At 72.6% G+C, this 54370-nt stretch carries 57 protein-coding genes, 1 tRNA gene, 3 pseudogenes and 1 riboswitch (2 of these 62 running past the window's edge); of the genes and pseudogenes, 33 read left to right on the forward strand and 28 right to left on the reverse strand.

Annotation, left to right across the window (positions count from 1 at the left end; translation table 11 throughout):
* From ACFWVP_RS00460 to ACFWVP_RS00470, 3 genes are all read left to right on the forward strand, one after another.
* Positions 1–592, forward strand: the 3' portion of a protein-coding gene (locus ACFWVP_RS00460) for a class I SAM-dependent methyltransferase (RefSeq protein ID WP_384493005.1). 8 nt of this gene lie to the left of the window's left edge; 592 of the gene's 600 nt are visible here — the last part of the coding sequence; the start codon falls outside the window, past its left edge; it ends in the stop codon at positions 590–592.
* Positions 593–601: 9 nt separating this feature from the next.
* Positions 602–1543 carry an N-acetylmuramoyl-L-alanine amidase gene (locus ACFWVP_RS00465; protein WP_384492717.1) on the forward strand — a complete coding sequence of 314 codons (942 nt, stop codon included), beginning with the start codon at positions 602–604 and terminating at the stop codon, positions 1541–1543.
* 184 nt (positions 1544–1727) lie between these two features.
* The gene (locus ACFWVP_RS00470) at positions 1728–2585 is read left to right on the forward strand and encodes a hypothetical protein (protein ID WP_384492718.1); all 858 of its coding nucleotides are present in this window, start codon (positions 1728–1730) and stop codon (positions 2583–2585) included.
* 63 nt (positions 2586–2648) lie between these two features.
* On the opposite strand, the pseudogene ACFWVP_RS00475 reads toward ACFWVP_RS00470, so the two are convergent.
* Positions 2649–2894 (reverse strand): annotated as a pseudogene (locus ACFWVP_RS00475) (hypothetical protein); the annotation flags it as partial.
* 220 nt (positions 2895–3114) lie between these two features.
* Here ACFWVP_RS00475 and ACFWVP_RS00480 point away from each other — a divergent pair.
* Positions 3115–3408: a hypothetical protein gene (locus tag ACFWVP_RS00480; protein ID WP_384492719.1), complete on the forward strand. Its 294-nt coding sequence runs from the start codon at positions 3115–3117 to the stop codon at positions 3406–3408.
* On the opposite strand, the gene ACFWVP_RS00485 is transcribed toward ACFWVP_RS00480, so the two are convergent.
* From ACFWVP_RS00485 to ACFWVP_RS00495, 3 genes are all read right to left on the reverse strand, one after another.
* The gene (locus ACFWVP_RS00485; protein WP_384492720.1) at positions 3405–4493 is read right to left on the reverse strand and encodes a prenyltransferase; all 1089 of its coding nucleotides are present in this window, start codon (positions 4491–4493) and stop codon (positions 3405–3407) included. The genes ACFWVP_RS00480 and ACFWVP_RS00485 overlap by 4 nt on opposite strands.
* Positions 4490–5221 (reverse strand): class I SAM-dependent methyltransferase, encoded by a 732-nt coding sequence (locus tag ACFWVP_RS00490; RefSeq protein WP_384492721.1) that lies wholly within the window; start codon positions 5219–5221, stop codon positions 4490–4492. Before ACFWVP_RS00490 ends, ACFWVP_RS00485 begins: the two co-directional genes overlap by 4 nt.
* 67 nt (positions 5222–5288) lie before the next feature.
* On the reverse strand, positions 5289–6602 hold the full coding sequence (locus ACFWVP_RS00495; protein ID WP_384492722.1) for a glycosyltransferase family 4 protein: 1314 nt from the start codon (positions 6600–6602) through the stop codon (positions 5289–5291).
* A gap of 297 nt (positions 6603–6899) precedes the next feature.
* On the opposite strand from ACFWVP_RS00495, the gene ACFWVP_RS00500 reads away from it, so the two are divergent.
* Together ACFWVP_RS00500 and ACFWVP_RS00505 are read left to right on the forward strand one after the other, a co-directional pair.
* Positions 6900–7544, forward strand: coding sequence for a TetR family transcriptional regulator (locus ACFWVP_RS00500; RefSeq protein WP_384492723.1), 645 nt, complete (start codon positions 6900–6902; stop codon positions 7542–7544).
* Between the two features lie 20 nt (positions 7545–7564).
* Positions 7565–7699: a hypothetical protein gene (locus ACFWVP_RS00505; RefSeq protein ID WP_384492724.1), complete on the forward strand. Its 135-nt coding sequence runs from the start codon at positions 7565–7567 to the stop codon at positions 7697–7699.
* A 48-nt stretch (positions 7700–7747) separates the two neighbouring features.
* On the opposite strand, the gene ACFWVP_RS00510 is transcribed toward ACFWVP_RS00505, so the two are convergent.
* Complete coding sequence (locus ACFWVP_RS00510; RefSeq protein ID WP_384492725.1) at positions 7748–9724, reverse strand: helix-turn-helix domain-containing protein; 1977 nt, start codon at positions 9722–9724, stop codon at positions 7748–7750.
* Positions 9725–9759: 35 nt separating this feature from the next.
* Positions 9760–10554, reverse strand: coding sequence for a 3-hydroxybutyrate dehydrogenase (locus tag ACFWVP_RS00515; protein ID WP_384492726.1), 795 nt, complete (start codon positions 10552–10554; stop codon positions 9760–9762).
* Between the two features lie 237 nt (positions 10555–10791).
* On the opposite strand from ACFWVP_RS00515, the pseudogene ACFWVP_RS00520 reads away from it, so the two are divergent.
* Positions 10792–10959: pseudogene (locus ACFWVP_RS00520) on the forward strand (esterase); the annotation flags it as partial.
* Here ACFWVP_RS00520 and ACFWVP_RS00525 read toward each other — a convergent pair.
* The gene (locus ACFWVP_RS00525) at positions 10941–11405 is read right to left on the reverse strand and encodes a hypothetical protein (protein ID WP_384492727.1); all 465 of its coding nucleotides are present in this window, start codon (positions 11403–11405) and stop codon (positions 10941–10943) included. The pseudogene ACFWVP_RS00520 and the gene ACFWVP_RS00525 overlap by 19 nt on opposite strands.
* A 207-nt stretch (positions 11406–11612) precedes the next feature.
* A riboswitch (cobalamin riboswitch) is annotated at positions 11613–11736 on the forward strand.
* A 106-nt stretch (positions 11737–11842) separates the two neighbouring features.
* Here ACFWVP_RS00525 and ACFWVP_RS00530 point away from each other — a divergent pair.
* Genes ACFWVP_RS00530 through ACFWVP_RS00550 form a run of 5 tightly spaced genes read left to right on the forward strand, consistent with a single transcriptional unit; the run spans position 11843 to position 17475 of the window.
* A complete protein-coding gene (locus ACFWVP_RS00530) occupies positions 11843–13096 on the forward strand; it encodes a prenyltransferase/squalene oxidase repeat-containing protein (RefSeq protein ID WP_384492728.1) in 1254 nt (417 codons plus the stop codon).
* Complete coding sequence (locus ACFWVP_RS00535) at positions 13093–13776, forward strand: SCO2322 family protein (RefSeq protein WP_384492729.1); 684 nt, start codon at positions 13093–13095, stop codon at positions 13774–13776. Before ACFWVP_RS00530 ends, ACFWVP_RS00535 begins: the two co-directional genes overlap by 4 nt.
* A complete protein-coding gene (locus tag ACFWVP_RS00540) occupies positions 13773–14924 on the forward strand; it encodes an energy-coupling factor transporter transmembrane component T (protein WP_384492730.1) in 1152 nt (383 codons plus the stop codon). The genes ACFWVP_RS00535 and ACFWVP_RS00540 overlap by 4 nt, the downstream gene beginning before the upstream one ends.
* On the forward strand, positions 14921–16654 hold the full coding sequence (locus ACFWVP_RS00545) for an ABC transporter ATP-binding protein (RefSeq protein ID WP_384492731.1): 1734 nt from the start codon (positions 14921–14923) through the stop codon (positions 16652–16654). The genes ACFWVP_RS00540 and ACFWVP_RS00545 overlap by 4 nt, the downstream gene beginning before the upstream one ends.
* The gene (locus ACFWVP_RS00550) at positions 16651–17475 is read left to right on the forward strand and encodes an ECF transporter S component (RefSeq protein WP_384492732.1); all 825 of its coding nucleotides are present in this window, start codon (positions 16651–16653) and stop codon (positions 17473–17475) included. The genes ACFWVP_RS00545 and ACFWVP_RS00550 overlap by 4 nt, the downstream gene beginning before the upstream one ends.
* 103 nt (positions 17476–17578) lie before the next feature.
* Here the strand turns inward: ACFWVP_RS00550 and ACFWVP_RS00555 are convergent, their stop codons facing one another.
* The 3 genes from ACFWVP_RS00555 to ACFWVP_RS00565 form a co-directional block, all read right to left on the reverse strand.
* Positions 17579–19354 carry a bifunctional sugar phosphate isomerase/epimerase/4-hydroxyphenylpyruvate dioxygenase family protein gene (locus ACFWVP_RS00555; RefSeq protein WP_384492733.1) on the reverse strand — a complete coding sequence of 592 codons (1776 nt, stop codon included), beginning with the start codon at positions 19352–19354 and terminating at the stop codon, positions 17579–17581.
* A gap of 108 nt (positions 19355–19462) precedes the next feature.
* On the reverse strand, positions 19463–20326 hold the full coding sequence (locus tag ACFWVP_RS00560; protein ID WP_384492734.1) for a shikimate dehydrogenase: 864 nt from the start codon (positions 20324–20326) through the stop codon (positions 19463–19465).
* Positions 20323–20802, reverse strand: coding sequence for a type II 3-dehydroquinate dehydratase (locus tag ACFWVP_RS00565; protein ID WP_384492735.1), 480 nt, complete (start codon positions 20800–20802; stop codon positions 20323–20325). The genes ACFWVP_RS00560 and ACFWVP_RS00565 overlap by 4 nt, the downstream gene beginning before the upstream one ends.
* A 194-nt stretch (positions 20803–20996) precedes the next feature.
* Here ACFWVP_RS00565 and ACFWVP_RS00570 point away from each other — a divergent pair, with 194 nt between their 5' ends.
* From ACFWVP_RS00570 to ACFWVP_RS00580, 3 genes are all read left to right on the forward strand, one after another.
* The gene (locus ACFWVP_RS00570; protein ID WP_384492736.1) at positions 20997–21659 is read left to right on the forward strand and encodes a TetR family transcriptional regulator; all 663 of its coding nucleotides are present in this window, start codon (positions 20997–20999) and stop codon (positions 21657–21659) included.
* Between the two features lie 182 nt (positions 21660–21841).
* Complete coding sequence (locus ACFWVP_RS00575; protein ID WP_384492737.1) at positions 21842–23203, forward strand: MFS transporter; 1362 nt, start codon at positions 21842–21844, stop codon at positions 23201–23203.
* Between the two features lie 73 nt (positions 23204–23276).
* Complete coding sequence (locus tag ACFWVP_RS00580; RefSeq protein ID WP_384492738.1) at positions 23277–24239, forward strand: AEC family transporter; 963 nt, start codon at positions 23277–23279, stop codon at positions 24237–24239.
* Positions 24240–24308: 69 nt separating this feature from the next.
* Here the strand turns inward: ACFWVP_RS00580 and ACFWVP_RS00585 are convergent, their stop codons facing one another.
* Positions 24309–26393: a bifunctional glycosyltransferase 87/phosphatase PAP2 family protein gene (locus tag ACFWVP_RS00585; RefSeq protein ID WP_384492739.1), complete on the reverse strand. Its 2085-nt coding sequence runs from the start codon at positions 26391–26393 to the stop codon at positions 24309–24311.
* 251 nt (positions 26394–26644) lie between these two features.
* On the opposite strand from ACFWVP_RS00585, the gene ACFWVP_RS00590 reads away from it, so the two are divergent.
* Entirely contained in the window at positions 26645–27757 is a 1113-nt protein-coding gene (locus ACFWVP_RS00590) for a DUF2330 domain-containing protein (protein WP_384492740.1), read from the forward strand.
* Between the two features lie 2 nt (positions 27758–27759).
* Here the strand turns inward: ACFWVP_RS00590 and ACFWVP_RS00595 are convergent, their stop codons facing one another.
* Complete coding sequence (locus ACFWVP_RS00595; RefSeq protein WP_384492741.1) at positions 27760–28881, reverse strand: serpin family protein; 1122 nt, start codon at positions 28879–28881, stop codon at positions 27760–27762.
* A gap of 44 nt (positions 28882–28925) precedes the next feature.
* Here ACFWVP_RS00595 and ACFWVP_RS00600 point away from each other — a divergent pair, with 44 nt between their 5' ends.
* Positions 28926–29402: a GNAT family N-acetyltransferase gene (locus ACFWVP_RS00600; RefSeq protein ID WP_384492742.1), complete on the forward strand. Its 477-nt coding sequence runs from the start codon at positions 28926–28928 to the stop codon at positions 29400–29402.
* A 50-nt stretch (positions 29403–29452) separates the two neighbouring features.
* On the opposite strand, the gene ACFWVP_RS00605 is transcribed toward ACFWVP_RS00600, so the two are convergent.
* The gene (locus tag ACFWVP_RS00605; RefSeq protein WP_384492743.1) at positions 29453–31495 is read right to left on the reverse strand and encodes a DHA2 family efflux MFS transporter permease subunit; all 2043 of its coding nucleotides are present in this window, start codon (positions 31493–31495) and stop codon (positions 29453–29455) included.
* A gap of 140 nt (positions 31496–31635) precedes the next feature.
* Here ACFWVP_RS00605 and ACFWVP_RS00610 point away from each other — a divergent pair, with 140 nt between their 5' ends.
* Positions 31636–32646 carry a peptidoglycan-binding protein gene (locus ACFWVP_RS00610; RefSeq protein WP_384492744.1) on the forward strand — a complete coding sequence of 337 codons (1011 nt, stop codon included), beginning with the start codon at positions 31636–31638 and terminating at the stop codon, positions 32644–32646.
* 182 nt (positions 32647–32828) lie between these two features.
* Entirely contained in the window at positions 32829–33491 is a 663-nt protein-coding gene (locus ACFWVP_RS00615; RefSeq protein WP_384492745.1) for an HAD-IA family hydrolase, read from the forward strand.
* 84 nt (positions 33492–33575) lie between these two features.
* On the opposite strand, the gene ACFWVP_RS00620 is transcribed toward ACFWVP_RS00615, so the two are convergent.
* The gene (locus ACFWVP_RS00620; protein ID WP_384492746.1) at positions 33576–34310 is read right to left on the reverse strand and encodes an ABC transporter permease; all 735 of its coding nucleotides are present in this window, start codon (positions 34308–34310) and stop codon (positions 33576–33578) included.
* Positions 34311–34611: 301 nt separating this feature from the next.
* On the opposite strand from ACFWVP_RS00620, the gene ACFWVP_RS00625 reads away from it, so the two are divergent.
* The 4 genes from ACFWVP_RS00625 (at position 34612) to ACFWVP_RS00640 (ending at position 38581) form a co-directional block, all read left to right on the forward strand.
* A complete protein-coding gene (locus tag ACFWVP_RS00625; protein WP_384492747.1) occupies positions 34612–35256 on the forward strand; it encodes an HNH endonuclease family protein in 645 nt (214 codons plus the stop codon).
* A gap of 113 nt (positions 35257–35369) precedes the next feature.
* The gene (locus ACFWVP_RS00630) at positions 35370–37088 is read left to right on the forward strand and encodes an alkaline phosphatase D family protein (protein WP_384492748.1); all 1719 of its coding nucleotides are present in this window, start codon (positions 35370–35372) and stop codon (positions 37086–37088) included.
* A 112-nt stretch (positions 37089–37200) separates the two neighbouring features.
* The gene (locus tag ACFWVP_RS00635; protein WP_384492749.1) at positions 37201–37659 is read left to right on the forward strand and encodes a DoxX family protein; all 459 of its coding nucleotides are present in this window, start codon (positions 37201–37203) and stop codon (positions 37657–37659) included.
* A gap of 265 nt (positions 37660–37924) precedes the next feature.
* The gene (locus ACFWVP_RS00640; protein ID WP_384492750.1) at positions 37925–38581 is read left to right on the forward strand and encodes a DedA family protein; all 657 of its coding nucleotides are present in this window, start codon (positions 37925–37927) and stop codon (positions 38579–38581) included.
* A 10-nt stretch (positions 38582–38591) separates the two neighbouring features.
* On the opposite strand, the gene ACFWVP_RS00645 is transcribed toward ACFWVP_RS00640, so the two are convergent.
* The 5 genes from ACFWVP_RS00645 to ACFWVP_RS00665 form a co-directional block, all read right to left on the reverse strand.
* Positions 38592–38813 carry a DUF2277 domain-containing protein gene (locus tag ACFWVP_RS00645; RefSeq protein ID WP_361885674.1) on the reverse strand — a complete coding sequence of 74 codons (222 nt, stop codon included), beginning with the start codon at positions 38811–38813 and terminating at the stop codon, positions 38592–38594.
* A gap of 41 nt (positions 38814–38854) precedes the next feature.
* On the reverse strand, positions 38855–40195 hold the full coding sequence (locus tag ACFWVP_RS00650; RefSeq protein ID WP_384492751.1) for a DUF1254 domain-containing protein: 1341 nt from the start codon (positions 40193–40195) through the stop codon (positions 38855–38857).
* Between the two features lies 1 nt (position 40196).
* Positions 40197–40631, reverse strand: coding sequence for a hypothetical protein (locus ACFWVP_RS00655; RefSeq protein ID WP_384492752.1), 435 nt, complete (start codon positions 40629–40631; stop codon positions 40197–40199).
* 173 nt (positions 40632–40804) lie between these two features.
* Positions 40805–41035: a hypothetical protein gene (locus ACFWVP_RS00660; RefSeq protein WP_384492753.1), complete on the reverse strand. Its 231-nt coding sequence runs from the start codon at positions 41033–41035 to the stop codon at positions 40805–40807.
* Positions 41036–41164: 129 nt separating this feature from the next.
* A complete protein-coding gene (locus tag ACFWVP_RS00665) occupies positions 41165–41380 on the reverse strand; it encodes a hypothetical protein (protein WP_384492754.1) in 216 nt (71 codons plus the stop codon).
* Between the two features lie 197 nt (positions 41381–41577).
* Between ACFWVP_RS00665 and ACFWVP_RS00670 the strand changes: the two genes are divergently transcribed.
* From ACFWVP_RS00670 to ACFWVP_RS00690, 5 genes and pseudogenes are all read left to right on the forward strand, one after another.
* Positions 41578–42111 (forward strand): hypothetical protein, encoded by a 534-nt coding sequence (locus ACFWVP_RS00670; RefSeq protein ID WP_384492755.1) that lies wholly within the window; start codon positions 41578–41580, stop codon positions 42109–42111.
* 60 nt (positions 42112–42171) lie between these two features.
* Positions 42172–42426: a hypothetical protein gene (locus ACFWVP_RS00675; RefSeq protein WP_384492756.1), complete on the forward strand. Its 255-nt coding sequence runs from the start codon at positions 42172–42174 to the stop codon at positions 42424–42426.
* Positions 42427–42438: 12 nt separating this feature from the next.
* A pseudogene (locus ACFWVP_RS00680) lies at positions 42439–42744 on the forward strand (flavoprotein); the annotation flags it as partial.
* Positions 42745–42857: 113 nt separating this feature from the next.
* Positions 42858–43112 (forward strand): hypothetical protein, encoded by a 255-nt coding sequence (locus ACFWVP_RS00685; RefSeq protein ID WP_384492757.1) that lies wholly within the window; start codon positions 42858–42860, stop codon positions 43110–43112.
* A gap of 91 nt (positions 43113–43203) precedes the next feature.
* Complete coding sequence (locus ACFWVP_RS00690; RefSeq protein WP_384492758.1) at positions 43204–43605, forward strand: hypothetical protein; 402 nt, start codon at positions 43204–43206, stop codon at positions 43603–43605.
* A 73-nt stretch (positions 43606–43678) separates the two neighbouring features.
* On the opposite strand, the gene ACFWVP_RS00695 is transcribed toward ACFWVP_RS00690, so the two are convergent.
* From ACFWVP_RS00695 to ACFWVP_RS00710, 4 genes are read right to left on the reverse strand one after another with little or no spacing between them, the layout of a single operon-like run.
* Positions 43679–43945 carry a hypothetical protein gene (locus ACFWVP_RS00695; RefSeq protein ID WP_384492759.1) on the reverse strand — a complete coding sequence of 89 codons (267 nt, stop codon included), beginning with the start codon at positions 43943–43945 and terminating at the stop codon, positions 43679–43681.
* Between the two features lie 45 nt (positions 43946–43990).
* A complete protein-coding gene (locus ACFWVP_RS00700) occupies positions 43991–44842 on the reverse strand; it encodes a helix-turn-helix domain-containing protein (protein WP_384492760.1) in 852 nt (283 codons plus the stop codon).
* A gap of 22 nt (positions 44843–44864) precedes the next feature.
* The gene (locus ACFWVP_RS00705; protein ID WP_384492761.1) at positions 44865–45398 is read right to left on the reverse strand and encodes a DUF6879 family protein; all 534 of its coding nucleotides are present in this window, start codon (positions 45396–45398) and stop codon (positions 44865–44867) included.
* Positions 45364–45630, reverse strand: coding sequence for a hypothetical protein (locus ACFWVP_RS00710; protein ID WP_384492762.1), 267 nt, complete (start codon positions 45628–45630; stop codon positions 45364–45366). Before ACFWVP_RS00710 ends, ACFWVP_RS00705 begins: the two co-directional genes overlap by 35 nt.
* A gap of 531 nt (positions 45631–46161) precedes the next feature.
* Here ACFWVP_RS00710 and ACFWVP_RS00715 point away from each other — a divergent pair.
* Entirely contained in the window at positions 46162–46290 is a 129-nt protein-coding gene (locus ACFWVP_RS00715; RefSeq protein WP_384492763.1) for a hypothetical protein, read from the forward strand.
* Positions 46291–46296: 6 nt separating this feature from the next.
* Here ACFWVP_RS00715 and ACFWVP_RS00720 read toward each other — a convergent pair whose 3' ends face one another.
* Together ACFWVP_RS00720 and ACFWVP_RS00725 are read right to left on the reverse strand one after the other, a co-directional pair.
* Positions 46297–46884: a helix-turn-helix domain-containing protein gene (locus tag ACFWVP_RS00720; protein ID WP_384492764.1), complete on the reverse strand. Its 588-nt coding sequence runs from the start codon at positions 46882–46884 to the stop codon at positions 46297–46299.
* A 205-nt stretch (positions 46885–47089) separates the two neighbouring features.
* Positions 47090–47161, reverse strand: a tRNA-Val gene (locus ACFWVP_RS00725).
* A gap of 209 nt (positions 47162–47370) precedes the next feature.
* Here ACFWVP_RS00725 and ACFWVP_RS00730 point away from each other — a divergent pair.
* From ACFWVP_RS00730 to ACFWVP_RS00745, 4 genes are all read left to right on the forward strand, one after another.
* A complete protein-coding gene (locus ACFWVP_RS00730) occupies positions 47371–48138 on the forward strand; it encodes a DUF4097 family beta strand repeat-containing protein (protein WP_384492765.1) in 768 nt (255 codons plus the stop codon).
* 70 nt (positions 48139–48208) lie between these two features.
* Positions 48209–49576: a hypothetical protein gene (locus ACFWVP_RS00735; protein WP_384492766.1), complete on the forward strand. Its 1368-nt coding sequence runs from the start codon at positions 48209–48211 to the stop codon at positions 49574–49576.
* A gap of 226 nt (positions 49577–49802) precedes the next feature.
* On the forward strand, positions 49803–50372 hold the full coding sequence (locus ACFWVP_RS00740; RefSeq protein WP_384492767.1) for a DUF4383 domain-containing protein: 570 nt from the start codon (positions 49803–49805) through the stop codon (positions 50370–50372).
* A gap of 9 nt (positions 50373–50381) precedes the next feature.
* A complete protein-coding gene (locus ACFWVP_RS00745; RefSeq protein WP_384492768.1) occupies positions 50382–50600 on the forward strand; it encodes a zinc ribbon domain-containing protein in 219 nt (72 codons plus the stop codon).
* A 32-nt stretch (positions 50601–50632) separates the two neighbouring features.
* Here ACFWVP_RS00745 and ACFWVP_RS00750 read toward each other — a convergent pair whose 3' ends face one another.
* The 3 genes from ACFWVP_RS00750 to ACFWVP_RS00760 all read right to left on the reverse strand — a co-directional run.
* Positions 50633–51292 (reverse strand): O-methyltransferase, encoded by a 660-nt coding sequence (locus ACFWVP_RS00750; protein ID WP_384492769.1) that lies wholly within the window; start codon positions 51290–51292, stop codon positions 50633–50635.
* A 60-nt stretch (positions 51293–51352) separates the two neighbouring features.
* On the reverse strand, positions 51353–52165 hold the full coding sequence (locus ACFWVP_RS00755) for an HAD family hydrolase (RefSeq protein WP_384492770.1): 813 nt from the start codon (positions 52163–52165) through the stop codon (positions 51353–51355).
* Positions 52166–52299: 134 nt separating this feature from the next.
* Positions 52300–54370, reverse strand: partial view of a phosphoribosyltransferase gene (locus tag ACFWVP_RS00760; RefSeq protein ID WP_384492771.1) — the 3' portion only. The gene runs 362 nt beyond the window's last position; the window shows 2071 of its 2433 coding nt (coding positions 363–2433); its start codon lies beyond the right edge, outside the window; the stop codon is at positions 52300–52302.

The following is a 54370-nucleotide window of genomic DNA, read 5'->3' on the forward strand; positions in this document are numbered from 1 at the left end:
GCGCGAGGGGCTCGCCCTGTACGCCGCTGCCGTCGAGGCCACCGCGCTCGGGCTTCCGCTGCTGGAGGTGGGCACCTACTGCGGGCGGTCCACGATCCTGCTGGCCGCCGCCGCCCGCGCGGCCGGCCTGACGGCGCTGACCGTCGACCACCACCGGGGCAGCGAGGAGCAGCAGCCCGGCTGGGAGTACCACGACCCGTCCGTGGTGGATCCCGAGGTCGGCCTGATGGACACGCTGCCGGCCTTCCGCCGGACCCTGCACGCGGCGGGTCTGGAGGAACACGTGGTGGCGCTCGTCGGCCGGTCCCCGCAGGTCGCGGCCGTCTGGGGCGGACGGCTCGGCTTCGTCTTCATCGACGGCGGGCACACCGACGAGCACGCGGCCGGCGACTACGAGGGCTGGGCCCCGAAGGTCGCCGACGGCGGGCTGCTCGTCATCCACGACGTGTTCCCCGACCCGGCGGACGGCGGCCAGGCCCCGTACCGCGTCCACCAACGAGCCCTGGCTTCAGGCGAGTTCACCGAGATCTCGGTGACGGACTCGCTGCGCGTTCTCCGGCGTACCGGGCCGGGGGCCGGGGACCACGGATAGCATCGCGGCGTGCGTGACGACGAGAGCCCTCCCCCCACTTCGCGCCCGGCGCCGCGCCTTCGGCCGCTGATCACCGCGGCGGCCCTGGCATCCGTGTGCCTGACCGTGGCCGGTTGCGGGGGCGGTGGCGTGACCGGCGGGGCCGGACCGCGCCCCGGCAGCGGCGCGGCCACACCGTCCCCGTCCGCCTCGTCCGACCCGGCCGGGACACCGTCGCCGCCGTCCCCCTCGAAGAGCCCGTCCCCCGCGCCCACATCCGGGAAGCCGCTGCCCGAGGGGCCGTTGACGGGCCGGACCGTGGTGATCGATCCGGGGCACAACCCGCGCAACCGCGACCACACCCGGGAGATCAACAGCCAGGTGGACATCGGTACCGGGCGCAAGGAGTGCGACACCACGGGCACCGCCACCGACTCCGGTTACGCGGAGGCCCGGTTCACCCTCGACGTGTCGCGCCGGCTGCGGACGCTGCTGGAGGCCGAGGGCGCGAAGGTCGTCCTCACGCAGGACGACGACCGTCCCTTCGGCCCGTGCGTCGACGAGCGTGCCCGGATCGGCAACGAGGCCGGTGCCGACGCCGTCGTCTCGGTCCACGCGGACGGTTCCGCTGTGGGCAACCGCGGCTTCCACGTGATCCTTCCGGCGGCGGTGCGCGGAGGTGCCGCGGACACCGCGGACATCGTGGCGCCTTCCCGTGATCTCGGCGAACGGATCGCGGGCAATTTCGTACGCGCTACCGGAAGCGCTCCTTCCAATTACATCGGTGGCAATACCGGGTTGGACACCCGCGAGGATCTCGGCGGCCTGAATCTGTCGACCGTGCCCAAAGTGTTCATCGAATGCGGCAATATGCGTGATCCGAAGGACGCCGCCCTGCTCACGAGCGCGGGCTGGCGTCAGAAGGCGGCCCTGGGCATCGCCGAGGGCGTCAGCGGTTATCTGAAGAGATAGTTCTGCGGTGACAGTGGCGACATCGGAAAGATGACCGTCCGAGGTCCGGGCAGGATCACAACCCGCCCGGGCAGACGATAGATTCATCCGTACGATGGGGAGCCGCCCCGAGCTTCGCGCCGTACCCGCCGTACAGGCGGCATCGACGACCGCCCCGACGAGACGACCGACTAAGGACCTTGACGTGAATATCCGCTCCCTCACTCGAGGCGACGGCGTGGTGATCGGAGCAGCGGTCGTGCTGTTCATCGCCTCTTTCCTCGACCTCTCCGGCTTCGACTGCCCCTCGGGCGTCGACTGCTCCGGCTACAGCGCGAACGCCTGGGACTCGCTCTCACTCCTGATGAGCATCTACCTGGCCGGCATCATCGGTGCGGCGCTGCTGATCGTGAGCCGTGTCATGCCGGGCCGCAAGGTCGCTGGTTTCGAACTGGGCCAGTTCGGCGCCGCGTTCACCGTGTTCGCGCTGTGGACCATGTTCTGGACGATCATCGACGCCAGCGAGGCGGGTGCCGGTCTGATCCTCGGCCTGCTCGCCACCATCGTGCTGGCAGGCGGTGCGGTGGCCACCCCGCTGGTTCCCGCGCTCAAGGCCCCGCTCGTCGGCGCCCCACGTCCCGCGCAGGCGGTGCAGTCGCCGTACGGCCAGCAGCCCGGCCAGGGTTACGGCTATCCCGGCGCCCAGCAGCAGCCCTACGGTGCGCAGCCGGGCCAGCCCCAGCCGTACGGCGCACAGCCCGGTCAGCCGGGCCAGTCGGGCCAGCCCGGTCAGCAGCCCGCGCAGGCCGAGCCCCCGCAGGCCGCTCAGCAGGCCTCGCAGGGCGGCGGCGCGGCACCGGCCGGTGACTTCACGCCGTTCTGGTTCGCGGTGCCGGTCGCGCGTCCGCTGTACGGCGAGGACGGCACCCCGGCCCCGATCGCGGAGCTCGCGCCGGGTACGTGGTACCTCGCGGTCGAGCAGCGCGGTGCCGGGCTGATCGCCCAGACGCAGGACGGCCGTCGTGGTGTGCTGCAGGACACCACGGGCATCCAGCGCGGCTGACACCTCCCGTACGCGTGACGGCCCCCGCCCTGCTGGGCGGGGGCCGTCGTCGTCGGCGGGTGCTCAGGCGAAAGCGGCGCGCTCCGGCCAGAAGTCCAGCAGGCCCCGGTCCCCCAGCACCTCCAGCCCGCCCTCGTCCGGCTTCTGCCGGCGGTTGAAGGCCGGCATCGGTCCGGTCAGCGGGCCGCGCGGCGCCACCGTCGCCTTCTCGTGCGCGTGGCGCCAGGTGAAGCCGTCCTCGCCGAACTCGATCAGCCGTTCCGCGCCCGGTACGTCCGTGGCGTGCAGGTGCAGGGACCGTCCACCGCGGACCCTGTCCTTGACCTCGGCGTCCGCGCTCTTCCCGGCGTCCTCGACCCTGTCGGACGCACCGAAGTCCCCGGCGCCCGCCTCGCCCTGACGCGAGCGCGCCCGCGAGCCCCGCGTCGGCCACGTCACTCGCCGCCGGGCCCGGCCCCGCGCGGGGCCGGGTCGCCACACGGCGACCCCGTACGGGTTTCACCCACCGTAAAGCGGCAATCCGTAGAACATGTCTCCCAGAACAGGCTCAGGAAGCAGTACCGCCGCACGTGTCATAGCCGTCGTCGCGGACATCATGGCGTTCATCATCATCCTGTGGATCCTGATGTACCTGCTCGACGCCAACCGGGCCAACGACCTGGTCCAGTTCGTCCAGGACTCGGCCCACTGGCTGGCCGGCTGGTCGTACGACCTGTTCACGTTCGACGAAGCGTGGGCGCGGGTCGTCGCCGGCTACGGTCTGGCCGCGGTCGTCTACCTGTTCATCGGTCACGCCGTGGCCGGCCGGGTCCGCCGCTTCTAGCGGACGTCCCTCTCGCGGCAGCAGTCCGGTTCCAGACCGGCCGGCAGCCGTTCGCCTCCGAAGACCGCGGTGGTCGCCTCGTCCCCCCCGAGCGCGGCCACCGCGAGCAGCAGCGAACCCGCCGTCCAGGTGGTGAGCTCCTCAGGCCAGAAGGCCCGCTCGCCCTCGAAGACGTATCCCGTCCAGTACATGCCGCCGTCGGCGCGCAGGTGCTGGACGGACTGCAGGATCTCCAGGGCCCGGTCGGACTCCCCCGTCACCCAGAGGGCCAGGGCCAGTTCGCAGCTCTCGCCGCCCGTGACCCAGGGGTTGGGCAGCACGCAGCGCACACCCAGGCCGGGGACGACGAAGCTGTCCCAGCCCTCCTCGATGCGCTTGGTGGCGGCCGGCCCGGTGACCGCGCCGCCCAGGACCGGGTAGTACCAGTCCATCGAGTAGCGGCTCTTGTCCAGGAAGCGTTCGGGGTGGCTGCGGATCGCGTGGCCGAGTGCTCCGGTCGCGAGTTCCCAGTCGGGCTGCGGTTCCTCTCGTTCCTCCGCCAGGGCCAGGGCGCAGCGCAGGGCGTGGTGGACGGAGGAGGAGCCCGTCAGCAGGGCGTCGGTGACGGGGGTTCCGTCGGCCTCGCGCTTCCAGCCGATCTCGCCGCCGGGCTGCTGGAGCCGCAGCACGAACTCGATCGCGGCGTGGACGGTCGGCCACATGCGGTCGGCGAACGCGTCGTCGCCGGTGGCGAGGTAGTGGTGCCAGACGCCGACGGCCACGTAGGCGCAGAAGTTGGTCTCGCGGCCGAGGTCGGTGGGCCGCTCGGCGTCGCCGTCGTGGTAGGCGGCGTACCAGGAGCCGTCCTCGTTCTGGTGGCGGGCCAGCCAGGCGTAGGCGCGGGCGGCGGCCTCGTGTTCGCCGGCCGCGTCCAGGGCCATGGCGGCCTCGGTGTGGTCCCACGGGTCGAGGTGGTGGCCGCGGAACCAGGGCAGTGCCCCGTCCTCACGCTGCACGCCGCGCAGCGCGGCCACGGTCTCGGCGGCCTGCTCGGCGGTGAGGACGCCGGGCAGGACGAGGTGCTCGGTCCGCTCGGGGGTACTCACGCCTGGGCCCTGGGGAGGTGCGGCTTGGTCGCGTACGCCACGAAACTCTTGCCTACGACCGGGTTGAGCAGCTGCTCGGCGACCCGGGTGGCCATGGGCTTCTTCATGATGTCCCAGACCAGCAGCTTGTGGTAGGCGCGCACCGGCAGCGCTGTGTCGTTGTCGACGCCGAAGGCGCACTTGAGCCACCAGTAGGGGCTGTGCAGGGCGTGCGCGTGGTGGGTGCCGTAGGGCTTGAGTCCGGCACCGCGGATCTTGCCGAGGAGCTCGTCGGCCTTGTAGATCCGGATGTGCCCGCCCTCGACCTCGTGGTACGCGTCGGAGAGCGTCCAGCAGACCTTCTCGGGGCCGTAGCGGGGCACGGTGATCGCGATCCGGCCGCCGGGCCTGAGCACGCGGACCATCTCGGCGAGCACACCCTTGTCGTCGGGGATGTGCTCCATGACCTCGGAGATGATGACGACGTCGAACGACTCGTCGGGGAACGGCAGGTTGAGCGCGTCGCCCTCCATGGCGGTGGCGGTCGCGCCCTCGGGGGCCTCTCCGGCCTCCTTCATCGCGGCGAACCACTTCGCGACCTCGCGGATCTCCTCGGCGTTCCGGTCGAGTGCCACCACCTGGGCGCCGCGCCGGTAGCACTCGAACGCGTGACGGCCGGCGCCGCAGCCCAGATCGAGCACCCGGTCGCCTGCGGCGAGCGGGAAGCGGGTGAAGTCGACGGTCAGCACGGGGGCCTGCCTTCGAGGTCGGAGGTACGGGTTCGGGAGGTGCGGGTTCAGGGAGCGACGGGGGCGGTCACCTGCGTACGCCCCGGGCGGCGATCGCCTGACGGTACAGCTCGACGGTACCGACGGCCGCCCTGGCCCAGGTGAATCGGGCCAGCACCCGGTCGCGGCCCGCCGAGCCGAGGCGGGCGCGCAGGCCGGCGTCGCCGAGCAGCCGGCCGAGCGCGGCGGCCAGGGCGTCGGCGTCGCCGGGCGGGACGGCGAGGCAGGTCTCGCCGTCGGGGCCGGTGACCTCGGGGATCGCGCCGCCGGTGGTGGCCACGAGCGGTGTGCCGGTGGCCATCGCCTCGGCGGCGGGCAGCGAGAATCCCTCGTAGAGCGAGGGGACGCAGGAGATCTGGGCACTGCGGACCAGGTCGACGAGTTCGGCGTCGCTGATGCCCTTGACGAACTCGACGGCGTCCTGGAGCCCGTGCCGTTCGATGGCCTGGGCGACGGGCCCGTCCTCGGCCCGCTTGCCGACGACGACGAGGTGCGCCCGCGGGTTCTCCGTACGGAGCTTGGCGAGGGCCTCCACGAGGTGGACCAGGCCCTTCAGCGGGACGTCGGCGCTGGAGGTGGTGACGATGCGGCCGGGCACCTCGGCGACGGAGGGGTCGGGCGACCACAGGTCGGTGTCGGCCCCGATGTGCACGACCCGGACACGGTCCGGGCGTACGCCGAGGTGTTCGACGATCTCCTGCTGCGAGGAGGCGGAGACGGTGAGGACGGACGGCAGCCGGCGGGCGACGCGCTTCTGCATGCGGGTGAAGCCGTACCAGCGGCGTACGGAGAGGCGGCGGCGGGCGGACTCCGCGGCGTCCAGGTCCAGTTGCCGGTCGACGGTGATGGGGTGGTGGACCGTGGTGACGAGGGGTGCGCCGAGGTCGCCGAGCAGGCCGTAGCCGAGCGTCTGGTTGTCGTGCACCACGTCGAAGTCGCCGCGTCGGGCGAGGAGATGGCGCCGGGCCCGCAGGCTGAAGGTGAGGGGCTCGGGGAAACCGCCGGTCCACATCGTGGCGACCTCGGCGAGGTCGATCCAGTCGCGGTACTCGCCGCGGCCGGGGGTGCGGAACGGGTCGGGCTGCCGGTACAGGTCGAGGCTGGGCAGCTCGGTGAGCGGGACGCCCTCGTCGAGTACGGGGTAGGGCTGGGCTCCTATCACCTCGACGCTGTGGCCCAGCCGGGCCAGCTCGCGGCCGAGGTGGCGCACGTAGACGCCCTGGCCGCCGCAGAAGGGGTTGCCCTTGTAGGTGAGGAGCGCGATGCGCAACGGCCGGTCACCGCCGGTGCCCGACGCGCCGCCGCCCGCGAAGGGGCCTGTCTCTATGGCCTCAGCGGTCACACTCGGCCCCCTTCTCACTGCGTGTTCGCCGGAGCGTAACCGGTCGCGCTAATCTAGAACAAGTTTCAGACTTGTTCATTCAGCAAGCATCGAATCTACCGGCAGGTAGGTCGGTGGTGACAGCCGGATCAGGTGATTCGCGCCACGACGGGCCCCCTGGCATGCTGTGCCCGCCCGGGGGACGGCACCCGGCCGGACAGGGAACGGGTTCCCCTTCTTCGGCACGGACCGCGACGCGGACACCGGTGCGGACACCGGCCGGACACCGGTGCGGACGGAAGCCTTGGACGGGGACAGATGACAGCGGAAGCCAGAGCGGCGGCATCCCCCCTGACGGAACGTCAGGAGGCCCGTCGTCACCGCATCCTGCGGGCCGGTGCCCAGCTGGCCGGCCGGGGCGGCTTCGAGGCCGTGCAGATGCGCGAGGTGGCGGACGCCGCCGGGGTCGCCCTGGGCACGCTGTACCGCTACTTCCCCTCCAAGATCCATCTGCTGGTGGCCGTCATGCAGGACCAGCTCCAGCATCTGCAGCTCACGCTCCGCAGACGTCCGCCCTCCGGGGACGTCGCCGCCCGGCGGGTCGCCGAGACACTGCTGCGGGCCTTCCGGGCGCTCCAGCGGGAACCGCACCTGGCGGACGCGATGGTGCGGGCGCTGACGTTCGCGGACCGCGGGGTGAGCCCCGAGGTGGACGCCGTCTCCCGGCTCACGACGGCGATCATCCTGGACGCGATGGAGCTGGAGGACCCCACCCAGGAGCAGTTGTCCGTGGTCCGCGTCATCGAGCACACCTGGCATTCGGCGCTGATCACCTGGCTGTCGGGGCGGGAGTCGATCGGACAGGTGGAGCGGGACATCGAGACGGTCTGCGGCCTGATCGGCCCGGCGCACGGGAGCGGGGGCGGGGACACGGACGGATCCGTGGACGCGCCGGCGATCTGAGAGGGCGGGACCCGGGGCCCATGTGCGGCGGCTCACACGGCACGAAGGTCCGGGCGGTCCGGGTCGGTGGCGTCAACCACGACACGGCGCTCACGGGCGAACGGGGCTCCGCCCTGGTCGCCGACAGCCTGCTGGAGCACTCCGGCCGCCCCTGAGGGGCCGTGTGCGGCCGGGTCCCCGGGGTCTTCCGGCCTTCCGGTGTCCTAGTCCTCCCGGCCGCCCGACAACAGCTGGAGCCGCAGGGCCAGTTGCAGTTCCAGGGCCCGGTCCGGCTCGTTCCAGTCACGGCCCAGCAGCACCTGGATCCGGTCCAGGCGCTGCACCACCGTGTTCACGTGGACGTGGAGTTCGTCCTTGGCCCGGATCAGGCTGCCGCCCGCCCCGAAGTACGCCCGGAGCGTGCGGACCAGGTGCGTGCCACGTCGTTCGTCGTAGCGCAGGAGCGGGCCGAGGACCGCGGTGACGAAGCCGTCCACGTCCTTGGCGTTGCCCAGCACCACACCGAGGAAGCCGAGTTCGTCGACGCAGGCACCCTCGCCCGCGCGCCCCAGGACCCGCATCGCGCGCAGACAGCGTGCCGCCTCCCCGTAGGCGGCGGCGAGTTCGCGGGCGCCCCGGGCGGGGCCCGTCCCGGCGACGGTGACGGGTGCCTGGACGAGGTGGCCCAGCTGTGCGGCCGCCGCCCGGGCTGCCTCGGCGACGGGCGCGGCGCCGTCACCGCAGTCGATCAACAGCACGATGGTGCCCGCGTGTTCGGCGCTGACCCCGTGGGTGTCCCCGCCGAAGAGGTAGCGCATCGCCGCGCCGCCGAGCTTCTCCCGGGCCGCCGCCTCCGCCACCAGCAGCAGATGCGGCCGGTCCAGGTCGACGCCCAGGCGCCGCCCCCGCTCGGCGAGTCCGGCCGGGTCGCGTTCCGGGTCGCCGAGCAGATCGCTGATCAGCTCGCCCCGGATCCGGTTCTCGGTCTCGGCGACCGTGCGGCGCAGCAGCAGGAGCAGACCGGTGACGACCCCGGCGCGTTCGAAGAGCCGCCGGTCGGAGTCGTCGAGCCGTTCGGCCCGGTGCAGGACCAGGCTGGCGAGGAGTTCCTGGCCCGCGAGCACGGCGCAGATCCACCGGCCGCCGCGGTGTACGGCGCGGGCCGCGTGGCGGGACTCGTCGGCGGTCTCGGCGAGCCAGCCGGCGTCCACGCTGTCGGCGGCGAATCCGGAGCCGTCCGGCCGTACGGCGGCCAGCAGGCGCCCTCCCGGGTCATGGACGGTCAGGGGGCTGTCGAGCAGCCCGGCGACGGACACGGCGACATCCTGCACATCACCGCCGCGCAGTACCAGGTCGGTGAGCCGGTCGTGGGCCTCCTCGGCCCGCTGCATGGCGGCCGAGTGGGCACGTACGGCGGCGTTGGCCTCGGCCAGTTCGGCGTTCGCCCCGGCCAGTTCCGCGAGGGCCGACCGGGTGTCGTCCAGGGCCCGGGCGGTGTCGATCGCGATCGCGGCGTGCGCGGCGAGGGAACAGAGCAGGGCGACTTCGTCGGGGCTGAAGACGCGCGGGGCGCGGTCGGCCGCGAAGAGGACGCCGATGACCTTTCCCGTACCGCCGCGGCTGGAGCCGAGGAGGAGGGGGACGCCGAGGATCGCGACGAGCCCCTCGTCCAGTACACCGGCGTTGATGTTGCGGGTGTGGCGGAAGCGGTCGTCGGTGCGGTAGTCGGGGGTCGCGTACGGGCTCGCGGTCTGTGCCACCAGTCCGCCGAGCCCTTCGCCCAGTTCGAGGCGCAGCCGCTGGAAGAGCACGGAGACCGACCCGTCGGTGACCCGCATGTAGGTGTCCCCGGCCTCCTCGTCGGGGAGCGTGAGGTAGGCGGTGTCGGTGCCGAGCAGCATCCTGGCCCGGCGCACGATGGCCTTCAGGACGTCGTCCAGGTCCCGGGAGGCCGCCAGGTCGCCCGCGGTGTCGAAGAGGGCGGTGAGCTGCAGCTCGCGGCGCCGGTGCTGGCGCAGGGCGCCCCTGATCCGCAGGGCGGTGGCGGCCGCCCGCTCCACCTCGGCCAGGTCGGCGGCGGGCACCCCGGCGGCCCTGGCCTCCGAGGTGACGGCGCCGAGCGCCTCGGCGGGGGCGTCGTCGGCCAGCAGGTCGAGGAGGCGCGCCAGGAGAGGAGCGGCGGCGGGGGACGGTTCAGACATGGGCGGCCATCGTTCTTCGGGGAGCGGGCGGAGGGTCAGTTGGCGGTCCAGCCGCCGTCCATCGCGAGGGAGGTTCCGGTGATGTGTCCCGTGCCGGGACCGCACAGCCACAGGACGGCCCCGGCCACGTCACCGGGTTCGATCAGCCGCTTGACGGCGCTGCGCTCCAGCATCACCCGGCCGACCACGTCCTGTTCCGAGATGCCGTGGCTGCGGGCCTGGTCGGCGATCTGGTTCTCGACCAGAGGGGTGCGGACGTAGCCGGGGCTGACGCAGTTGCTCGTCACCCCGTGCTCCGCCGCTTCGAGTGCGACCACCTTGCTGAGTCCCTCCAGTGCGTGCTTGGCCGAGACGTAGGCCGACTTGTAGGGGCTTGCGCGCAGCCCGTGCACGGACGAGATGTTGACGACACGCCCCCAGCCGCGTTCGTACATGCCGGGGAGCGTCCGGCGCAAGATGCGGAACGGCGCTTCCACCATCACCCGGTGGATCAGTGTGAAGCGCTCGGGCGGGAAGTCGTGCACCGGTGCCACATGCTGCAGCCCGGCGTTGTTGACCACGATGTCCGCGTCCGCGGGCAGCGCGTCCACCGCCTCGGCCACGGAGAGATCGGCCACCCAGGCCGTTCCGCCGATCCGCTCGGCCAGGTCCTTCGCCGCCTCCGCGGCCTTGTCCACCACGTGGACATGGGCGCCCGCGGCGGCGAGCACCTGGGCACAGGCCAGTCCGATGCCGCTCGCCGCACCGGTGACCAGGGCGGTGCGTCCGGCCAGGAACCGGTCTGCGGGCGGTGTGGGGGGTGCGTGGTCCGGGGTCCGGGAAGTCTGCATGGGCGTCACCGTAAGGACGTCACCGCCCGCATCACACGGGGTCGGTGCACACACCCTCGGGCGGGGCCATGGTGGCGGCGTACATGGTGCGGGGCGGGCGGCGGGCGGGCGGTCCCCGCCGTTCTCCGCGGCCCGCGGCGGGCGCAAGAGGGGCGCCGCACCCAACGGGAATCGGCGGATGTCCGTCCGCCACACGGGCGGGGCGCTCCCCGGCCCATAGTTTCCGGCCGGTAGGTCGCGCACGTGGCGGCGGGACGGGCCCGCACCCCGGGCGGGTACGTCCACGCGAACGGCTCCGGGCAGCACATGGGCCTGTACAACGTGTTCGTCACGCACACGCTCAGAAAGTCACCGACGGGCCACTTCGTGATCGCCCACTCCGGCTGTCAGGCCGGGTCCTCGTAGTCGCCCCTGATCTCCTCGGGCAGTTCGCAGCCGTCCTCGACCGCGGTGAGCGACACGATCTGCTCCGTGCCGAAGCCGGCCATCGCGTAGTGCCGGGCGTACACCTTCCAGCCCCGCTTGGCGAGGGTGCGGAAGGTGACGTCCTGCTCCGCGTGGCTGGAGACGATCTCCCAGTCCTGCTGGCGCAGCTGCCGCACGGCCGCCTCGAAGGCGTCGGCCGCCCCCGCGGCCGGTGCGTCGCCCATCCAGGGCGCGATGCACTCCTGCCAGTCGCCCGCGGGCAGACCGGCCGTGGAGGTGTCACCGGCGGGAAGTCCCGCGGTCCCGGCGACGGCGGCTATCTCGCCGGTCACCGTCTCCTTGGTGAACGGCACGGTGGGCACGGGCGACGGTTTCGGCGCGGCCCCCTCCTCGCCGACGAGACCGCAGCCCGCGGTCACCGTCATGAATGCACTCACCGCGGCGGCCACGGCCGCCGTTCCTCTTGTACGCACTGGTGCTTCCCGCCCCGGTCGATCCTGTCCACGGGCGCCCGCCCGTTGACCCCCGCCGGAGTTTCGCACGGGCTTTGACCTGCTGGGAAGCCCTTTCCCCGGGATCGCGGCCGGTCCCGTGGGCCGTGCGCCCGGGGAGGGCGCGGAGCGCCCCGGTAGAGTGAGCGGGTCGTCATCATGCCCGTACGGGGGGAAGCCGGTGCGAATCCGGCGCTGGCCCGCAGCCGTCATCCGTCCCCAGGGACGGTCAGCCGGAATGCCCCGTGTGTGAGCGTGACCGGCTCGTGCCACCGGAACCCCGGTGGCCGGCACCGTCGAGGTATACGGGGCCGGAGCCCGGTGCATCCGTGTGCCCGAGCCCGGTCCTCGCAGGAGAGGCCCATCCCGCCATGACCGTACGCCGCCGCGCGGCAGCGCTCGCGATCACCGCCGTGCTCTGTGCCGCCGCCGCCCCCGCGGCGGTCGCCGCCCCGAGCCCGTCCCCCTCTCCGTCGGCGGCGCTGCCGCCGGGTCTGTACGGGACGAAGGACCCCACGTACGACGGCGTGTGGCGCCAGTCGGTGGCCTTCCTGGCGCAGAAGATCGAGCTCGTCACGCCCGCCACGCAGTCGGTGGACTGGCTCGTCGGCCAGCAGTGCGCCGACGGGGCCTTCACCTCGTACCGCGACGCCTCCGTGCCCTGTGACGACAAGACGGTGGCGGACACCAACGCGACCGCGGCGGCGGTCCAGGCCATGGTCGAGCTGGCCGTGCACCGCGAGGTCGTGGACAAGGGCGTCACCTGGCTGAAGTCCGTCCAGAACGAGGACGGCGGCTGGGGCTACAACCCGGGCAGCCCGAGCGACGCCAACTCCACCGCCGTCGTGATCGGGGCACTGGCCCGGGCGGGCGTACCGCTGGCCGCGGTCACGAAGGCGGGCGGCGGCACGCCGTACACGGCGCTGCGGTCGTTCGCCCTGCCGTGCGGGGGGAAGGACGGCGGGGCGTTCGCCTACCAGCCGGACAAGAACGGCAAGCTCACGGCCAACGCGGACGCCACGGCGGCGGCGGTGCTCGGCGCGATGGGCAAGGGCATGGCGGCCGGCACCTCCAACGCGGCGAAGGCGCCCTCCTGCGCCGAGGGCACGGACCTGACCCCGGAGCAGTCCGCGCAGAACGGCGCCTTCCACCTCGCGGGCGCCCTGGCCGGCTCCGGTCATCTGGAGCTGCCGCCGATGCCGGGCGCCGAGGACACCGAGCCGCAGCCGGACTTCGGCAACACCGCCGACGCCGTCGTCGCGCTGGCGGCGTCGGGTCACAAGGACAAGGCGGCCGGAGCGGTCACCTACCTGGAGAAGAACGCGCGGGACTGGGCGAAGGAGGGCGGCCCCGCCGCCACCGCGCAACTGGTACTCGCCGCGCACGCGACCGGGACCGACGCCCGTGACTTCGGGGGCGTCGACCTCGTCGAGCAGCTCAACGCGACGGGCCCGGCGCCCGCCGCGACCGCCGTGCCCTCGCCGACCGCGACCGCGCAGGAGCCGAAGGACACCAGCAGCGACGACGGCGGGCTCGGCGTCTGGTGGCTGGTCGGCATCGGCCTCGCCTTCGGCGCGGGCATCGGGTTCCTGCTCAGCGGACGCCGGAAGAACCAGCAGCTGTGAGGCGCCCGCCGGGCACCGCGGCACTGCTTCTCCTCGTCGGCGCCCTGCTGGTCGTGGCGGCCGCGGGGAGCGCGCGGGCGGCGGGCTACCGCTACTGGTCGTTCTGGGAGGGCGACGGCGGGAAGAACTGGACGTACGCCACGCAGGGCCCGTCCCTGGTGCGGCCCGACGACGGCGCCGTGCAGGGCTTCCGCTTCTCGGTGAGCGAGGACTCCTCGGACTCGGCGCAGCCGCGCCGCGCCCCGGACTTCGGGGCGATCTGCGCGGGCACCCCGGCGAAGGACGGCCTCAAGCGGATCGCGCTGGTCATCGACGCGGGCACGGCGGCGGACGCCCCGCAGGGCGGGACACCGCCCGCGCCGCGCACCGCGTGTGCGCGGGTGGCGCCGGACGCGAGCACCGCGGAGGCGCTCGCCTCGGTGGCGAAGCCGCTGCGGTACGACAGTGCGGCGATGCTCTGCGCGATCTCGGGCTATCCCGCGTCGGGCTGCGGTGAGCAGGTCGGCGGGGACTCCGGTGCCGCCAAGTCCGGCGGCCCGTCCCCGGCGACCGCCGCGGACGCCGGGGATACCGCCGACGGCCCGGATGGCGGCGGTCCGTCGGCCGGTGTGCTCGCCGGGGTCGGTGCGGTGCTCCTGCTGGGTGTCGCCGCGGTGCTGCAGGCCCGTCGCCGCCGATGACCCGCGAAGCCGGCGCGGCCCGGCCGCGTCATGCCCTGCGCGCTCCCGAGGCGACCCGCGGCAACGCGCTGCCGGCCGGGGCCTGGTGGCTGTGGGCGCTCGGTCTGGCCACGGCCGCGTCCCGTACGGCCAATCCGCTGCTGCTCGGGCTGCTGGTGGGCGTGGCGGGCTATGTGGTGGCGGCGCGCCGTACGGACGCGCCGTGGGCCCGTTCGTACGGGGCGTTCATCAGGCTGGGGCTGTTCGTCGTCGGTGTGCGGCTGGTGTTCTCCGTGTTCCTCGGCTCGCCGGTGCCGGGTACGCACACGCTGTTCACGCTCCCCGAACTGCCGTTGCCCGACTGGGCGCAGGGCGTCAGGATCGGCGGCCGGGTCACGGCCGAGCAGGTCGTGTTCGCCCTGTACGACGGGGCGAAGCTGGCGACGCTGCTGATCTGTATCGGTGCGGCGAACTCGCTCGCCAACCCCGCGCGGCTGCTGAAGTCACTGCCGGGAGCGCTGTACGAGGTGGGGGTGGCCGTCGTCGTCGCGATGACGTTCGCACCGAATCTGGTGGCCGACGTGGTGCGGCTGCGGACCGCCCGCAGGCTGCGCGGCCGGCCGACCGGCGGGGTCGGGGCGGTGCTCCAGATCGGTCTGCCGGTGCTGGAGGGCGCCCTGGAGCGTTCGGTGGCGGTGGCGGCGTCGATGGACGCGCGGGGGTACGGGCGCACGGCCCGGGTCCCGGTCTCCGTCCGCCGCACCACGAACGCGCTGACGCTCGGCGGGCTGCTGGGCGTGTGCGCGGGAACGTACGCGCTGCTGTCCGCGCAGGGCGCGGTGTACGGGCTGCCGCTGCTGCTGGCCGGACTGGCCGCAGCCCTGGCGGGTCTCGGACTGGGCGGCCGGCGCACGGTCCGCACCCGCTACCGGCCCGACCGGTGGGGCGCGCGCGCCTGGCTGGTCGCGGGCTCGGGTGCCGCCGTGGCCGGGGCGATGTTCTGGGCGGCCGCCGCCGACCCGGCGGCGCTGTACCCCGGTGTCGTACCGCTGACCGCTCCCGTACTGCCGCTGTGGCCCGCCGCCGCGGTGCTGATCGGGCTGCTGCCCGCCGCCGTGGCGCCCGTCCCGCCGTCGGCTTCCCCCAAGAACCCCCAGGAGCAGGCGTGATCCGGTTCGAACAGGTTTCGGTGCGGTACGAGGGAGCGGACCGTCCCACGCTCTCGGGGGTCGATCTCACGGTCCCCGAGGGTGAGCTGGTGCTGCTCGTCGGACCGTCCGGGGTCGGCAAGTCGACTCTGCTGGGTGCCGTCTCCGGTCTCGTACCGCACTTCACCGGCGGTGTGCTGACCGGCAGGGTCACGGTCGACGGCCGGGACACCCGTACCCACAAGCCCCGCGAACTCGCCGATCTGGTGGGCACGGTGGGCCAGGACCCGCTCGCGCACTTCGTCACCGACACCGTCGAGGACGAGCTGGCGTACGGCATGGAGTCGCTGGGCCTGGCCCCCGACGTGATGCGGCGGCGGGTCGAGGAGACGCTGGACCTGCTGGGCCTGGCGGAGCTGCGCGACCGGCCGATCGCCACGCTGTCCGGCGGCCAGCGGCAGCGGGTCGCGATCGGGTCGGTCCTCACCCCGCACCCGAAGGTCCTGGTCCTGGACGAGCCGACGTCCGCCCTGGACCCGGCCGCCGCCGAGGACGTCCTGGCGGTGCTCCAGCGGCTGGTGCACGACCTGGGCACGACCGTGCTGATGGCCGAACACCGGCTGGAGCGCGTGGTGCAGTACGCCGACCAGGTCGTCCTGCTGCCGTCGCCGGGCGCCGCCCCGGTGACGGGCGCGCCCGCGGACGTCATGGCCGTCTCGCCCGTACGCCCGCCGGTCGTCGACCTGGGCCGGCTCGCCGGGTGGGAGCCGCTGCCGCTGTCGGTGCGCGACGCGCGGAAGCGGGCGGTGGGCCTGCGCGAACGGCTGGTGTCCGTGCCGCTCCCGGCGCCCGAGGGGTCGTCCCGGCCGGCCGCCCCGACCCCCCTCCCCGCTCCCGCCGCCGTGCCCCCCGGATTCCTCGACCGGCTGCTCGGCCGCCGTCCGCGCCCGGCGCCCGAGCCCGAACCGGGCGACGGCATCACCCGGATCGAGGGCCTCGGGGTGCGGCGCGGGCGCGTCGAGGCGCTGCGCCGGGTGACGCTGTCCGTCGCGCCCGGGGAGATCGTGGCCCTGATGGGCCGCAACGGCGCGGGCAAGTCGACCCTGCTGACCACGCTCGTCGGGATGATCGAACCCACCACGGGCTCGGTCCTCGTCGGCGGTCTGCACCCGTCCCGTACACCGCCGGGCGTCATGGCGCGCCGGGTCGGACTCGTACCCCAGGAGCCGCGCGACCTGCTGTACGCGGACACGGTCGCCGCCGAGTGCGCCGCCGCCGACTCCGACGCGGGCGCGCCCCCGGGCAGCTGCCGGGCCCTGGTCTCCGAGCTGCTGCCCGGTGTGCGGGACGACACCCACCCGCGCGATCTGTCCGAGGGGCAGCGGCTCGCCCTCGCGCTCGCCCTGGTCCTCACCGCCCGCCCCCCGCTGCTCCTCCTGGACGAACCGACGCGCGGCCTCGACTACGCGGCGAAGGCCCGGCTCGTCGGGGTGCTGCGGAGGCTGACCGCGAAGGGACACGCGATCGTCCTCGCCACGCACGACGTGGAGCTGACGGCGGAACTGGCCCACCGGGTGGTGATCCTCGCCGACGGCGAGGTCGTCGCCGACGGGCCGACCCGGCAGGTCGTCGTCTCCTCCCCCGCCTTCGCCCCGCAGACCGCGAAGGTCCTCGCCCCGCGGCAGTGGCTGACCGTGGCGCAGGTGCGCACGGCGCTGGAGGCGCACGCTCCCGGGGAGTCCTTCGTATGACCGGCTCCCGCCAGGCACGCCCGGTCCGGATCGGCCCGCGGGCCGCTGCCGCGCTCGTCCTGGTCAGCACGGTCGGGGTGATGGCCTTCGGCTGGCCCCTGCTGGCCGGCGAGGCGTCCGGTGTCACCGCCCACGCCGAGGGCGCGCCGTGGCTGTTCGCCGCGCTGCTCGTCCTGCTCGTCGGTGTGGTCGTGGCCACGGTCGCGGACGGCGGCCTGGACGCGAAGGCCGTCGCGATGCTCGGCGTCCTCGCGGCGGTGGGCGCCGCGCTGCGTCCGCTGGGCGCGGGTACGGCGGGCCTGGAGCCCATGTTCTTCCTGATGGTGCTGAGCGGCCGGGTCCTGGGGCCCGGCTTCGGCTTCGTCCTCGGCTCCGTGACGCTGTTCACCTCCGCGCTGCTCACCGGCGGGGTGGGGCCGTGGATGCCGTTCCAGATGCTGGCGATGGGCTGGTTCGCGATGGGCGCGGGCCTGCTGCCCGGCCCGGAGCGGCTGCGCGGCCGGGGAGAGGTGCTGATGCTCGCGGCGTACGGCTTCGTGGCGGCGTTCGCGTACGGCACGGTGATGAATCTGCAGGGCTGGACGCTCGTGTCGGGGTTCGGTTCCGGGATCTCCTTCGTCGAGGGCGGCCCGCCGCACGAGAACCTGGTCCGCTTCCTCGCGTACTGCCTGGCGACCTCGCTCGGCTGGGACCTGGGCCGCGCCGCCCTCACCGTGGTCCTGACGCTCGCTGTCGGCCCCACCCTGCTGAAGGCCCTGCGCCGGGCCACCCGGCGCGCCGCCTTCGAGGCACAGGTCACATTCGAGGTCCCGAAGGGGTGAGGGTGCCGGCCGGTGAACCGGTCGGGGCCCGCGGCGTGCGTGGGTGCGGTGGATCAGTACCGGCCGTTGGACTGCCGGAAGCCCGCGGTGCGTCCGGACCTGTTCACGCCCGCTGGGCGGCGAGTCTGACGGGGGCGTTCCGGGCGCCGTAGCCGTCGTAACCGCCGGTGCGCTCGACGAGTTCGAAGAAGAGGCGGCCGGTCGTCACGGTGTAGCAGTGCCGGAACTCCCCCTTCTCGTCCCGGTCGTAGAGGATGCCGAGCTCGCGGTACGTCTCCAGCTCTCCGGGGGCGAACGCGTGGCACGCGGCCAGGTCGTCGTAGTAGTTCGCCGGGACGGGCAGCAACCGGGCCCCGGCCCCGAGCGCCCGGCGGACCGCGCCGACGAGATCGTCGGTGGCGAAGGCCACGTGCTGGGGGCGGGCGGGGTCGTCCGTGGGGGAGGCGCCCGCCCCGAGGGCGATGCGGACCGTTCCCTCGGCGTTGCTGGCGGCGCGGCTGCGGAGCAGACCGTACGGGTCCGCCAGGTCGACACTCGCGTGCGGCCGGAGGCCGAGGACGCTGCGGTGGAAGAGGGCGGCTTCGTCGAACTGGTGCCAGGGCTGGGTCAGCGCGACGTGGTCGACGCGCGTGACCCCGATGCCGCCGGGGGTGTGCGGGGCGGGTGCGAAGTCCCCGGTCCAGCTGGAGTGTCCGGGGCGGCCCGTGGCGCAGAAGAAGAACTCGGTGCCGTCGGGCGCGGCCACCGCGTCCAGCGGGGCGTCCCCCGGAGCACGGCGCCTGGGCAGGACGGGGGCGAGCAGCGATTCGGCCCGGGCGGACGCCGCCTCCGGGTCGGGGCTCTCCAGGCCGACGGCGGTGAGCGAGGGATCCGGCCGGTAACCACCGGTGTCGGTGTTGAGCAGGATGCGGGCCTCGCCCTGCTCCCAGAGGTCCACCGGCTTTCCCGAGTGCCTGGCCGTACGGGAGAAGCCGAGCGCGGTCAGCACGGGGGCGATCCTGGCCGTGTCCGCGGTGGCGATCTCGACGAACGCGAATCCGGTGGGAACCACCGGTGCCGGGGGCGCGGTCAGTCCCGCCGATTCCTGGAGCAGCGCGAGGGAACGCCGGCCGTCCACGGCGGTGCGGCCGGCCTCGGCCTGGCGGAAGACGTCGTTGAAGATTTCGAGGGAGAGCGGCCCGTCGTATCCGGCCCGGACCGCCGCCCGGACCAGTCCGGGGACGTCGAGGTCCCCCTGCCCCGGGAAACAGCGGTAGTGGCGGCTCCACTGGAGGACGTCCAGGGCCATCAGCGGGGCGTCGGCGAGCTGGAGGAAGAAGATCCTGTCGCCGGGGATGGCCTCGATGCCGGTGGGGTCGGAGCCCCGGGCGAGGATGTGGAAGCTGTCCAGGCAGATACCGAGGGCCGGATGGTCCGCGGCTTCGACGATGCGCCAGGCGTGGTCGTACGTGTTGACGTGGCGGCCCCAGGCCAGCGCCTCGTACGCCACACGGACACCGGATTCCTGGGCGAGGCCGGCCAGTCGGCCGAGCTGTTCGGCGGCCAGCGCGTCGTCGTCGACGGCGTGTGGCGACACGGTGGAGCAGACCAGCACGGTGTCGGCGCCGAGCCGCCGCATGAGCCGGAACTTGTGCGCGGCGCGGCGCAGGTTGCGGGCGAACTCGTCCTCGGGAACTGCCTCCATGTCGCGCACCGGCTGGTAGAGATCGATCGTCAGGCCGAGGTCGGCTGCCCGGTCCCTGACCTCCTCGGGGGTGAGCGGACTGCCGATCAGGTCGTTCTCGAAGATCTCGACGCCGTCGAAACCCGCGCGCGCCGCGGCGGTGAGCTTCTCGGTGAGGGTTCCGCTGAGCGAGACGGTGGCGATGGACGTGCGCATGTCGGCCCTCCTGAGGGCATCGGCGGGCTTCGGTGATTTCGCGGGCCGCGGTGGGGTCGGCGGGCTTCGGCGGGCTGCGGTGGACCCGCGCGGCTTCGGTGGGCGGCTTCAGCGGGTGGACGTGAGGTCGGCGATATCGGCGAGCATGCGTGCGGTGTCGGGTTCGCGGCCGGTGAAGAGCCGGAAGGAGTCGGCGGCCTGGTAGGCCGCCATTCCTCCGCCGTCGAGGGTGGCGCAGCCGAGCGCGCGTGCGGTGCGTACGAGGGCGGTCTCCAGCGGCCGGTAGACGACCTCGGCGACCCACTGCGCGGGACGCAACAGCTCCGCCGGGAGCGGCAGTCCGGGATGGGCCGCCATCCCGACGGGGGTGGCGTTGACCAGCCCGTCGGCCACGGCCGTCCGCGCGGCGATGTCGAGGAGGTCCGAGGCGGCGGCCCGCCCCGGGCCGAAGTGCCGGTTCAGGGAGTCCGCGAGGGAGTCCGCACGCTCCGGCACGGCGTCCAGCACCGTGAGCCGTCCCGTGCCGAGGGCGAGCAGGGCGTGGGCGACGGCGGCTCCCGCCCCGCCCGCGCCCAGCTGTACGACCCGGTCCAGGGGTACGTCGGGCAGGCCGCGGGCGAAGGAGGCGGCGAAACCGGTGGCGTCGGTGTTGTGTCCGATCGCCCGGCTGCCGTCGAAGACCACGGTGTTGACGGCACCGAGCGCCTCAGCCTGCGGGGAGAGCGCGTCGAGGTGGGCGAGGACCTGCTGTTTGCAGGGGTGGGTGACGTTGAGCCCGTCGTAGCCCATGTCGCGCGCGCCGCGGACGAGTTCACCGGTCCGCTCCGGCGGGACACCGAGCGTGCCGATGTCGATGAGGCGGTAGAGGTAGCGCAGCCCCTGCCGGTCCGCCTCCCGCTCGTGGAGGGCGGGGCTGAGCGAGGGGCCGATGCCGGAGCCGATGAGGCCGACGAGGAACGAGTCCGGACTCAACGGTTCTCCTCCAGGAGCTGGGCGAGGTGGGTGAGGGCCATGGCGTCCCCGTGGGCACCCGCACCACAGATGACGGTGTCCGCGACGGCCGGGACATGACTGTGGTGGCGGAACGCCTCCCGCCGGTGGATGTCCGACAGGTGTACCTCGACGACGGGCAGCCCGGCGGCCGCGAGCGCGTCGCGCAGGGCGACCGAGGTGTGGCTGTATCCCGCAGGGTTGATCACGATGCCGCGGTGGACGGTGCGGGCCTCATGGACGGCGTCGGTCAGCACGCCCTCGTGGTTGCTCTGCCGACAGTCGGCGTGGAGCCCGCGGGCCGCGGCCACGGTCCGGCGGAGCTCCTCGATGTCGGCGAGGGTGCCCGTGCCGTAAACGGCGGGCTCGCGCAGACCGAGCGGACCGAACAGGCCGAGATCGGGCCCTTTCGGTACGAGGACCGGGGCACCCCGGAGAGTGTCGGCGTGGTTCGGCATCGCTCACTTCCCGTTAATGTACGGACTGGTTAGTTAGTCGCACCCAACAGTCATACCCAAAGGCGGGCGCCCTGGGAAGACCCCCGAAGACCGCGGACCCGCCGCCCGGCCGCCGGGCGCGGGCCGCGTCGGCCGCCCGGGATCCCGGCTCCTAGAATCGCGGGCACGCGACCGACTGCCCGTGAAGGATCCGGATGACCAGCACCGAAGGACCCGCAGAACCCGCCGGGCGCACCCGCGACGCGGCACGCACGCGGGCCGAGATCCTCACCGTGGCGACGCGGGAGTTCGCACGCCTCGGCTACGCGGGAGCACGGGTCGACGAGATCGCCGCCCGCACCCGCACCACGAAGCGGATGATCTACTACTACTTCGGCGGCAAGGAGCAGTTGTTCACCGCGGTGCTGGAGCGGGCGTACACCCGGATCCGAGAGGCCGAACAACTGCTGGACGTGGAGCATCTGGACCCCGTCGCCGCGGTGCGCCGGCTGGCCGAGCTGACCTTCGACCACCACGAGGACCATCCGGACTTCATCCGGCTGGTCAGCATCGAGAACATCCACGAGGCCGAACACATCGCGGCCTCGGCCGAGTTGAGCCGTATCAGCTCACCCGCGATCGACGTACTCACCCGCATCCTCGACACGGGCCGCGCGTCGGGACTCTTCACGGCGGACGTGGACGCCGTGGACCTGCACGCGATGATCAGCTCGTTCTGCTTCTTCCGCATCGCCAACCGCCACACCTTCGGAGCACTGTTCGGCCGGGACCTGGTCGCCGCCGGCCGGCGGGAGCACTACCGGACGATGCTGGGCGACATGATCATCGCCTACCTGACGGCCGACCGGGCGGCCTGATCCCGCCGCCGGGAACTTCCGGCGCCGCCCAAGGACCCGGCGGAACGGTTCGTGCGCGAACTCTTGACAGGGACGCCTCCTCCTCGCAGCATCCGTAGCCACCCGCAACTAACTAACTAGTGCGTTAATTAACGCCCGGGCCGCTCGCCTCCCCGCACGGAACGTCCCCGAAGGAGTACGACGTGACCGTTCACGACCCCGCCGCCGGTCCCCCGCTGCCGCAGCCCCAGCCCCGCAAGGCCGCACTCGCCGCCTGGATCGGCAGTGCGCTGGAGTACTACGACTTCTTCATCTACGGCAGCGCGGCGGCGCTGATCTTCCCGAAGGTCTTCTTCGACGAGTCCGATCCCGCGAACGCGACACTCCTGTCGCTTGCCACCTTCGGTGTCGCCTACGCGGCCCGTCCCATCGGCGCGCTCTTCCTCGGCCACTTCGGGGACCGGCTCGGCCGAAAGAAGATCATGGTCTTCACCCTGATGCTGATGGGCCTCTCGACCTTCCTCATCGGCTGTCTGCCCACCCGGGAACAGATCGGCGGCGCCGCACCCGCCCTGCTCGTCCTCCTGCGCGTCCTGCAGGGCATCTCCGCCGCGGGCGAGCAGGCCAGCGCCAACTCGATGAGCCTGGAGCACGCGCCTGCGCACCGGCGCGGCTACTTCACCAGCTTCACCATCAACGGGACCCAGGCCGGCCAGCTGCTCGCGACCCTGGCCTTCATCCCGGTCGCCGCCCTCCCCGAGGAGCAGCTCCTCTCCTGGGGCTGGCGCATTCCGTTCTGGCTGAGCGTCGCCGTCGCCGTCGCCGGATACGTCATCCGGCGCACCCTGGAGGAGACTCCCGTCTTCGCGAAGCAGGTGGCCACCGGGGGCGTGGCGAAGATGCCGCTGACCGTGCTGCTCCGCGACCACTGGGCCGATGTGCTGCGGGTCGTCGCCGCCGCCGTGATCGCGACGGTCAGCACGATATTCACCGTCTGGGCGCTGTCGTACGCGACGAGCGACGCCGTGGGCATGAGCCGCACCGGCATGCTGTGGGTCGGCGCCCTGGCCAATCTGGTCGCCCTGTTCACCATCCCGCTGTGGGCCCGGCTCTCCGACCGCGTCGGACGCCGGCCGGTCTTCCTGATGGGCGCCGTCGGCAGCGCGGTGGTGATGCCGCTCTACCTGTGGGCGATCTCCACCGGCAGCTACCCCTTGGTGCTCGCCCTGGGGCTTCTCGTCTTCGGTGTCGTCTACAGTGCCGCCAACGGCGTCTGGCCCTCTTTCTACGGGGAGATGTTCCCCACCAGGGTCAGGCTCTCGGGCATGGCCATCGGCACCCAGACCGGCTTCGCCGTCGCCGGTTTCGCCGTGGCCTTCGCCTCGCAGATCGCCGGCCCCGACGGGGACGACTGGACCGGGGTCGCGCTGTTCGCCGCCGCGCTCTGCCTGCCGCCCGTCGTCGCGGCGTTCACGGCACGCGAGACCGCGCACGTGGAGACGGAACGCCTCGGGGAGCGGGACGAGCCGGTGGCCTCGGGGACCGGGACGCCGCTCGGGGTCTGATCCCGGCCCGGTGACCCAGGGACCGTACGGCCCCCCGCAGGGCCGCCGTGCCCCTCCGGGGATCATGAGACGCATGAACGCCCTGCTCACCGGCTTCGCCCCCGTCTGGACCCTGACCGCCATCGGTTACGCGGCCGGGCGGGGGCGGCTGCTGGGGGAGCAGGCGGAGGCGGTGCTCGGCCGGTTCGTCTTCCATGTGGCCATGCCCGCGGCCCTGTTCATGATGGTCTCGCGCGCCGACCTGGGCTCCTTCGTGAACGCGTCACTGATCGTGTTCGGCGCCGGATCGGTCCTCGTGTCGGGTCTCGGTCTGCTGGTGGTCCGGCGCTTCTTCGGCCGCAAGACGGCGGACGGGGCGATCGGCGGCATGGCGTCGGGGTACGTCAACTCCGCCAACCTCGGCATACCGGTGACCGTCCAGGTGCTGGGCGACGCGTCGTTCGTCGCCCAGGTCATCCTGTTCCAGGTGCTGTTGATGTCCCCGGTGGTCCTGACCCTGCTGGACACCGGCACCGACCGGGGCAGCGCCCACTGGCGGGCGGGTCTGCGCCGCATGGGGACCATGCCGGTCCGCAATCCCGTCATCGTGGCGTCCGTGCTCGGTGTGGCCGTGTCCGCGGCCGGGCTGCGCCTGCCCGACGCGCTCGCCCGCAGCGGAGACCTGCTGGGGGCCGCCGCCGTACCCGCCGCCCTGATCACGCTCGGCCTGTCGCTGCACGGCCGGCCGGATCCGGCGGACCCGGTCGCCGCACCGGGCAGCCGGGCGGAGGTGGCGGTGGTGGTGGCCCTCAAGACGGTCGTCCACCCCCTGGTCGCCCTGGTCATCGGCGGTCCGCTGCTCCTGGACCTGCCGGACGGTCAGCTCCTCGCGGTGGTGCTGTGCTCGGCACTGCCGACCGCCCAGAACGCGTTCGTCTACGCCCGTGAGTACGGTCTGGACACCACGCTCGCCCGCGACGCCGTGGTCGCGTCCACGCTCGTGTCGATGGCCACGCTGTCCCTGACCGCCTGGGCGCTGGGACCGTCGCGCGGCTGAGCCCTTCCGGTGGCGGATCCGTGTTTCCGTGCCGGCGCCGGTCCGACGCGGCGATCGTGCGCGCGGGCCCTACCGCTTCCCGGCCGTGGTCCCGGCCACCGGCGCCCCGTCGTCCTCCCTGTCGCCGTTCCCGTTCCCGTCCCCGTCGTCCTCGTCCGCCGTACGCCCGGACGCCGGGCGCGCCTCGTCGTCGGTCCTGGGCAGCAGCTTCCGGGGCCCGGACAGCACATGGGTGAGCCCGAAGCCCAGGGCGACGACCAGCGCTCCGCCGACCGCGTCCAGCACCCAGTGGTTGCCCGTGGCCACGATGGCGGAGACCGTGAACAGCGGGTGGAGCAGCCCGAGGACCTTCATCCACGTCCTGGGCGCGAGGAGCACGATCACCACCCCGCACCACAGCGACCAGCCGAAGTGCAGCGAAGGCATCGCCGCGTACTGGTTGGTCATCTCGGTCAGCGCCCCGAAGTCGGGGCTCGACAGGTCCTGCACCCCGTGGACCGTGTCGATGAAGCCGAGGCCCGGCATCAGGCGTGGCGGGGCCAGCGGGTAGAGCCAGAAGCCGACCAGGGCCAGGACCGTGGCGAAGCCGATGGAGCTGCGGGCCCAGCGGTAGTCCGGGGGCCGGCGCACGTACAGCACCCCGAGGATGGCGAGCGGCACGATGAAGTGGAACGTCGAGTAGTAGTAGTCGAAGAACTCCCGCAGCCAGGTGATGCCGACGACCGCGTGGTTGATCCGGTGCTCGATGTCGATGTGCAGCCACTGCTCGACGGAGTGGATCTGCCGGCCGTGCTCCTCGGCGGTGGCACGGCCCGCGGTCGCCGCCAGCCGGACCTGCGCGTACGCGGAGTAGACGACCCGGATCAGCAGGAGTTCCAGCAGCAGGTTGGGGCGGCCCAGCACCCGTCTCCAGAAGGGCACCAACGGCACCCGGGCGAAGCGGGACGCGACCGGCCGGGCGTGGTCCGTGGGAACGGGGCGCTGCCAGTACGGCGACGTACGGAACAGGAACGGCGCCACGCAGGCCGCGCCGAGGGCCGCGACGAGCAGCACGTTGTCGCGTACGGGCAGGAGCACCCCGACGTTCGGGAACAGCATCTTCCCCGGCAGGGTGACGACGAGCACCACGACGGCCGGCCACACCAGCCGGTCCGAGGCACGGGTGCCGACCCGGCCCACGACGGCGAGCAGCACCCAGAGGAGCTGGTGCTGCCAGGCGGTGGGCGAGACGGCGGCGGCCACGCAGCCGGTGACGGCGACCGCCAGGAGGAGCTGCCCGTCCCGCGCGTAGCGGGCCGCGCGCCGCAGCCCGACGAAGGCGACGGCGGCGGCCAGCGCCAGGAACAGCGCGATCTCCAGGGGCCCTTCGAACCCCAGGCGGAGCAGTGCGCCGTGCAGGGACTGGTTGGCCAGGCCGGCCGGGCTGTCGCCGAGTCCGGCGCCCGCGAGGTGGCCCACCCAGTACGTCCACGAGTCGTGCGGCATCGCCGCCCAGGCCAGCGCCGTGCAGACGGCGAAGGCCGCGCCGCCGGCCGCCGCGGCCCGTCGCCGGCCGGTGAGCCAGAACAGAACGGCGAAGAGCAGGACGGTGGGCTGCAGGGCGGCGGCGACGCCGGTCAGCACGCCCGGCAGGCGCTCGCCGCGCACCACGAAGCAGGCGAGGACGACCAGCAGGACGGGCAGGACGCTGGTCTGGCCCAGGTACAGGGTGTTGCGCACGGGCAGCGACACCATGAGCAGGGTGATCGCCACGGGGGCCGCGAGGAACGCGGTGCGGCGGCTGACGGGGCCGGGCAGGGCGCGGGCCGCGACGAGGCCGAGTGCAACGACGAGCAGCAGCGTGCCGAAGGTCCATGCCACGCCGAGGGCCTGTTCGGCCGAGGTGGTCAGCGGCTTCAGCACCAGCCCCGCGAACGGCGTGCCGGTGAACCTGCCGGGGTCGTACAGGGAGCCCACGGCACGCAGCACCCCGTCACCGCCCGTCCAGGCCGCCAGGTCGGCGAGGCGTTCACCGGGCTGCTCCCGCAGCACCACCGCCATCTGCCGTACCGCCAGGACGGCGACGACCATCCAGAGGGCGATCCGGGCCGCCCCGGCCCTCGCTCCCGGGTCCGCCGCCACGTTCCCCCGCACACTGCGCTCCGCATCTGCCACGCCGCGCCGACCCTCCCACCGTTCGTGCACTGTCCCGTAGGCCCGGGTATGTGCGGATGAAGCCTCGCATTGCCCTGTGAGGTAGACCCAATCAACCCCCTCTTCGCCTGACTGTCACCACGCTTTTGCCCGAAAGAATTCCCAGAACGTGAATGCCGCTCCCCCGCGCCGGCCGGAACCGGATCGATCCGGCCACTCGTCCGATCATCTGACCGGCCGTAGGTGCGCCGGACTTCCGGGGGAGATGGATCATGCGTCACGGACGGACGCCGGGCGGCACGTACCGACGGGTGCTGTCGCTGCTGCTGGTGCTGGCGGCCCTGCAGTTCGGCTCGCTGATCGCCCCGGCGTACGCCTGCGGATGCGGGGCGATGGTCACGGCCGACGATGCGCGGCTCTCGGTGGGCCGGGAGACCTCCGTCGTCCACTGGGACGGGCGGACCGAGCAGATCGTCATGCGGCTCACGGTCGACGGCGACGCCCCGGAGGCTGCCTGGATCATGCCCGTGCCGCACCGGGCCACCGTGGAACTGGGGGATCCGGGCCTGTTCGACGAACTCGCGGAGATCACCGCTCCGGTGTACCGGGACCGGCACTACTTCTGGCCGCGCGAGGGCGACTGGCCGCTGGAGGGGACGGACGGTGCCGGTGCCCCGGCGCCAGGTGCGGCCGGGGCTCCGGACGTCGGCGTGGTGGGCCGGGAGCGGCTGGGGCCGTTCGACGTGGCCCGGCTGACCGCGACGGACCCGGAGGCGCTGCGCGGCTGGCTGGAGTCGAACGGCTTCGAGCTGCCCGACCGGCTGGCGTCCGCCCTGCGCCCGTACGTCGCGCAGGAGTGGGAGTACGTCGCGGTGCGCCTGGCACCCGAGGAGGACGGGGCCGCCCTCGGCGGCGCGCTCGAACCGCTGCGGCTGAGCTTCGCCAGCGACCGGCTCGTGTACCCGATGCGGCTCTCGCGGCTCGCCCGCGACGGGCAGTCCCTGGGCCTGTACGTGATCGCGGAGCACCGGATGGAGCCGGCCGGAAGCATCGGCGGGCGGGAGCCGGAGGTGACGTACGCCGGTCGGCTGGGGCGGACCGCGGACGGCGGCGCGCTCGGTGAACTCGTGGCGGACGGACCCGCGTTCCTGACCGCGATCACCCAGTCCTTCCCGGAGCCGGAACGGATCGACGGCGACCACGAACTGCGCGCGGCCGGCGCCGACCCCCCGTACCGGACCGTCCACCACGTCGACCGGCTGCTGACGGTGGGCGGTTTCCCTGTCTGGCTGCTGACGGTGCTCGCCCCGGTGCTTCTCCTCGCCGTGGCCGTACCGTTCCTCCTTCGGGCGCGGCGGCGACCGCTGCCGCCGCCGCTCCCCTGACCTCAGTCCTCGTACGCCGGGGCGTCCGCCTGCCACCCCGCGAACAGGGGGACGTCCGAGGTTCCGTCCAGGACGACGACGCCGAAGGGGCGGTCGAAGGCGATGTGCCGCACCACCTGCGGGCGGGGTGCGGCCAGTCCGCGCGGGGTCACGACCGTGACCGCCGCGGCCTCCACACCTTCCTCCGCGATCTTCAGCACGGCTTCCTGCACTACGTCGGAGACATGGAGGCGCCGGGGCGAGAGCCCGGAGAAGTCCGCTGCGAACGCGCTGTTCGCGAGCCGTACCCCGAGCGCGGCCAGTTGGCCGGTGACCTGGATCCTTGTACGCAGGGTGAAGCGTGGAACCGCGATGGTCACCCGGTCCGCGTCCAGCGGGGCACGCTCCCCAAAAGGCGCCCACGCAGCGGGCAGGACCCGGTCCGGCCCCGCGCCCGGCTCCCCCAGGACGAGCCTGATCCGTGCCGGGGCGGCACCGTCCGCCTCCCTGCGGCAGCGCAGCTCCACGACGTCCGCGCCCGCCACCGTCCAGCCGTCCCGCACCGGGACGGCCGCGTGCATGGTCGCCGCCGGGCGGGTCGTGCCCGCCGCGTCGGTGAACGGCAGCCCCACGGTGCGGTCCGCGGCGAACGGGGTCTCCCAGAGCGCCTTCAGGGCCAGGGCGTTGACCAGGGCGAGGGCGACGTCGTCGTCCAGCTCCAGCGGCAGCCGCTCGATCAGGCCGCCGGTCCGCCCGCACACCCAGGCGTCGATCCCGTCCGGGTCCATCGGCCCGAAGGGAATGCCGGGCAGGGCCTGTTCGAACTCGGGGAGTACGGGCACCCTGGACCACACCCGGGTGGCCACGCACAGCGCCCCGGTCCGCTCCCAGTCCCGCGCCGCGCCGGTGACGACGGCCGCGGCCTCCTGGTCCGCGACCCCGAGCAGGGCGCGGAGTTCGGCGGCCGTCTCCTGGCGGGCGCCTGCCGCGACGGCGGTCAGCGCCAGCCAGAGCCCCGCCGGTGAGCACACGAAACTTCCCTCGCCCTCGCGCGCCAGCTCCCGTATCCACCGCTCGCCGAGCCGCCGGACCGCCGCGTCCCGGGTCGCCGTGCCGGTCTCCCCCACCATCGCTGCTCCCTGCATGTAAATGGTTCGTCATCCGGTCGTACCGGAGCCAGGATGAACCAATGACGTGGACCGTGGCCCCCGAACGATTCGATACCCCCGATGCCGCGCTGCTGCGGCGCGACTACTACGACGAGGTGGCGAGCCGCTACTGGGGCCGTCCCGCCACCGCCGGGGAGATCGACGAGGGCCTGGCCGGAGACGGCGTCGAGCGTCTCGGCCGGCCCACCGGCGAGTTCCTGGTCGGGCGCCACGGGGGTGAGCCGGCGAGCTGCGCGGGGGTGCTGCTGGTCGACGCGGACACCGCCGAGCTGACCCGGGTGTTCGTGCGCCCGGCGTTCCGCGCCACGGGGGGCGGGGGTCTGCTGCTCGCGGCCGCCGAGCGGGCGGCACGGTCCTTCGGGGTGCGGCGGATCCGGCTGGACACCCGCAACGATTTGGTGGAGGCGCGCGGGCTCTACGCCAAGCACGGATACCGGGAGGTCCCGGCGTACAACCAGGGGCCGTACGCGGAACACTGGTTCGCCAAGGAGCTGTGAGCCCCGGCGGTCTTCCGGTCCGCGCGGGCCCGCTGAGGCGTACGCCGCGGTCAGGCCGAGTGGTCGCGCCGCGGTTCGGGCATGTGCGGGCGCTCCTTGCTCGATCCGCTCACCTCGGCGGTCAGTTCCGTCACGAGGCGGACCAGATCGGTGGGCCGGTCCGGGCCCCACCAGTCGCCCAGCATCTCGGCCAGGGACTCCTCGCGGGCCTGCGAGAGCTTGACCACGGCCTCGGCGCCCCGGTCGGTGAGCACCAGCTGCAGCCCCTCGCGACGGGCCAGGCCGCGCCCCTCCACCTGCCGGGCCGCCTCGGTGATCACCTTCAGCGGCACGGGGGCGACGTCGGCGAGCATGGCCGGTTCGACGGTGCCGTGCCGTTTGATGCGCAGCAGCAGCCAGCTGGCCGCCGGGAGCAGGTCGTACCCGGCCCTGGCGGTGATCTTCTCGTAGATCTCCCGGCGTCCCTCACGGGTGGCCAGCACGGACAGGGCGCGTGCGCACTCGTCGTACGAGGACCGCTGGACCGGGTTCGACGCGAGGGTCTCGCTGGTGTCGGGGGCGGTCACCGAACCCCGCAGGGGGTCCTCCCTGAGGAACCAGGCGAAGGCGAAGGCGACCACGACGACGGGGGCCGCGTAGAGGAAGACGTCGGTGATCGAGGTCGAGTACGCGCTGAGCACCGAGGGCCGCAGGTCCGCGGGGAGCCGGTCGATGGCCCGCGGGTCCGCGGCGAGGGCCTCGGCGTCGACCCCGGGCGGCAGGGAGCGTCCGGCGAGTGCCTCGCCGAGTTTGCCGGTGAGCCGGTTGGTGAAGATGGTGCCGAAGACAGCCACGCCGAAGGACGCGCCGATGGAGCGGAAGAAGGTCGCTCCGGATGTGGCGACCCCCAGGTCCTCGTAGCTGACGGAGTTCTGGGCTACCAGTACGAGTACCTGCATGACCAGGCCGAGCCCCGCGCCGAAGACGAAGAAGTAGATGCTCATCTGCAGGGTGGAGCTGTTCTCCGACAGTTGGTGCAACAGCATCAGGCCGGCCGCGGTGAGGGCGGTGCCCACGACGGGGAAGATCTTCCAGCGGCCCGTCCGGCTGACGAGCTGGCCGGATCCGGTGGAGGTGATCAGCATGCCGAACACCATCGGCAGCATGTGTACTCCGGACATCGTCGGTGTGATGCCGTGGACCACCTGGAGGAAGGTCGGCAGATAGGTCATCGCGCCGAACATCGCGAACCCGATGATGAAGCTGATGACGGCGACGAGGCTGAACGTCCTGATGTGGAACAGCTTGAGCGGCAGCACGGGTTCCGGCGCCCGGCGCTCGGTGTGGACGAACGCCACGAGGAGCACCACGGCGAGGACGGCGAGGGCGATGATCTGTACGGAGTCCCAGGCCCAGGTGGTGCCTCCCAGGGAGGCGACGAGGACCAGGCAGGTGGCGACCGAGGCGATGAGGAAGGTGCCCAGGTAGTCGATGGTGTGCTTGGTGCGCCGGACCGGGATGTGCAGGACGGCGGCGATGACGAGCAGGGCGACGACGCCGATGGGCAGGTTGATGTAGAAGACCCAGCGCCAGCTGAGGTGCTCGGTGAAGAATCCGCCGAGGAGCGGTCCCAGGACGCTGGTCACGCCGAATACGGCGCCGAACAGGCCCTGGTACTTGCCTCGTTCACGCGGGGTGACGATGTCGCCGACGATGGCCATGGACAGGACCATCAGTCCGCCGCCGCCGAGCCCCTGGAGTGCCCGGAAGCCGATCAGCTGCGGCATGTTCTGGGCCACGCCGCAGAGGGCGGATCCGATGAGGAAGATGACGATGGCCGTCTGGAAGAGCTTCTTCCGGCCGTACTGGTCGCCGAGCTTGCCCCAGAGCGGGGTCGCCGCCGTCGCGGCCAGCATGTAGGCGGTCACGACCCAGGACAGATGGTCCAGGCCGCCGAGTTCGCTGACGATGGTGGGCAGCGCGGTGGAGACGATCGTCTGATCGAGTGCGGCGAGCAGCATGCCGAGGAGCAGTGCGCCGATGGCGACCAGGACTCCGCGCCGGGACCTGCCCTCGCCCGGTGCGAGGGGCTGGGGGCTCAGCTGCTCGGCCATGTACATCTCCTCGGGTCCGCTTCCACCCCATCCTGGCCGCTGTGCCCCGTTATGGCCTGCCGAGCGGCGGGCGGGCGTTGGGCGGCCGGGCGGCACGGCCTGCATAATCGCAGGCAGTTCAAAGGGGAGGGGAACCCACGATGACCGGACATATATGCCCGGAGTGCGGTGGCGGGCGGGGCGCGAGACCGGAGACGGGTGCGGACGGCGGGAGCGCGGGGTCCGTCTGTGCCTGCGGGGGTCGTGCGGGCCGGTTGCCCGGCGAGGACCACCGGGCGGCCCGCGCCGCGGAGATGGCCGCGGCGGAGGACTTCGACCCGCTGCGGATCCGGCCGTACGTGACGCTGTCGAGCGACGACGCGCGGGAGCCCGCGGCACCCGCCGCGGCCACCACGATGCCGCTGTTCCTGGGCGGCGCGGCAGATGGCGGTACGTCCGGCGGCCCGGGGGGCCCGGTGCCGGACGCCGGCCCGGCGGACGAGTCCCGTCGGCGTACGGCCGCGGCCTACGCGGGCGGCGGCCCCGAGCCCGTGCAGCCGCGCCGCCGCCGGCCTTTCGCCGTCCTGGCCGTGGGGGCGGCCGTGGTCGCGGTGGTGGGTACGGCGGCCTTCGCGGGCGGCCTGTTCGACAAGGACGACACCCGCGAGGAGGCACTGCCCGAGATCACGACGAGCGTGCCGGACGTGAGTGACGAACCGGCCGCGTCCGTGTCGGAGTCTCCCTCCGCGTCGGCCTCCGCGACACCTTCCCGGTCCGCGTCGGCCTCACCGTCCGCGTCCCCTTCCGCCTCCGCCTCGAAGAGCCCGTCGGCCTCCCCGTCGGCCACCACCGCGTCCGCGACGCCGTCGCCCTCGGCGTCGGCGTCGGCCACCGAGACCCCGGGCGAGTCGGCCGCGCCGCCCGCGCAGATCGCCGGACCGACCCTGCGGCGCGGGGACCAGGGTCCGGAGGTCGCCGAGCTCCAGCGGCGGCTGCAGGAGGCGTGGCTCTACCACGACCGGGACAACGGGAACTTCTCGGACCGGGTGGAGCGGGCCGTGCGGGAGTTCCAGAGCTGGGTGTCCGTCAAGACCGACCCGCCGGGTGTGTACGGGCCGGAGACCCGTCGGGCGCTGGAGGACCGGACGACCGGCGAGGGGCGGGACGACTGACGCCCGGGAGGGCGTGCGGGCGGTCCGACCTGCGGGATTGGCGTTCCGGCCACGGTTTTTGTATCGTGATGGAACAAAGTAGCCTCCGCCCGTTTTCCCTGACCGGCGGGCGGGGCTGCTTGTTCTCCTGGGCAGCACGTCATGTGCCGCTCGCTGTTCCCCCCGCGCTCTGGAGCCTGCCGATGTCGGCCACCGTCCTCGAAGCCCGCGCCCTCCTGCTGGACATGGACGGCACCCTGGTCAACTCCGACGCGGTGGTGGAGCGCTGCTGGCGCCGCTGGGCGCTCGCGCAGGGCCTCGACCCGGAGGCGGCGCTCAAGGTGGTCCACGGACGCCAGGGGTACGCCACGATGGCCGCCCTGTTGCCGGACCGCCCCATGGAGCAGAACCACGCGGAGAACCGGATCATGCTCGCCGAGGAGACCGCCGACGTCGACGGCGTGGTGCCCGTAGCGGGTGCAACCGCCTTCATGGCCTCCCTCGCCGCCCTCCCGCACGCGCTCGTGACCTCGGCCGACGAGGCGCTCGCCCAGGCCCGGATGACGGCCGCCGCCCTGCCCATGCCGGAGACCCGGGTCACGGCCGAACTGGTCGGCGCCAGCAAGCCGGACCCGGAGGGCTTCCTCAAGGGCGCGGCCGAGCTGGGCTTCGACCCGGCGGACTGCGTCGTCTTCGAGGACTCCGAAGCCGGCATCATGGCCGGCCGGGCGGCAGGTATGCGGATCGTGGGCATCGGCCCGCGCGCGGCGGCGCTCTCCCCCGACGCCCACGTCGACGACCTGACGCAGCTCAGGGTGGAAGCGGTCGGCGACGGCTCGATCCGTCTGCACATCGACGCCCGGTAGCAGCCACGCTGGGGCCCAGGGGCCTGCGAAGCTCCCGCTCCGGGTCCCGACGGACCCGGAGCTCCCGCGCCCCCGGATCCCGTCTCAGTCACGGTGCATCCGCCCCCGGGCCACCAGCTCCAGCACCAGCGCGACGGCCATCGCCTGCACCGCCATCAGTGCCACCAGGACGAACAGCTGCACGGCGCCCGCCTCCACGGGTGAGGCGCCACCCAGCAGCATCCCCACGAAGGCCCCCGGCAGGGTGACGAGCCCCACGGTCCGGGTCTGGTCCAGCCCCGGCAGGAGCGCGTCCGAGGCCGCCGGGCGGACGATCTCCAGCCGCGCGTCCCGGTCGGGCAGACCGAGGGCCATCCCGGCCTCCACCTCTCCCCACCGGGTCCCGAGCTCGTCCAGCGCCCGCCGCCCGCCGAGCACGGTCGCGGTGAGCGCACCCCCGACGAGGATGCCCGTGACCGGGATCAGCGCGAGGCCGCGCACCGGGACGAGTCCGGTGAGCAGCAGCAGGCCGACCACGGGGACGACGCCTGCGCCGATCGGCAGCGCGGCCCACCACCACGTCCGGTTCCCGGTGATCCGGTGCCCCGCCGTCCACACCGCCACGGCGAACATCAGCGCGACGAAGCCGAGCAGCGGCCCCAGCGAGCGCACCACCCAGCCGATGAGCAGGGACACGACGCCCAGTTGCACGGCGGCCCGCAGGCCGGCGACGAGGATCTCGCGCGAGCGGCCGAGCGAGGCCCCCGCGGCGACGGCGGCGGCGAACACCAGGAGTACGGCGAGGACGACACCGAGCGTGGGAGTGACCGGAAGCAGCACGCGGCCACGATAGGTCCGCCGCCCCGGAGCCCGGGGCGCCCCCGTCCGGACGCCGGGGGCCGCCCGCCCGTCACACCGTCACGAACCGTCCGCGTACGTCCCGTTGCTCCGGGGATCGCCCAAGCCCCGCACTCGAACAGATTTCGGACCGGACGTCAGACCTAGCTCCCTACCCCTTGATGTGACGTGCGCATGTCGCCACTCTGTTACCTGGCGACCATCCCGCGGAAACCCGGCGCCGCCACGCTGGCCTGGCCCCACAGGTCGCCCGCCACGTTCCCCCCACATCAAGGGAGTTCGCATGTCAGGTATCTACGCGCGTCGCATAGCCGTCGTCGCCGCCTCCGCCGCACTCGCCGCCACCACCGGGCTGCTCGCCGCCCCGACCGCCCAGGCCGCGATGCCCACCCCGGTCAGCGCGGCGACCGCCCGTACCTACCTCGGTCAGCTCACCGTCTCGGCCGAGGGCTCGTCCAGCGGCTACAGCCGCGACAAGTTCCCGCACTGGATCACCCAGTCGGGCGCCTGCAACACCCGCGAAGTGGTCCTGAAGCGGGACGGCACCAACGTCGTCCAGGACTCCGCCTGCGCCGCGACCAGCGGCAGTTGGTACTCGCCGTACGACGGCGCCACCTGGAGCGCCGCCTCCGACGTGGACATCGACCACATGGTCCCGCTCGCCGAGGCGTGGCGCTCCGGCGCGAGCGGCTGGACCACGGCGCAGCGCCAGTCCTTCGCCAACGACCTGAGCCGGCCCCAGCTCATCGCGGTCACGGACAACGTCAACCAGTCCAAGAGCGACCAGGACCCGGGCGAGTGGCTGCCGTCGCGCACGGCCTACCGCTGCACGTACGCCCGCGCCTGGGTGCACGTGAAGCACCACTACGGCATGACGGTGGACTCGACCGAGAAGAGCGCGCTGCAGTCCGTGCTGAACGGCTGCTGACCCACCTCACGTCCGGCCACCGGGACACGGCCACCGGCCGGAACCAACCCGCCCTCCTCCGTCGTTCCGTACCGTACGGAGCCATCGGTCACAGCGACGCGAGGAGGGCACACATGGCCGGGCTACGCCTGGGACCACTGCTGCGGTACGTCGACTGGGAGTCGGGTTCCCGGGCGACCGTCTGGGTCGAGGCGACCAGGCCCTGTACCGCGGAGGTCCGCTGCGCGGACGGGGCCTCGGGCTCCTCCGCCACCTTCGCGGTCGAGGGGCACCACTACGCGCTGGTCGTGGTGACGGGACTGACGCCCGGCTCCACCACGGCGTACGAGGTGCTGCTCGACGGCCGCCGCGTCTGGCCGCCCGAAGACTCCCGCTTCCCCGCGAGCACGATCACCACCCCCGCCGTGCCCCAGCCGGAGGAGGCCGGCCCCGTCCGGGTCGCCTTCGGTTCCTGCCGCTGGGCGGCGCCGCCCGGCCATGAGCTCGACCCGGGGCCCCGGCTGCCCACACCCGGGGCGGACCCCATCGGCCCGGACGCCCTCGACACCCTGGCCGTCCGGCTCGCCACCGACCCCACGGCCGTACGGCCCGACGTACTGCTCCTGCTCGGTGATCAGGTGTACGCGGACGAGACGTCGGACGCCACCCGGCAGCGGATCGCGGCGCGACGGGATCCGGACGAGCCACCCGGGGCGGAGGTCGCGGACTACGAGGAGTACACCCACCTCTACGACGAGTCCTGGCGCGACCCCGACGTGCGGTGGCTGCTCTCCACGGTCCCCAGCTGCATGATCTTCGACGACCACGACGTCATCGACGACTGGAACACCAGCGACGCCTGGCTGCGGGACATGCGGCGCACGCCGTGGTGGCACGAGCGGATCGTCAGCGGGCTGATGTCGTACTGGGTCTACCAGCACCTCGGCAACCTCTCCCCCGAAGCCCTGGCCGCCGACCCGGTGTACGCGGCGGTGCGCGCCACCCCGGACGCCACCGAGACGCTGCGCCGGCACGCCGCCGAGTCCGACGCCGATCCGACGCGCACCCGGTGGAGCTACCGGCGTGTTTTCGGCCGAGTACGACTGCTCATGGTGGACACCCGTGCGGCCCGTGTCCTGGGCGAGCAGGAGCGGGCGATGCTCAATGCCCAGGAGGCGCGATGGATGCGCGACGAGGTCCTCACCGACCGGGCCGCGTACGACCATCTGCTCGTCGGCACCTCCCTGCCGTGGCTGCTGCCGCCGCTCGTCCACGACGCCGAGACATGGAACGCGGCGCTGTGCCGCGGAGAGCGCGGCGGCCCCGACGGGCGCTGGGCGCGTATCGGCGAGAAGGTCCGCCGGGCCGCTGACCTGGAACATTGGGCGGCGTTCCCCGAATCCTTCCGTCAGCTGTCGGAGCTGCTGCGGGAAGCGGGCAGCGGTCCGGACGCCCCCGCGACGGTATGCGTGCTCTCGGGCGATGTGCACCACGCCTACATCGCCGAACCCCACTGGTCCGATCCCGCACCTGAGGGCACTCCCGGCGCACGGATCCTGCAGCTGACCTGCTCTCCCGTGCACAACTCCATCCCCGCCACGATAAGAGCGGGATTCCGTTTCGGCTGGAGCCGGGCGGGCCGGTGGCTCGGCCGCGGGCTGGCGCTCCACGCACGGACGGGGGCCTCGCCGATGCACTGGCACAAGACCGGCGGACCCTGGTTCGGCAATCAGCTGATGACCCTCACCCTGCATGGCCGGAAAGCCGCACTGACATTGGTTCAGGCCAGGGAGAGCCCGACGGGTCCACAGTTGGAGACCGTCCTGGAGCGCACGCTGACGTCGAACGAGTGAACGAGTTTCAGCCAGCTATCAGAATGTTGAACTTGCAAGTAACGGTGAGGCCTACCTAACCTGTGGGGCCCCAATCGGTTCACGTCCCCAGACCGAAGGAGCCCAACCCCCCATGTTCAAACGTCTGGACAGGGCCCAGCCCTACGCACTAGGCCTCTTCCGTGCCGTCATCGGATTCCTCTTCGCCTGCCACGGCGCCGCCTCACTCTTCGGCGTGCTCGGCGGAGCGATGGGTGGTGGCACCGTTCCCGCCGGCACCTGGCCGGGCTGGTACGCAGCCGTGATCCAGCTCGTCGGCGGCACCCTGGTCGCACTCGGCCTCGGCACCCGCTTCGCCGCCTTCATCGCCTCCGGATCCATGGCGTACGCGTACTTCAAGGTTCACCAGCCCGAATCGCTCTTCCCCCTGCAGAACGGCGGCGAGTCCTCCGCCGTCTTCTGCTGGGCCTTCCTCCTGCTGGTCTTCACGGGCCCCGGCGCCCTGGCCCTGGACCGGCTGTTCTCCTCGCGCACCCGTCCCGCGCACAAGAACGAGCCCGAGCGCGAACAGGAGCCGGCCGTCTCGGTCTGACCGGGATCCTGGCCGAGGTCCGACGGGAACCGGGCCGAGGCCCGGCCGACGGCCGCCTCACACCGTACGTACGCCTCGGCCACCGTCGTCACAGGTGGTCGACACAGGTGGCCGGGGCGTACGTGACCTGCACGACATCACCGGCCGTCCGGCGAACACCGGGCAAACGGCGGGCGTACTCTGGAGTGCTGATCCTGCCGCTCCTGCCGCTCCCCTGCGACGTCGCGGCGTCGACACGCTGACACACGGAACGGGGAGTAGGAGAGTGCTCGAGAGTGTGGGTGCGCTGACAGGCAGCCCATGGATCTACGTCGTGGTCGCCCTCTCGGTACTCCTGGACGTCTTCCTGCCCGTCCTGCCCAGCGGGGTGCTGGTGATCGCTGCCGCCACGGCGGCAGCGGGCACGACCACGGTGACAGCGGTGGCCGGAGAGGCCGCCCCACAGGTCCCGTCCCTCCTGGTGCTGACCCTGAGCGCGGCGACCGCCTCGGTGCTCGGCGACCTCGTGGCCTACCGCCTCGCCTGGCGCGGCGGCGACCGCCTGGACCGGGCCATCGCCCGCTCCCGCCGCCTCACCGCCGCCCAGGAGCGCCTCGGCGCGGCGCTGAGCCGTGGCGGCGGTGCGCTCGTCGTCGTCGCCCGTTTCGCCCCGGCCGGCCGCTCCGTCGTCTCCCTGGGCGCGGGCGCCGCCCACCGCCGGGCGAAGGACTTCCTGCCGTGGTCGGCCCTGGCCGGAGTGGCCTGGGCGGGCTACAGCGTGAGCCTCGGCTACTTCGGCGGCCAGTGGCTGGGCGCGACCTGGCTGGGCACGGCCGTCTCGGTGCTCGCCCTGTTCCTGGCGGGCGCCCTGGCGGCGCTCGTCGTCCGGCGGCCCGCACGCCTCCCGGCAGCGGTGGCCAACGGAACCCCCGCGGGCCTCTGAGCCCCGCGCCTCACACCCGGGCGGCGCCCCGTACCTCCAGGCCGTCCAGCAGCCGGTGGGTCGCCTCCGCGATCTCGGCGACCGCCCGGTCGAAGACCTCCTGGTTGTGCGCGGCGGGCGCGCGGAAGCCGGACACCTTGCGTACGTACTGCAGGGCGGCTGCTCTCATCTCCTCCTCGGTGGCCTCTTCGGGGATGGCGGGCGGACGAAGGGTCTTGATACTGCGGCACATGTCTCCAGTGTGGACCGCACCACCGACAGCGCGCCCGGACCTCACACGTCCTCGATCCGCTCGACGGCCGGGATGACATAGGTCCCGTCGAGAACGGGCTGGTCAGGTCGGTAGATGCGCATCACGGCACAGAACCCCCCGGTGGGCGTCGGCAGCCAGTCGGCCGCCCGGGCGGGGTCCGCCGGCGGTTCCGCGGACAGGTGGAGGGTCAGCGATCCGTCGGCCTCGTACACGAGTCCGGGCGTGCGGTCCCCGACGGCGTACCGGTCCGCCGGGTTCGGGACCAGGTGGTGGCCCGGGACGTCGTACACGGTCACCGACCAGAACGCCCGGACCGGCGGTGGCTGTGCGAGGCGCAGCACATAGCGGTGCGCACCGTCGAGCGGACGTCCGCGGGAGTCGTGGGCGGTGCGCGCGTACACCGCCTCGTACCCATGGGGCATCCACAGCGCCTGCCGCGAGGCCACCGCCCTGACCAGGTACGACGCCTCGCGGTCCGCGGTCTTCCACTCCGGTGAACCGATCGTGCCGACGCCGTGGTGGTCCAGGTTGTGGTCCGCCAGGTGCGCGCGCACCTCCCAGGCCCCCGGCACGCCCTCCCGCGGACGTCCCGCCTCCTCCACCCGCGTCCTGCCCAGCGCGTGCCCCTCGGTCAGCGCGCGGACGAGCCCGGACCCGGCCGACACATAGGGCGAGGGCCCCTCCTCCAGGAGCCCCAGCGGCTGGAAGCGGTCCTGGTAGGCACGATCGGCGGCGGCGGGCGGGAAGTCGGCCATCCACACCCGGAGCCGCTCGAAGAACAGCAGTTCCGCGGGTACGCCGGAGTCGGGCGCGGGGAGCCTCGTCCGGTGCGCCGACGCGCCCAGGTGCGTGAGGGTGAGTTCCTGCCGCAGCGCGCGTACCCGGGGCAGGTCCTGGGGGCCGTCGCAGGCGATGCGGCCGATGAGGGACACGACGGACGTCGGTGCGTCGATCACGCCCGTCACCACGTCGGGCACGGTCCCGGACCAGTTGGGCGGCACGATCAGCCAGTCCCCCTCGCCGGTGCCGGTGGCCCTGCTGCCGAGATAGGCGAAGGAATTGCTCCACGCGTCCACGAACTGCAGCACGTAGTAGGACCCGCCGGTGTCCGGCACGTGCAGCCGGACGGGGCCGCCGGACAGGTCGAGCTGGGCGAGCGCGTCGACGAGATCGCTCGTGCCCCACGGGACCTGGGCCTCGGGTGTGGCCGGCCCCTCGGCGTGGGCGAAGCCGTTGAACGGGGCGGGCCCCAGCGCACCGAAGCCCTCCTGGAGGCTCGCCTGGACCGCGCGCAGGTCGCGGACCAGCGGCGACCCGTAGACGTACGCGTCGGCGGCGAGGAGGAACGTGCCCTGTCCCACGTCAGAAGGCCGCCTTCGAGCGGTCCGTGCACAGGGCCCAGATCACGAAGGTGTCGATCGCGATCGAGATGATCGCCCAGACCGGCTGGTACGGCAGCCACATGAAGTTGGCGATCAGCGTCAGCCCGGCCAGCCCGACACCCACCGCCCGGGCCCAGCCGGCGCCCTTCAGGATGCCCAGGCCGACGAGCACGAGGACGATTCCGAGGATCAGGTGGATCCAGCCCCAGGCCGTCACGTCGAACTTGAAGGTGTAGTCGTCGATACGCGCGTACACGTCGTCCGAGGCGAGACCGGCGATCCCCTTGATCACGGCCAGGATCCCGTCGACGAGCAGCAGGATCCCGGCGAACATCGTCCCTCCGGCCGCCCAAGCGCTGCCGGAGCCGGACGGCGGCGGACCGGGGACGGGAGCCGACGGTGCTGTCTGAGCCATGGATTCCTCCACTCGACGGGGTCGTGCCCCGCGTACCCCCGGGGCAGCTCCGACCCTGCGCGACGGTCTGCCTCGCGACGACTCGTACGCGCCCGTTCGGGTGCACCGCCGGGCATCGCGCGGGCCGTTCCTCAGGGCACGGCACTCTCCGGGCGTCACTCTCCGGGCGTCTGTCAGGGTGCGCCGACCGTCACCACCTGCCCCTGGGCGTCGACGGTGAGAGCGATGCGCCCGACCTTGTTCGTCAGTGCCAGGGCCGCCCACCCGACGCCCCGCACACAGCACGGGAAGATAGCCAGGAGGGCGTGCGGCACATCGTTGAGCGACTGTCCGCGTACGAGAACGGCCTGGCTCCCCGACCGGGACTCCACCCGCCACCCGGCGGCGATCCGCTGACTGACCACCCAGTCCAGGAAGGCCGCGCCGCGTGGCGTCAGGCACCGCGCCGCCGGCCCCGTACTACCCCGGGGGTGGCTGGAGGGACGCCGCCTCACCCCGGGGCACTCCACGAGGCTTCATGGGGCTCACCTCGCTCACCTCCAGGTGTCGAGGTCGCCACCTCGCCATTCGATCAACTCCGGCTGATCCAGGTCGATCTCGCCGACCCCCTGGGCGAACCCGGCCTGCCGCAGGAACGAGGCCACGTCCCCACGCCCGTGCGCGAGCCCGACGATCTGCCCACGCACGGTCACCCGCCGTCCACCGGACGGCGTGGGCGGATACACGATCACAGGCGGATGACCGGACATGCCTCCACGGTCCCCCGCCCCCCGGCGGACCGCATCCCGGGGGCGGACGGCACGGCCGGCCGACGTCCCTGGAACGACGCGCCCCGGCACGGCGGCCACGGCTGCGCCCCTCCGTGCCCGTTCCCCTGACGCCAGGACCCCGAACGGGCAGTATTGGCTGGCCACATAGGCGGCAACAACCACATCAGGGGGGACCGGTGGGCGACCACGACGCGGGGGAAGCCCGCGAGAGATGGGCGGAAGAGGCCTACTCGGTACTGACCGGTGTAGCGCGTACATATCACGCGGTCATCACCTACAAGGAGCTGGGAGAGGAGGTGCAGGAGAGGTCGGGCATCCGCACCAAGGCCCTGCTCCACAACTGGATCGGATCCGTCCTGGGCAAGGTGGTCCGTGAGGCGCACCGCAGAGGTGACCCTCCGCTGACCGCGCTGGTCGTCCACACGGACGACGGCATGGTGGGCGTGGGCTACAGGGAAGTCCTGCAGATCGCGGGGCAGCCGCCCCTGGACGGGGTGGAGGAACGCGAACACCACGCCGCCCAGGCACGGCTCGACTGCTACCGGAAGTTCGGCGCGACGATCCCGCCGGGTGGGGGAAGGGCCGCTCTGGCTCCCAGATACCAGGCAGCCGTCGAACGCCGACGCGTCCGGACCGCGGCGCCGCCCCCCGTATGCGCCGGGTGCTTCGTCCAGCTTCCGTCGACCGGCGTCTGCGACTCCTGCGGCTGAGCGGCAGGTCTCTGCTGTACTACTCGTCCTGGAACACATCGATACGGGGGTGGCGGAGCCATGAGTACGGGCAGCCGCAAGGTGCTGGGGATCGTGGGCTCGGCAGCCGACGGTGTCGAGCAGCTACGCACCGGCCTGGTGGAGCCGGCCATCGCCCTCGGCTGGCAGGTGGCCGTGACGCTGACGCCGACAGCCGGCCGATGGCTCAGGGCGACCGGCGAACTGCCCCGGCTGGAAGCCCTGACCGGCCTGCCGGTGCGCGATACCCCCCGCCTGCCGGCCGAGCCCCGCCCCCACCCGGTAGCCGACTGCTAAGTCGTCGCCCCGGCGAGCGCGAACTACGTGGCCGAACTCGCAACCGGTATCGCCGACAACCAGGCGCTGACACAGGTGGGCGAAGCCATCGGCACGATCGGCATCCCGGTGGTCCTGTTCCCGCGCATCGACGCCGCCCACGCCCGACACCCCGCGTGGGAGCGGCACATGAGGGCCCTGGGAGCAGCGGGCGTGCGCCTCGTCCACGGACCGGAGGTATGGCCGCTGCACGAACCCCGCGAGGGCCCGGCGGAGCGACGACTGCCCTGGCCGGAGATCCTGGCGCGCCTGTCGACCGGCGACCGGAGGGACCGCTGAGGGGGACCCGACCGCCAGGATCGGGGCCGCCCCGACGCCCTTACCGCATGCCGAAGGTCACCGCGCAGCCTGAGCCCGTTGCGGGGAGGATCACCAGCTGGGACGCTTCCACCATGTGGGCAGCGGTATTGGGCCTGCTCCTCGTGCTCGGCCTGGCCTCGGCGATCAGCCAGGCGCGTAAGGGGCGGTGGTACACGGCCGGCGGGGTCCTCTCCCAGATCCTGGGAATCGACCTGATGCTGCTCGGCAGCATGGAACGGAACGACCTGCTCTTCTGGCCGGGCATCGCGCTCACACTCATGGGATTCGGCATGGAGTTCATGGCGTACCGCAGGTCCCGCACCCCCGTAGCCGAGGCAGGCGCCTGAGCCGCAGGTCAGAGAACCCCGCCGGGCCGCGCGAGAAAAACCTGGCGCCCTGGGACGGCTGCTCGGATACGGTCACCGCGGAGGTGAACCCGTGTCCTGGCCATCGGTGATCATCCTCGCGCCGGTAGATCAACGCCGGTCGCTCGAAGGACGCATCCGTTGCTTCGAGCTCGTGCCGGACCCAGTGACGGGCGAGGAAAAGCTCTACTGGCACGGGTACGCGTACTACGTGGATCTCTCCGGCGGGATTCTGGCGGACTACGAGCCGGAAGAGCTGGAGGAAGTGACGGCCCGGATCGGCGTGCCGTACGGGGTCTACGTGTCATGCGAATCCACGGACGCCGCCCGGGCCTTCCTGGGCCGAGTTCTGCCCGGCTTCGATGGTCTTCTCGACACCAACCACTTCGAGATCCTGCCGGCCGGCGAATTTCTCATGCTGATGGGACGCCACCCACGATGGGACTGGCGCCGCCGACCGAGCACAGACCTCTGACAGAACGGCTGCGCCCGCTGAACTCCAGGTGTGCGAGCGACTGCTGCTCTGCGTCCGGCCCGTCCGAGGTCAGTCATCCGACCACGACGGCGGCGTGCCATTGAGCGCACGACAGCAGAGGGGGGAGCAGCCATGTGTCCGGGTCAGTCGTCGTCCGGGTGCCGGAACACGCGCTGCAGCTCCGCTCGACGGCGCATCGGGACTGCCCAGTTGCCTGCGCATGGGCGGTGGTCGCCGCCTGCACCGGCGCTGCGGTGTCCACCGTCAGCCGGTTCTCCTGCTGCTCGGCCCAGGCCGCGCGCTCCAGCTCGATGAACTCATCGTTCAGTTCTATTGCCACGACCCGGATCGCACGACTCCCGCCCGGGCACCGGCCGGATCCGGGTCAGCTGAGCGCGTCGATCGCCTTCACGACCAAGGCCCGCGCATCCGCCCCGTACACCGCAGTCCTCCGCATCTCCTCGAACGCGCGCACATACAGACCGATCTCGCTGGGCTGCGTGATCCGCACCTGCGCCGACACCAGCTCGACAGACACGAGCGAGTCGTCGTACACGCGGAACGTCTCGCGCGGCCACTGCCCGCGCCCGTCCGTCGCCGACGGGATGATGCCGAGCGACACGGCGGGAAGCGCCCCGGCGGACAGGAGATGCCCAAGCTGGGCCGCCATGGCGTCGGCGCCCCCGATCCGGTAGCGGAGGACTGCCTCTTCCATGAGGAGCACGAAGCGATGGCCGCGCTCGTGGATGATGCGGGACCGTTCGACCCTGGCCCGGGCGGCTGCGGCACTGTCGTCGACCGGCAGGTCCCGGAAGCGCGCCGACATGCCGAGCACGGCGGCGGCGTAGCCCTCGGTTTGGAGCAGGCCGGGGACAAGGGAGGAGGAGTACACCCGGAACAGCTGCGTCTGGTGGAAAAACGTGACGGCACTGTCCTGGAGCTGCTTCAGCCCGCTGCGTGTCCGGTGCCGCCACTCGCTGTACATGGACTCTGCGTGCAGCGACTGGGCGATCAGGTCCTCGGCCTGGTCCTCGACACCGAGCGTCCGGCACCAGAGGCGAATGTCCGTCGCGGTCGGCGCCGTCTTCGCGTTCTCGATCCGGGACGTCTTCGCATGGTGCCAGCCACACCCGGAGGCCAGCTCGACGACGGTGAGCCCCGCCCCCCTCCGCAGGTCACGAAGGCGCCTCGCGACGACTGCGCGCGCGGTCTGTGCGGAAGAGGAGGGGAGCGTCATGTGGCCTATCCGATGGTTCTGATCAGCGAATCTCGTACTCGTCGTGCGGCACTGCCCTGCCCCACACCGCCTCGAACGCCGCGGAACAGAGTTTCATTGCGGCCGGGTCCTCGGCGAGCTCCGGACCCTGCGACGACCCGTCACCAGCGAAGTGGTTCCACTGCACCAGCTGGCCGTCGAACAGCCAGAAGTCGTTGCCGGGTAGGGCGATGTCCGACGCTTGACGGCGCGGCAGCCACCGCACCTGCTCCCCCGCCGCCACGTTCGTGAAAGTCCCGGAGTGCTCGTACCGGATGTACTCGCTGACGGGCTCGGACACGATGCGCGCCCGCCGCATGGTGACTCCGCGGCCTACGGTTTCGGCGACGAGGTCGAGCCATGGCCTCCACCAGGACGCCCGGTCGTTGGGTTCGTGGCGGTGACCGGCGCGCCAGTCGGCGAACGGCCCCTTCTCGTAGTCGACGGCGTAGGCGTCCCGCATTTCGAGGTGGACCGCCGAGCGGTTGCAGTTGGCGAGGAGGTCACGGAAGCTTGGCGGCGGCACGTTCGACGGCATCGCAGGCCTCCCTGATCGTGTCGACCATCCTGGCCGGGATACGGATGACGGCTTCGGTGTCCGGGATGCCGACGGCATGGCCGGGAAGCTCCAGGGCTGCGCACTCTGCTTCGAGTTCGGGGCTGGGCTTCCACCCCTGAAGGACGAGTTCGTGATTCTCCAGGTCGGCCCAGACGGTCGGCGACTCGTGGTCTCCGGTGTTCGGGTCGATTCCAACGAACAGTATCGACATGGCGCGCTCCGTCCACGTGGTGTGCAGATGTGTGCACCACGGTCTGCTGGGGCGGGGGTTGTCGTCAAGGGCGCTTTCTGTTGGTCCGCCTGTCGGGGCAATATGCGCACAGATCTGCACATGGATGGTGTGCGTGCACGGCCAGTCTCTACGGTCAGTACTACTCACTGACTGCGACGGGGGGCACACCCGTGATGACTCTGAAGGTGTACAAGGTCGACCGCTTCGGGAACACCGAGCGTGTCGTACGGCCGGAGGCTGAGGTCATCCCGGTCGAAGTGGTCGAGGCGAAGGCCTCGTTCCCGGCCTGTCAGTGCGACCGATGCGCGAGCCCATCATGACCGGCCGCCCCCTCCCGGACATTGGCACGCTGACGTGGGACCAGGCTGCGGGCCGGGCTTGCATCTGGTGCAAGAAGGTGCTCACCACAGGCGCCGTGCACGCCGGCATCGTCCGCGGACGCTCCGGAGTGCACGTTCTCGACACCGAGGTGTGGGCCTGCCCCCGATGTGACGCCGGGGAGGACCCGCGGTGAGCTGCGCCCATGACCACGAGCAGCCGCAGCCGGCCCCGCCCGAAGTGGACGAGCTCGCTGATCTGATCTGGCTTCAGGACACCCGTGAGGACCGGCTCGACAAGTTCCGCAACGACCAGCCCTGAGACCCCTCACCCCACCACCAGGACGGAGGGCATCCCCTGCCTACCACCCAGAGCCCGACTGCCGTCTCCTCGTGCGAGGCCCGCTGGACCGCACCGGTCGACAGTGTCCGCACCACGGTGGCCGGCGTCGACCTCCTGTGCCGTCCCTGCGCGGTCGGCGGCTACCCGCGCCGTGTCGATCTGTTCCCGCCGTTGGGTATCTACGGGCTGACGACTCGCCGGATCGGGATGAAGGGCAAGCACCGGTCCGGCGATCCGAAGCCGCCGCCGGATCAGGGTCCCCCGCTGCCGAAGAAGCCGCCGCCGGGGACGCCGCCTGTGTAGAGCTCCCCGTCTGCGGCCAGCGCCGACCCCCTGGCCGCAGACGGGGTCATGGCTGTACGAGGTCGGAGAGTTCGGTGCCGGTCGCGTCGGCGATCCGGCTGAGGGTGTCGAGCAAGGGGAGGAGTGGCCTTGCTCGATGTTGCTGTACGTCGCGATGCGGATGCCGGCCCCGATGGCCACCTGCTCCTGGGAGAGGTTCGCGTGGAGTCGCGCGGCGCGCATGCGGTCGCCGATGGCCCTGCGACTGGCGTGGACGCGGTCGTCGGGCATCGGCTGGTGGTGCACCGGCCCACATTCGTGGGCGGCATGATCATTTGTCTTTACGGTTCATGGAGTCCATCCCTCGATCGGGTGACAATCCAGGGATGCACCCCATGGGGATGTGGACTCTTAGTGGACTTCGAGCACGAGAAGACCCCCAGCCGATCATGGTTGGGGGGGTCAAACCAGGCTCTCACCTGCTATTTACCCTCGGTGGGCGCGGACGGTTTCGAACCGCCGACATCTGCTTTGTAAGAGCAGCGCTCTACCCCTGAGCTACGCACCCGTGGATGAGGCAACAGGTTACATGGCTTACGGCCCCGGTCGGCAATCCGGTTACGGGCCGTCCAGGGGCCGGCAGGTCCAGGAGTCGCGGGCCGGGCATGCGGGGGGTAGCCCCACCCCGGAGACCGTAGCCGTCCGGATCGTCCAGGGGGCCTGTCCTTACCTACGGTGGGACCACACCGGCAGCGCTAGCAGGGGGACCCGATCGCGATGACCAGCCGTACCCGTATCCACACACTCGTGGCCACCGGAGCAACCGCCCTTCTCCTCGTGGCCCTCAGCGGCTGCGGTGCGGGGGCCGACGACGCGCCCGTCGAGCGGAAGGCGTTCCCGTACAGCGGGAAGAACCTCACCATCGACAGCGGGAACTCGACGGTGGACGTCGTGCCCGCCGATGTGGAGCGGATCGAGGTGACCCGCCGGGTCGACGGGTGGGTCGTGTTCGGCAGCGGGCCGGATCCCTTCTGGAAGCTGGAGGGCGACAAGCTGACGCTCGGGGTGAAGTGCAGCGCCGTGATCAGCGACTGCGACGCGCACCACGAGGTGAAGGTGCCCCGTGGGACCGTCCTGACGGTGGACTCGGACAACGGGACGGTCACCGCCTCCGGGTTCGACACGGCTCTCACGCTGTCCTCCGACAACGGCGAGGTCCTCGTCCGCGATTCCAGTGGGCCGCTGGACCTCGAGACCGACAACGGCTCCGTCGTGGCCGAGCGGGTCTCGGCGGCGTCCGTGGTCGCGCGGTCGTCCAACGGGGAGGTCGAGCTCGGGTTCAGCGAGGTTCCGGATCTTGTGGACACCGTCACGGACAACGGGAGCATCACCATCGATCTGCCGAGGAGCGGCGGGGCGTACGCCGTGTCCACCTCGACCGACAACGGTGACGTCCACGTCGGCGTACCGCGCAGCGATTCCAGCAAGCACGTGGTGAAGGCGCGCAGCTCCAACGGGGAAGTCACCGTCCGAACGGCGAACTAACCGGCCCGTGTATTCGTCCTTACTGGTGGGAGAATGAACCCGGCGGGGCGATACGGCACGGGAGAGGGATGTGACGGCGACACACGCGCGGCCGCAGGCGAAAGCGAGTGGTGGTTCGGCCGTCAGGGACGTCCTGGTGCTGATGCTGCTGCCGGTGCCGTTGTTCGCGGCCTCGCTGTCGGCGGCCTTCGCCGGCGGGGGTACGCGGCGTTGGTTCGGGGGGCGTGGTGAGAGCCAGCGGGCCGACGCGCAGGCGGCGAAGGACGATGCCGCCGCCGCTTTCTACGAGCTGGACACCGCTCAGCGCGATCTGAAGATCTCGATCGAGACGATCACCGCGGTGGACAGTTCACCCCGGGGCCGCAAGGCGGCGGAGGACTTCGCGGCGCTCGGCCGGCGGATCGACGAGGTCAGCCACGCGTACATCGCGGCGGTCGACGCGCACGACCTCGACCGGGACGATCTGGAGCCGTCGGCGGCTGCCGGTGCGCGGACGCAGCTGACCCGGGCGAAGGACGATCTCGTACGGGTGAAGGGTGAGCTCGACCGTTTCGCCCAGGGGCTCGGGCCGCTGCTCGGTAGCGCGGAGACGCAGCTCGCCCGGCTCGCGCCCGCCGTGGAGCGCGCCCGTCAGGCTCTGCTCGGCGCGAGCAACGCCCTGGACACGGTCCGTGCCTCCGGGTTGCGGGCCGATGATCTCGCTGCTCGGCTGGCGGCCCTCGCCCCGGAGCTGACCAAGCTCAACCAGGGTGCCGGGCGGCACGGCGTGGCCGAGACCCTGCAGCGGGCGGACCAGGTGCTGCGCGATGCCGAGGCGGTGCGGGCCGAGGCGGACCGGCTGCCCGAGCGCGCCGCGGAGATCGACCGGCGGCTGGTGTCGCTGCGGACCCGGGCCCAGGCGCTGACGACACGCGCCGGGCAGGTCGAGCCGGTTCTCAGCGAGTTGCGGCGGCGTTTCTCGGCCGCCTGCTGGCAGGACCTGCAGCCGGTTCCCGATCAGGCGGCTGCCAACGTCCGGCAGGCCGAGGAGAAGCTGGCGGAGGCCGCCACGGCACGGGCCGAGCAGCACTGGGCCGATGCGACGGCCCGGCTGAGTACGGTGCGGGCCCTGCTGAACGCCACCGACGAGGCCGTGTCGGCCTCCGGTGACCGGCTGCAGCGGCTGGACGCCGTGGCCAAGGATCCCCGGGCGGAGATCGACCGCACCCGGTTCGCGATCCGGGACGCCCAGCGCCTTGCCATGGCCGGGCGCCACACCCCCGATCCGCGTCACGCCCGTCCGCTGGACGACGCCGTGGCCCGGCTGGAGCGGGCGATCGCCGGGCTGGAGGGGCGGCATCCCGACTACTGGCACTTCCTGACCGAGACGGAGGCCGTGCGACAGACGACGACGCGGGTGGTCTCCACGATCCGCGAGGAGCTGGGCGGCGGCGCCTGAGCGTTCCGGCACCCGGCCCGGCCGGCCGCCTACCGGCGCCGGGCCGGCACCCTGGCGCCCGGCCGCGCACCGGCGCTCCGCCGCCTCGGCCATGTCGGCGGGGTCCGGCCGGGCCCCGCCATGACTCGCGTCCGATTTGTCCCCCGCTGCCGGTGGGCAGATGCTGGAGGTACGCAGCGGCTCCCGCTGAGGCGTTCCTTGCCGTACGCGGCCGAAGGAGATGGTCATGGCCACACAGGTCCTGCATCCCACGGGTCGGCGCCGCAAGGCCACCCGGCTCGACGAACACCTGCCGGTCGACCACCGGCTCAGCCAGGTCTACCGGGTGGGCGCGGGTCTGATGGGTCTGCTGCTCCTCGTCTTCGGCATCCTGGGGCTGATCGACCGCATCGGCTTCTTCGACACCGGCGGCGACACGGTGGGCGGCCTCAACACCAACGGCGCGCTCAGCGTGCTGTCCATCTGTGCGGGCCTGTTGCTCTTCGCCGGGATGGTGATCGGCGGGAATCTCGCCTCGACCCTGAACATGGTCCTGGGCATCGCCTTCATCCTCAGCGGGTTCGTGAATCTGGCGCTGCTGGACACGGGGCTCAATTTCCTCGCCTTCGAGATGCAGAACGTGCTGTTCAGCTTCGTGGTCGGGTTGCTGCTGATGATGTTCGGCATGTACGGGAGGGTCAGTGGCGGTCTGCCCCATGACAATCCGTACTGGCGGGCCCGCCACCCCGAACAGGCCGCCAGCGAGGAACGCCGCAGGCGGCCCCCCATGCCCGAGATCATGCGGGAGAGGCCCTAATCTGGGGCCATGCCTCGTTACGAGTACCGTTGCCGCCCCTGCGGCGAGACGTTCGAACTCAGCCGCCCCATGGCCGAGTCCTCCGCCCCGGCCTCCTGCCCCGCCGGGCACGAGGACACCGTGAGGCTGCTCTCCACCGTGGCCGTCGGCGGCGGCGCCGCGTCGTCCGCCCCCGCTCCGGCCGCCGGAGGCGGCGGTGGCTGCTGTGGTGGCGGCTGCTGCGGCTGAGCGGCCGCGCCACCCGCGTACGCCCGGAGCCGTTACACCCTGCGGGAGAGCGTGAGGCCGTCCGCCACGGTCAGCAGCACGCTGTCCATCCGCGGATCGGTGCTCACGTGGTCGTTGAACTCCTTGATCGCGGCTGCGGCCCCGGTCGCCCCGGGCTCGGTGACGCCGCCGTGGAAGAGGACGTTGTCCGCGACGACGAGCCCGCCGGGGCGCATGCGGGGGACCAGTTCCTCCCAGTACGCGATGTAGTTGCCCTTGTCCGCGTCCAGGTAGGCCAGGTCGATGTGCGGTTCCGCGGCCATGGCGCGCAGGGTGTCCAGCGCCGGTGCGATCCGCAGGTCGATCCGGTCGTCGACGCCCGCCTTCCGCCACGCCTCGCGGCCGTAGGCGGTCCACTCCTCCGAGATGTCGCAGGCGATCAGCCGCCCGTCCGCGGGCAGCGCCAGGGCCATCGCGAGCGCCGAGAAGCCGGTGAAGGTGCCCACCTCCACGATGTGCCGGGCGCCCGTCAGCCTGACGAGGAAGGCGAGCAGCGGCCCCTGTTCCTCCGCGGACTGCATGCCCGCGTGGTCCGGGAAGCGGGCGTAGGTGCTTTCCACGAGCTCACGCTGCACGACGTCCAGCGGCGGGTTGTGGGCCAGCACGTACGCGTAGAGCTCATCGGTGATCGCGGTCTGGTTCCCCTTGGACACGGCGCTGCTCCCTCGATCGCGGCGGCCCGGCACGGTTTACCGGTGACGGGTCGGCGCGCTTCAGACCGCCGCCCTCCGCTGTGGGTGGGCGGCGAGCAGGAACCGGCGCAGGATCTCCTCGCCCGCGGCGACGCCCCGGTGCCGGAGCATATCGGTGTTGGGGGCCGTCCAGCCGCTGTCGGCGAGCTCGCCATGCCCAGGCCGCCAGCCGCGGTCGGCGGCGATGAGCAGGTCGGCGTCCAGGAGCGAGTCGCCGGCGGCGAGCGTCGTCGTGGCGCCGCAGCGGCGGGCCACCTCCGTCATCGCGGCGCTCTTGGTGAGCGGCTTGGGTACGGCGTAGATCTTGCGGCCCTGGAGGGACACGGTCCAGCCACGGGGGTCGGCCCAGGCGGACAGTTCCTTCATCCAGTCTTCGGGCAGGGCCTGGCGTTCGACCACGAGGTAGGCGAAGACGCCCTCGGCGACCCGCTCCTTGAGCAGCCAGGCGGGGTCGGCCGTGGCCAGGAGGTGGGCCCGGACCTCGGCGAGGGAGGCGCATTCGTCGGCGAGCCGGCCGGCCACCACGACCTGCCAGTCCGGATCGGAGACCCCGTCGACGAGGAGGTGCCCGCCGTTGGCGCAGATGGCGTACCGGGGTGCGGGGCCGGGCAGGTGGATGCGCCCGTACTGTTCCCGGGTCCGGGTGGTGGTCGGTACGAAGACCGTGGTGCGGGCCAGCTCGGCGAGCAGCGCCGCGGCCTTCTCCGTCATGTAGGAGAGCGGCTTCCTGTCGTACACCTCCACGCAGAGCAGCCGCGGGGCCTCCTCGTCCGGCATGGCCAGCTGGAGCGCGGCCGCGGAGTAGATCAGGGTGCGGTCGAGGTCGCTGGCCACCAGCGTCACAGGAACCCCAGGTGTCTCGGGGATCCCAAGAGCTCCAGGTGTCTCGGGGCCCCCAAGAGTCACAAGAGCCCCAGGCGGCATGAGAGCCCCGGGCGTCTCAGGGCCGTCGGGCGTCACGGGTGTGGTCACTTCGCCGTCACCGCCGTGCCGTCCGCGCCGGTCGCGCCCCGGGTGAACTTCGGGTGGATGAGCCCGACGCAGGTGTACGGCAGTTCGTCGACCTCCTCGACGGGTACGCCGCGCTGCTCGGCGAGCAGCCGTACGTGGTCGAGGTCCGCGCCCGCACCGCGCTTGGCGAGGATCTTCCAGGGCACGCGGCGCAGCAGCACCCGGGTCGTCTCGCCGACGCCGGGCTTGACGAGGTTCACGTCGTGGATGCCGTACTCCTCGCTGATCCGCTCGACGGCGGCCCAGCCCTCCCAGGTGGGGGCGCGGTCCGCGGCGAGCAGTTCCTTGGCCTCGGCGTCCACGGCGTCGGCGACCTCGTCGAAGCGGGCGGCGACCGTGTCCAGGAAGAAGCCGGAGACGTCGGAGTCCGCGAGCTCGCGGTAGAACTTCCCGCCGTGGAAGTCGTGCGGGCCGACCAGGTCGGAGCGCAGGACCGTGCGGGAGATCAGCCCGGAGACCGTGGAGTTGAGGCAGGCGGACGGGATCAGGAAGTCCTCGCGTGTTCCGTACGTACGCACGCAGCCGCCCGGGTCGGCCAGTACGGCGATCTCCGGGTCGAAGCCGTCGAACTCTTCGAGGGCGACGGCGAGTTCGCGGGTGATGGCACCCTTGCCGGTCCAGCCGTCGACGAAGACGACGTCCGCCGGGTCGTGGTGGGCGGCGAGCCAGCGCAGGGCGTTGGCGTCGATGCCGCGGCCCCGGACGATGGAGACGGCGTAGTGCGGCAGGTCGAGTCCGTGCCGGTGCTGTGCCCAGCGGCGCATGAGGACGCCGACGGGGGTGCCGGCCCTGGCGAGGGAGACGAGGACGGGGCGGGGGCCGCGCTCGGCGAGGACCGTCTCGGTGACGGTGCCGACGGCCCGGGCGATACGGGCCGCGGAGGTGGCCAGTGCCGCCTTGAAGAGCTCCTGGTACTGCGGGCTCGGCTGGTACTCGACGGGCAGCGATTCGGCGTAGTGCGCGCCACCGCTCTGTATCGCCTCCTCGCGCTCCTCGGTGGGCGCCTCCAGGACCGTGTCCGACAGGTCCTGGAGCAGCCAGCCGACGTCGTCGGCCGCGTAGGAGGAGAAGGCGGGGCCCCGGAGGGGTTCGGGCAGCATGGCGGCTTCCTGCCTGTGGGGGGTCGGCGACGGGGCGTACGAGGGGACGACCGCGAGCAGGACCTGGCCGGTGTGCGCGGCCAGCTGGGCCAGAAGTCCGTCGGGGGCGTGCAGCGCGGGGGTGTCCGCGGTGGAGTCGACGACGGCGACGACGGCGTCGAAGCCCGCTCCCGCGACGTTGTAGGCGTAGCGGTCGCCGGGTCCGTCGGCGGGGTCGTCGTGGGCCGGGAAGACCAGGCGGCTGCGTATCGCGTAGCCGGGGTCGTCGACGACGAGCACGGGCGAGCGGGTGGTGGTGGAGTACCGCACGTCGGCCGTGGTGGCGTCCTCCAGGGCGGTACCGAGCCGCAGCGGCGCGTACATCAGCTCCTCGAAGCCCAGGACGAGCACCCTGCGGGCGTCGCCCAGCGCGTCGGCGATGCGGGCGGCCAGGGCCGGCAGGGCCGCTTCGAGGGCCGCGCGGTGGTCGGGGGTGAAGCCGTGGCGTCCGCCGTCGGGGACACCGGCCGGCCAGTCCAGCTCGACCCGTACGGGGGCCGGACGGGGGGCGGGGTCCACCGAGGGGGGCGAGGACGCCCGCTCGTGGGAGGCCACGAGGCTGCGGCCCTTCTCCAGGACCCCGTCCGGCAGCCGCACGGTGCCCGAGGCGCGGGCCACCAGGTCGACCCGGGCGCCTGTCTCCCGGGCGAATTCGGCGAGCCGCCCCTGGTCGGCCCCGGACCGCATGTCCACGAGCGTCACGATGACGTACCGGTCGCGGGGGTAGCGCTCGTGGAGGGTACGGATGGTGTTGAGGACGGTGTTGCCGGTGGAGAACTCGTCGTCGACCAGCACCAGCGGCGCCCCCTGTCCCGCGCCGGCCAGCAGGTCCGGGTCCTCGGGCAGCAGCAGGTGGGACGTGGCGTGCGAGTGCGACTCCTCGAAGCCG

The organism is Streptomyces sp. NPDC058637, from assembly GCF_042717325.1.
Taxonomy (GTDB): domain Bacteria; phylum Actinomycetota; class Actinomycetes; order Streptomycetales; family Streptomycetaceae; genus Streptomyces.

Excerpts from the sequence above, each read along its gene's own strand:
- ACFWVP_RS00700 (WP_384492760.1), bottom strand. The coding sequence starts at position 44,842 with ATGACGCTCCCCTCCTCTTCCGCACAGACCGCGCGCGCAGTCGTCGCG.
- ACFWVP_RS00595 (WP_384492741.1), bottom strand. The coding sequence starts at position 28,881 with ATGCAGGGAGCAGCGATGGTGGGGGAGACCGGCACGGCGACCCGGGAC.
- ACFWVP_RS00530 (WP_384492728.1), top strand. The coding sequence starts at position 11,843 with ATGACCGTACGCCGCCGCGCGGCAGCGCTCGCGATCACCGCCGTGCTC.
- ACFWVP_RS00665 (WP_384492754.1), bottom strand. The coding sequence starts at position 41,380 with ATGTCCGGTCATCCGCCTGTGATCGTGTATCCGCCCACGCCGTCCGGT.
- ACFWVP_RS00710 (WP_384492762.1), bottom strand. The coding sequence starts at position 45,630 with ATGTCGATACTGTTCGTTGGAATCGACCCGAACACCGGAGACCACGAG.
- ACFWVP_RS00645 (WP_361885674.1), bottom strand. The coding sequence starts at position 38,813 with ATGTGCCGCAGTATCAAGACCCTTCGTCCGCCCGCCATCCCCGAAGAG.
- ACFWVP_RS00525 (WP_384492727.1), bottom strand. The coding sequence starts at position 11,405 with ATGACGGTGACCGCGGGCTGCGGTCTCGTCGGCGAGGAGGGGGCCGCG.
- ACFWVP_RS00630 (WP_384492748.1), top strand. The coding sequence starts at position 35,370 with ATGGCCGGGCTACGCCTGGGACCACTGCTGCGGTACGTCGACTGGGAG.
- ACFWVP_RS00510 (WP_384492725.1), bottom strand. The coding sequence starts at position 9,724 with ATGTCTGAACCGTCCCCCGCCGCCGCTCCTCTCCTGGCGCGCCTCCTC.
- ACFWVP_RS00720 (WP_384492764.1), bottom strand. The coding sequence starts at position 46,884 with ATGCCCGACGACCGCGTCCACGCCAGTCGCAGGGCCATCGGCGACCGC.
- ACFWVP_RS00505 (WP_384492724.1), top strand. The coding sequence starts at position 7,565 with ATGTGCGGCGGCTCACACGGCACGAAGGTCCGGGCGGTCCGGGTCGGT.
- ACFWVP_RS00570 (WP_384492736.1), top strand. The coding sequence starts at position 20,997 with ATGACCAGCACCGAAGGACCCGCAGAACCCGCCGGGCGCACCCGCGAC.
- ACFWVP_RS00655 (WP_384492752.1), bottom strand. The coding sequence starts at position 40,631 with ATGGCTCAGACAGCACCGTCGGCTCCCGTCCCCGGTCCGCCGCCGTCC.
- ACFWVP_RS00550 (WP_384492732.1), top strand. The coding sequence starts at position 16,651 with ATGACCGGCTCCCGCCAGGCACGCCCGGTCCGGATCGGCCCGCGGGCC.
- ACFWVP_RS00675 (WP_384492756.1), top strand. The coding sequence starts at position 42,172 with ATGAGTACGGGCAGCCGCAAGGTGCTGGGGATCGTGGGCTCGGCAGCC.
- ACFWVP_RS00625 (WP_384492747.1), top strand. The coding sequence starts at position 34,612 with ATGTCAGGTATCTACGCGCGTCGCATAGCCGTCGTCGCCGCCTCCGCC.
- ACFWVP_RS00600 (WP_384492742.1), top strand. The coding sequence starts at position 28,926 with ATGACGTGGACCGTGGCCCCCGAACGATTCGATACCCCCGATGCCGCG.
- ACFWVP_RS00565 (WP_384492735.1), bottom strand. The coding sequence starts at position 20,802 with ATGCCGAACCACGCCGACACTCTCCGGGGTGCCCCGGTCCTCGTACCG.
- ACFWVP_RS00580 (WP_384492738.1), top strand. The coding sequence starts at position 23,277 with ATGAACGCCCTGCTCACCGGCTTCGCCCCCGTCTGGACCCTGACCGCC.
- ACFWVP_RS00605 (WP_384492743.1), bottom strand. The coding sequence starts at position 31,495 with ATGGCCGAGCAGCTGAGCCCCCAGCCCCTCGCACCGGGCGAGGGCAGG.
- ACFWVP_RS00480 (WP_384492719.1), top strand. The coding sequence starts at position 3,115 with ATGTCTCCCAGAACAGGCTCAGGAAGCAGTACCGCCGCACGTGTCATA.
- ACFWVP_RS00540 (WP_384492730.1), top strand. The coding sequence starts at position 13,773 with ATGACCCGCGAAGCCGGCGCGGCCCGGCCGCGTCATGCCCTGCGCGCT.
- ACFWVP_RS00730 (WP_384492765.1), top strand. The coding sequence starts at position 47,371 with ATGACCAGCCGTACCCGTATCCACACACTCGTGGCCACCGGAGCAACC.
- ACFWVP_RS00635 (WP_384492749.1), top strand. The coding sequence starts at position 37,201 with ATGTTCAAACGTCTGGACAGGGCCCAGCCCTACGCACTAGGCCTCTTC.
- ACFWVP_RS00590 (WP_384492740.1), top strand. The coding sequence starts at position 26,645 with ATGCGTCACGGACGGACGCCGGGCGGCACGTACCGACGGGTGCTGTCG.
- ACFWVP_RS00610 (WP_384492744.1), top strand. The coding sequence starts at position 31,636 with ATGACCGGACATATATGCCCGGAGTGCGGTGGCGGGCGGGGCGCGAGA.
- ACFWVP_RS00745 (WP_384492768.1), top strand. The coding sequence starts at position 50,382 with ATGCCTCGTTACGAGTACCGTTGCCGCCCCTGCGGCGAGACGTTCGAA.
- ACFWVP_RS00740 (WP_384492767.1), top strand. The coding sequence starts at position 49,803 with ATGGCCACACAGGTCCTGCATCCCACGGGTCGGCGCCGCAAGGCCACC.
- ACFWVP_RS00500 (WP_384492723.1), top strand. The coding sequence starts at position 6,900 with ATGACAGCGGAAGCCAGAGCGGCGGCATCCCCCCTGACGGAACGTCAG.
- ACFWVP_RS00615 (WP_384492745.1), top strand. The coding sequence starts at position 32,829 with ATGTCGGCCACCGTCCTCGAAGCCCGCGCCCTCCTGCTGGACATGGAC.
- ACFWVP_RS00555 (WP_384492733.1), bottom strand. The coding sequence starts at position 19,354 with ATGCGCACGTCCATCGCCACCGTCTCGCTCAGCGGAACCCTCACCGAG.
- ACFWVP_RS00685 (WP_384492757.1), top strand. The coding sequence starts at position 42,858 with ATGTGGGCAGCGGTATTGGGCCTGCTCCTCGTGCTCGGCCTGGCCTCG.
- ACFWVP_RS00705 (WP_384492761.1), bottom strand. The coding sequence starts at position 45,398 with ATGCCGTCGAACGTGCCGCCGCCAAGCTTCCGTGACCTCCTCGCCAAC.
- ACFWVP_RS00515 (WP_384492726.1), bottom strand. The coding sequence starts at position 10,554 with ATGCAGACTTCCCGGACCCCGGACCACGCACCCCCCACACCGCCCGCA.